This window comes from Herbaspirillum sp. RV1423 (genome assembly GCF_000577615.1).
Classification (GTDB): Bacteria; Pseudomonadota; Gammaproteobacteria; order Burkholderiales; family Burkholderiaceae_D; genus Herbaspirillum.
Map to the genome: position 1 here is coordinate 55,321 of NZ_CBXX010000017.1, position 57,671 is coordinate 112,991.

Consider the following 57,671-nt stretch of genomic DNA (forward strand, 5'->3'; position numbering starts at 1 on the left):
GCCTTGCAGATCGATGCCGGCGTTGTCGAGGGCAATCGTTTTGGCGCCGATGACGCCCGTCGCCGATTTTGTCTTGGGCGTCACTTTGAGATTGGCGATTTCCACACCCAGTTTGCCCAGTTTGACCTGGCCTGCGGCGATTTGTATGTCGGTCTGGCCGGAGATCTGGCCGCTGAACAATCCGTTAAGGGAGCGGTTGAGGTAGTTCTGGTATCCGCTTAGCTGGATGGATTTCAACGTCGCTTTTCCGCTGAGGTCGCCTTTGAGCGGGGTGAGTTCACCAGTGAAGCCGATATCTCCCTTGCCGTTTTCGGTGAGGGACAGGGCGACCTTGGCCGGCTTTGCGTCAGGAAGCGTCGAGAGGTCTTCGGCGTCGATAGTGATTTTGCCGAACTCGACGAGCTGGCGCGGCGAAGCGTTGGCGTCGTCCGTCCATTTCACGCTGCCGTCGCGCACGATTAGTTTGCGAACGGTGATGGTTGGCGCTGGACCGGAGGGGGCAGGCTGCGAATCGGCTTTCGCCTCGGGTTTGCCGGTTGCCGATGCTGGGGGCTTTTTAGCCGGTGAAGTGGATCTTGCGTCGGCGCTGTTTTTGCCGATGCGGGTCCAGTTGATTTCACCTTTCGCGTTCATATCGGCCCAGATCTGGGGCTTGTCGATAGCAAGCTGGTCGATGACGCCGCTGAATTTGAGGAGATCGAGTTTGCCGATCTTGGCCGAAATGGAGCCTGCCTTGAGCAACTGTGCCGCGTTCTTTTCCTGCACCGAAATATCGGCGAGTGTGAGATCGCCGTCCAGGCCAATTTGCGGCTTGTCTTTGTCACGGCTGAAGGTCAGGTCAAGTTGCGTCGATAACATGGCGCTTTCCAGCTTGACCGGCAGCGCTACGGGAGAGAAGGGGAGATAGCTGGCCACGTCCAGTTTATCGATGTCGATCGCCAGCGTGGTGTCGAGCGAACTGGCAAAGGGTTTGCTGCGGCCTTTGAGCGTAAACGGCGTGCCGTTGACGGTCATCGACAGCACCGGTTGTACGAAGGTATCGACGTTGCGCGGTAGGTTAGAGACGAAGGGGACGCCGATGTTCAGCGCACGGATGTCGATGGTCTTGCCTGTGACTTTGTCGTTGAACAGAATGGCGCCGTTTTGCAGTTGCAGGTTGGCCAGCGAGAAGAACGTTTCGCCTTCGCTCTTGGGCATGGCGAGAATGCGGTCAATGATGTCGGAGAAGTTGTAGCGGCCGATGCCTTCGTTGCTCAGGCGCACCACATGGACTTTGGGTTCGATCAGTTTGACTTCGTCGAGAATGGCGGCCAGACGCAGCAGCGAGGTGGACGAGGCGTTGACGACCAGTTCCTTGGCGCTGAAGGCGGCGGTTTGCTGGTCCGGCTCATACAGCGTGACGTCATGTACGCGCAGCGCAAGGATGAAAGGATTGAAACTGAGATCGCCGATGCTGAGCTTGCGGCCGATCCTTTCCTGGGTCTGGTCGACGGCTATTTTCTTGACTAGCGGAGGCAGCGCGAGCCAACTGATCAACGCAAGCAGGAGCAGGACGCCGATAGTGTATGCGGACCAGCGCAAGGTGCGTATTTGCCAGGCGGGACGGGGATGATTCGCCATGATCGTTTCCTCGTGAGGACGGTCGCTGATGCCGTTGGTGGGCAAGCGCCTTCGTTTAATTGTGTAATGCCGGTACCGGTTACGGATGCCGGCCGTGATGCAATGATGAACTGATCAGATCCAGAAGTTGCAACGGAGCGTGCAGCAAGGCATCGGCCTCCCAGGACGCCGGCTCCACATGCCCGCAGTAGCCCCAGGCGGCGGCGATGGTCGGCATGCCGGCGGCGCGCCCGGCCTGGATGTCGCGCAGATCGTCGCCGACGTACCAGCATTCGTCGGCCGCCAGTTGCAGCCGGCTCGCGGCTTCGAACAACGGCGCCGGATGCGGCTTGGTGTGCGCAGTGGTATCGCCGGAAATTACACATCCCGCATGGCCGAGGCCAATTTGCGGCACTAGCGGATCGGTGAAGCGGGATGCCTTGTTGGTCACGATGCCCCAGGCGAGGCCGCGCTCTTGAAGTCGCTTGAGCAAGTCGGGAATGCCGTCGAACAATCTGCTTTTGACAACCAGTCTGGATGCGTAATTGTTGAGAAAGCTGACCCGCAGCTCTTCATAGCCGGCGTCATCCGGCTTGACGCCGAAGGCGGCGCCGATCAGGCCGCGCGCGCCGGCGGAGGCCATCGGGCGCAATTGTTCATAGGCGGCCGGCTCCAAGCCGCGCTCAGTGCGCAACTGATTGACGGCTTCGGCGAGGTCCGGTGCGGTATCGGCAAGGGTGCCGTCGAGATCGAACAGGATGGCGCGCGGTGTTTTCAAAGACATTATCGGCACGGTGATGGCGGTTATTTCAGCAGTTATCTCAACAAGCGCAGCCGGCTGGCCCGCTTCGTCGTTCGGATTCACAGCGGCTTGCGACAAGCCACCATGTAATTGACGCTGGTGTCCTGGTTGATCGAATACAGTTTGGTCAGGGGATTGTAGGACAAGCCCTTGATGCCTTCGAGTTCAAGACCGGCTTCGCGAATGAAACGCGCCAGTTCTGCCGGCGTAATGAATTTGGCGTAATCGTGGGTGCCCTTGGGTAGCAAGCGCAGCAGGTATTCGGCGCCGATGATGGCGAACAGGTAGGCTTTGGGATTGCGGTTGAGCGTGGAAAAGAAGACATGACCGCCCGGTTTTGCCAACGTTGCGCAGGCGCGCACAATGGAGGCTGGGTCGGGAACGTGTTCCAGCATTTCCATGCAGGTCACGGTATCGAATTGCCCCGGTTCACGTACCGCCAGTTCTTCTGCGGCAATTTTTTCGTAACGGACCTGGACGCCGGACTCCATGCCGTGCAGGTCGGCGACCTTGAGCGCTTTTTCGGAGAGGTCGATGCCTGTCACCTTGGCGCCTTTGTGCGCCATCGATTCGGCGAGGATGCCGCCGCCGCAGCCGACGTCGACGACGTTCTTTCCAGGCAATGCGGCACGCGCATTGATCCACTCCAGGCGGAGCGGATTGATTTCGTGCAAGGGGCGAAATTCGGAAGTGGGATCCCACCAACGATGGGCGAGGTCGCTAAATTTTTGCAATTCTAGAGGATCGGCATTCATAGGGTGAATGATAGCCGAAGCTGCTCGATTGCTGTCCGGCGCAAACCAAATTTCCATAAAAAAACCCCGCCGGAGCGGGGTTTGATTCGATTGAAAATCGATTACTTGTTGCGAGTGCCAACAACTTCGATTTCAACGCGGCGGTTCTTGGCACGGCCGGCTGCAGTCTTGTTGTCTGCAACTGGTTGCGATTTGCCCTTGCCTTCAGTGTAGACGCGGTTGGCTTCGACACCCTTGGAAACCAAATATGCCTTGACCGATTCAGCGCGGCGGACGGACAGTTTTTGGTTGTAAGCAACCGAACCAACGGAGTCAGTGTGACCGACAGCGATGATGACTTCCAGGTTCAGGCCCTTCAGGTTAGCAACCAACTCGTCCAGTTTAGCCTTACCAGCAGGCTTCAGGACAGCCTTGTCGAAGTCGAAGAACGCGTCAGCAGCGTAGGTGACTTTTTCCGATGTCGGCGCTGCAGGAGCTACCGCTGCAGGAGCTGCAGGAGCTGCTGCGGCAGCGGCGACTGGGGCAGGAGCTTCTTCGCATGCGCCGTTAACGAACGCAGTTTGCCAGCACAGACCGAAGCCGCTGCGAGCGACTGTTTCGTTGCTGCTTTGCAGGTACAGGCTGTTGGGACGAACCTTAATGTCCTTGATTTCCTGTGCTGTCGCAGACAGAGCGATGGCTGCGGACGCAGCAGCGAAGACGAGTTTTGCTAATTTGTTCATGTTTCTCCTCTCGGGTGAGATATCCGCAGATAAACTGCGCTACAAAATTACGACATCAAAAAAACGAATAATATCATGTGTTCAGGTCGTCACATGCCCCTTTGCGGGGGACCATGCAAAGAACTTAGTCGCCATTCTGCCACAGGCTGGTGCAATCGGCGAACGTTGCCAAATAGTCCAATCAACGTTTTTGATACTCTGTTGTTTTTTGGTAACAAGCTGTTTAACTTTGCAAACCGGCGGCCAGACTTGCAGGGAAAACTGATTTTTTGCTAAAAAACCTTATTATTCATGCCCTTGCACTTGAATAACCACACGGCGATCAGGTGATAGACAGTTTATCAATTTCCTTGTGGGAAGAGCTTCCGGGCAGTTGGTGATCGGTTCGCTGCTGCCGGCGCCGATGGCCTGGATCGGTGCGGAGATGTTTTTGCTCCTTAGAAAGGAAAGGCGGCCACAGCTTCTGCCCGTCTGACCGAGAGATCCTGATTCTCTTTCTGGGAGCCAAGGCGATCGGTATGGCCGATGACAACTATATCGCCGATTTTCCCGCACGCAAGAATTTTGTCGATAACATTTTCGCTGATGGCTTGCCGCGCTGCCCGGCTGAGATCGTCCTTGCCAGGCCTGAAAGTCTGGCTGGCGCCAAGTGTGACGCTAAAGCTGCAGCCGGGATCGTTCGTTGGCGCCATCGCTGCATTCGTAGTCACGGTCGCCGGATTGCTTACCAGTGCCGGGGCTGTCGGATTGGCAATGGGGAGCGTCAGTTCGCCATCGCAGCCGCCGAGGGAGTCGCCCGGCGTCCAGTAACCGGTGCGCCAGCATAGGCCATATTGGCTGCGTGTCACCTTGCCTTGGCTGTCTTGCCCGTACGCTGAAGTCGAGGAGGCGGTGATGTCGATACTGCTTTGCGCATGGGCACCGCAGGCGGCGCTGCAAAAAAGGATGGTGAGAAATTGACGGTACATAATTTTGGTGAGTTGGGCTTCGGCGAAAAGCGGGCGCTGAGATACGGATTTCGCTTTGAAGAAGAATCTGTCCGGACTTCTCTTCTCGCTGCTTTTTATCAGAGGCTCGCATTTTAATCACATTATGGCTGTTGTCGGCGGTTGTTTGTGTTCGCCGCGACATATTGCCGCAGAGCTAAAAGCCGCGATACCAAGGGTTGGCGTGCTAGAATGATCGTTTGTAGTCGCTGCCCGCAACGAACAGGTTCCGGGCCTGATTTAACAACCAAAATCAATATCTCCCGACTTGCCAATGGATCAATTCGCCAAAGAAACCATCCCCATTTCCCTTGAAGAAGAGATGCGCAAGAGCTACCTCGATTACGCGATGAGCGTGATTGTCGGACGTGCTCTGCCGGACGTGCGTGACGGCCTCAAGCCGGTACATCGACGCGTGCTGTTTGCGATGCATGAGATGAACAACGTCTGGAACCGTCCGTTCGTGAAATGCGCGCGCGTGGTCGGTGAAGTCATGGGTAAATATCACCCGCACGGCGACGCATCGATTTACGACACGCTGGTGCGTATGGCGCAGGACTTTTCTCTGCGTTACATGCTGGTGGACGGGCAGGGCAATTTCGGCTCCATCGACGGCGACGGCGCTGCGGCGATGCGTTATACCGAGTGCCGCCTGGACAAGATCGCCAACGAGTTGCTGGCCGACATCGAGAAGGAAACCGTCGATTTCGACCCCAACTACGACGGCAAGGAAAAAGAACCGTCGGTGCTGCCGACTCGCATCCCGAACCTGCTGATCAATGGTTCGTCTGGTATCGCGGTAGGCATGGCGACCAACATTCCTCCGCACAACATCACCGAAGTCATCAACGGTGCGCTGCATGTGCTGGCTAATCCGGATTGTACGGTTGACGAGCTGATTGAACTGATCCCGGCGCCGGATTTCCCGACCGGCGGCATCATTTATGGCGTGTCCGGCGTGCGCGATGGTTACCGCACCGGCCGCGGGCGTGTGGTGATGCGCGCCAAGACGCATTTTGAAGAATTCGGCCGCGAAGGTCGCACCGCGATCATCGTCGATGAACTGCCTTACCAGGTCAACAAAAAAGCCTTGCTGGAACGCATCGCCGAACTGGTGCGCGACAAGAAGCTGGACGGCATTTCCGACCTGCGCGACGAGTCCGACAAGTCGGGCATGCGCGTGGTAATCGAGTTGAAGCGCGGAGAAGTGCCGGAAGTGGTGCTCAACAACCTGTACAAGCAAACGCAACTGCAAGACACCTTCGGCATGAACATGGTGGCGCTGGTCGACCGTCAGCCCAAACTGCTGAACCTCAAGCAGATGCTGGAATGCTTCCTGTCTCACCGCCGCGAAGTGGTCACGCGCCGCACGATTTTCGAATTGCGCAAGGCGCGCGAACGCGGCCACGTGCTGGAGGGCCTGGCGGTTGCGTTGGCCAATATCGACGATTTCATCGCCATCATCCGCGCGGCGCCGACGCCGCCGATCGCGAAGTCCGAACTGATGGCGCGCGCCTGGGACTCATCCATGGTGCGCGAAATGCTGGCGCGTACCGGTGCTGAAAACACTGGCGGCATCGAGGCTTTCCGTCCGGAAAACCTGCCGACGCATTACGGCATCCAGCCCGACGGCCTGTACAAGCTGTCCGACGACCAGGCGCAGGAAATCCTGCAAATGCGCCTGCAACGCCTGACCGGCCTGGAGCAGGACAAGATCGTCAACGAGTACAAGGAAGTGATGGAACAGATCGCCGATCTGCTGGACATCCTGTCCAAGCCGGCGCGCGTCACCGCCATCATCATCGACGAACTGACCGCTGCCAGGAACGACTTCGGCATCGGCGCCAAGGACGAGCGCCGCTCGACCATCGAGCTCAACGCCACCGATCTCGGCACCGAAGACCTGATTACGCCGCAAGATCTGGTCGTGACCCTGTCGCACACCGGCTACATGAAGTCGCAACCGGTATCCGAATACCGCGCGCAAAAACGCGGCGGCCGCGGCAAGCAGGCCATGGCGACCAAGGACGACGACTGGATCGATCAATTGTTCATCGCCAACACGCACGATTACATCCTGTGCTTCTCCAATCGCGGTCGCCTGTACTGGCTGAAGGTGTGGGAAGTGCCGCAAGGTTCGCGCAATTCGCGCGGCAAGCCTATCGTCAACATGTTCCCGCTGCAGGACGGCGAAAAGATCACCGTGGTCTTGCCGCTGTCGGGCGAGAACCGCACGTTCCCCGAAGACCGCTACGTCTTCATGTCGACCAGCCTCGGCACCGTCAAGAAGACGCCGCTGTCGGACTTCAGCAATCCGCGCAAGGCCGGCATCATCGCGGTGGACCTCGATGAAGGCGACTTCCTGATCGGCGCCGCGCTGACCGACGGCCAACACGACGTCATGTTGTTCTCGGACGCCGGCAAGGCAGTGCGTTTCGATGAAAACGACGTGCGTCCGATGGGCCGTACGGCGCGCGGCGTGCGCGGCATGAACCTGGAAGACGGCCAGCAAGTTATCGCGCTGCTGGTTGCCGAGAATGAGCAGCAATCGGTTCTGACCGCGACCGAGAACGGCTTCGGCAAACGTACGCCGATCACCGAATATACGCGCCACGGTCGCGGCACCAAGGGCATGATTGCCATCCAGACCAGCGAGCGCAACGGCAAGGTGGTTGCAGCCACGCTGGTGGAAACCAGCGATGAAATCATGCTGATCACCACCGGCGGCGTGCTGATTCGCACCCGCGTCGCGGAAATCCGCGAAATGGGCCGGGCAACGCAAGGTGTGACGCTGATTGCGGTGGAAGACGGCACCAAGCTGAGCGGTCTGCAGCGCGTGGTCGAATCCGATGCCGAGGAAGACAAGGCGGACGAGGGCGTCGATGATGCTGCTGCGGAATCGGGCGCAAATGATGCAGTTGCCGGCGAAGGCGACGCAACTGCGGAATAATATGAAGAGACCGGCCCCGGGGCTGGTCGCTTCCTTTGTCTCTTATTCAGATCATGATCTACAATTTTTCCGCTGGTCCGGCCGTATTGCCGAAAGAAGTGCTGCAGCAAGCTGCCGACGAAATGCTGGACTGGCACGGTAGCGGCATGTCCGTGATGGAAATGAGCCATCGCGGCAAGGAATACATGTCGATCATCGAAGCAGCCCTGCGCGACATGCGCGAGCTGTTTGCGGTCCCCTCCAATTACAAGATCCTGTTCTTGCAAGGCGGTGCGATCGCCGAGAACGCCATCATTCCGATGAACCTCGCCGGTCTGCGCGGCCATGGCGCGGGTGTGGCCGACTACGTCAATACCGGTTCCTGGTCGACCAAGTCGATCAAGGAGGCGCGGCGTTATTGCGAGGTCAATGTGGCGGCATCCTCCGAAGCGGAAAAATTCGCCCGCATCCCGCCGCGCGAAACCTGGAAGCTCTCCCGCAACGCTGCTTATGTCCATCTCTGCACCAACGAAACCATCGACGGCGTTGAGTACCACTTCACGCCCGATGTTGCTGCCGATACCGACAATGCACCGATCGTCGCGGACATGTCATCGCATATCCTCTCGCGTGTGGTCGACGTCTCAAAGTACGGCGTCATCTACGGCGGCGCGCAAAAAAATATCGGCCCGGCCGGCGTCACCATCGTTATCGTGCGTGAAGACCTGCTCGGCCACGCTTTGCCGATCTGTCCCTCAGCCTTCGACTGGAAGATCGTCGCCGACAACGACTCCATGTACAACACGCCGCCGACCTATGCGATCTACATCGCCGGCCTGGTGTTCCAGTGGCTCAAGCGCCAGGGCGGCGTGCCGGAAATGGAGCGCCGCAATATCGCCAAGGCCAATCTGCTGTATGGCTATCTGGACAGCACGGAGTTTTATACGACACGAATAGCCAAGGAATGCCGCTCGCGCATGAACGCGCCGTTTTTCCTGCATGACGAAACATTGAACGAGGCATTCCTGGTCGGCGCCAAAGAACGCGGTCTGCTGCAACTGAAGGGGCATAAGTCGGTCGGCGGCATGCGCGCATCGATCTACAACGCGATGCCGATAGAAGGTGTTCAGGCGTTGGTGGATTACCTCCGCGAGTTCGAGCGAACACACGGCTAAGGGGGCACGGCAAAGCAAATCCTGCGGGCGTACTGTCTGCGACGCTGTGCCCGGTCAGCTTTGCTTTGCACCAGCCTCTCGATGAGACGAATGCGTAATACGAAAGACCACTATGAGTGAAGACAAACTCTTGCCCTTGCGTCAGAAGATCGACGCCATCGATGCACAAATCCTCGATTTGCTGAACCAGCGTGCGCGGGTTGCGCAGGAAGTCGGTCACGTCAAGGCCGAGACCGATGCACCGGTGTTCCGTCCCGAACGCGAAGCGCAGGTGCTGCGCAAGGCTGCGGAACGCAATCCGGGTCCGCTGCTCGGCACCGATATCCAGACCATTTTCCGTGAAGTCATGTCGGCCTGCCGTGCGTTGGAAAAGCGTGTCGTGGTCGCCTATCTCGGCCCCGAAGGCACCTTCAGCGAACAGGCCGTGTACCAGCAATTCGGACATGCGGTGGAAGGTTTGCCGTGCGTTTCCATCGATGAAGTGTTTCGCGACGCCGAAGCCGGCACCGCCGATTTCGGTGTGGTGCCGATTGAGAATTCTTCCGAAGGCGTGATCAACCGCACGCTCGACCTGTTGCTGCAAACCACGTTGCGCATCAGCGGCGAGATTTCCATTCCGGTGCATCACAGCCTGATGACCAAAGTCGGCGGCATGCAAGGCGTGACGCGCATCTGCGCCCATTCGCAGGCGCTGGCGCAGTGCAACGCCTGGCTCAATCAGAATTATCCGGGCATCGAGCGCCAGGCCGTGGCGTCCAATGCCGAAGCGGCGCGCATGGCTGGCGAAGATATGACCGTTGCCGCCATCGCCGGCGAGATCGCCGGACAAAAGTACAACCTGCAAACCGTCAACGCCCACATCCAGGACGATCCGCACAACCGGACGCGCTTCGCCGTTATCGGCCGCCTGCAAACTGCACCGTCCGGCCGCGACCAGACTTCCATCGTGCTGTCGGTGCCGAACAAGGCCGGGGCGGTCTACAACTTGCTGGCGCCATTGGCCAGGCATGGCGTGTCGATGACGCGTTTCGAATCGCGTCCGGCGCGCATGGGCGCGTGGGAATACTATTTTTACGTCGACCTGGAAGGTCACGAGCAAGACGAGAAAGTCGCCAAGGCGCTGGCCGAGCTGAAAGACAATGCCGCGTTCTTCAAGCTGCTCGGTTCTTACCCCTTTACTGTATAAATCACTCGAAGGTTCATCATGTCCATACAATTTGGTCCGGAATATGTGCGCGCGCTCGCGCCGTACCAGGCAGGCAAGCCGATCGCCGAAGTCGCACGCGAATTCGGTCTCGAAGAAAGCAAGATCATCAAGCTGGCATCCAACGAAAATCCGATGGGCATGCCGGAGTCGGCCAGGCTGGCGATGCAGAAGGCGGTTGCCGACATCGGCCGTTACCCGGATGCCAACGGCTTCGACCTGAAGGCTGCGATCAGCGCCAAATACGGCGTGCCGCAAGACTGGATCACGCTGGGCAACGGCAGCAACGACATCCTGGAACTGGCGGCGCATGCTTTCGTGCAGCCGAATCAATCGGTGGTGTATGCGCAATACGGCTTCCTGGTGTATGCGCTTGCCACGCAAGCGGTCGGCGCACGCGCGATCGAAGTCAAGGCAAAAGACTTCGGTCATGACCTGCAGGCCATGGCGGCGGCAATCGCCGACGACACGCGCCTGATCTATATCGCCAATCCGAACAATCCGACCGGCACCTTCCTGCCGCCCGCGGAACTGGAAGCTTTCCTGAAGATCGTGCCGCAACATGTTGTCGTGGTCATCGACGAAGCCTACAACGAATACCTGTCGGCCGATTTGCAATACGAGTCGACCGAGTGGGTACGCACTTTCCCGAATCTGATCGTCTCGCGCACCATGTCCAAGGCCTACGGGCTGGCCGGCTTGCGCGTCGGTTTCGCAATTGCGCAACCGGGCGTGACCGATTTGCTCAACCGTATCCGCCAGCCGTTCAATGTCAATTCGCTGGCGCAGGCTGCCGCCGTCGCTGCGCTTACCGATAAGGATTTCCTGCAAAAAAGCGCCGAAATCAATGCACAGGGATACAAGCAATTGGTCAAGGCTTTTGACGAACTCGGTCTGAAGTACGTGCCGTCCTACGGCAACTTCGTGCTGGTCAAGGTCGGCGACGATGACGGTGCCGGCGCGCGCGTGAATCTGGCCTTGCTGAAAAAGGGCGTCATCGTGCGTCCGGTCGGCAATTACGGTCTGCCGCAATGGCTGCGAGTCACCATCGGCCTGCCGGAAGAAAATACCGCCTTCATCGCGGCACTGAAAACGGTATTGGGCTGAGGCTGAAACAGTGAAAAAAATCGTTGTCTTTGGTGTTGGCCTGATTGGCGGTTCATTTGCGCTGGCGCTGAAAAAAGCCGGTGTAGTTGAGCGCGTGGTCGGTGTCGGTCGCACTGAAACCTCGCTGCTGCGAGCGAAAGAGCTTGGCATCATCGATGAGGCCAGCACATCGGTAGCCGATGCGGTACGGGGCGCGGACCTGATCTTGCTGGCCGCGCCTGTCGCACAGACCGGCGCGATCCTGGCAAGCATCGCACCGCATTTGCAACCCGGGACGGTGGTGACGGATGCCGGCAGCACCAAAGCCGACGTGGTGGTGGCCGCGCGTGAGACCTTGGGCGACAAGATTGCGCAGTTCGTACCGGGACACCCGATCGCCGGACGCGAGCAGAATGGTCCGGGCGCGGCGGTGGCCGATTTGTATATCGGCAAGAAGGTTGTCATCACCGCCCTGGCGGAAAATACGGAATCGGACATCGAACGCGTGGCGCAAGCCTGGCAGGCCTGCGGCGCGCTCATCCATCGTCTCAGTCCGCAGGAGCATGACGCCGTGTTCGCTTCGGTCAGTCACTTGCCGCATTTGCTGGCCTATGCGCTGGTCGACGACATCGCGTCCAAGCCGCATGCGCCGGTCCTGTTTCAATATGCGGCCAGCGGGTTTCGCGATTTCACGCGCATTGCCGGCTCGTCGCCGGAAATGTGGCGCGATATTTCCATGGCCAATCGCGCAGCCTTGCTGCACGAGCTGGACGCCTATCTGGTGCAATTGATCCGCATGCGCAAGATGCTGGTCGAGCGCGACAGCGACGGCCTGGAAAAAATTTATGCCAATGCCCAGCAGGCGCGGCACAATTGGACTGTCGCAATCGAAACCGCCGAACGGCAGAGCAAAGAGGGCGGGGATTGAGCAGAAGATTGCAGGTCCGACGCACGCGCGCAGTTAACCCTTGGAACGATTATCCCCGATGAAGCAAGCTTCTTATCCCCGCTATATTGATCTGCATCCCGTTGCGCATGTGCAGGGTACGGTAAAACTGCCCGGTTCAAAGAGCATCTCCAACCGCATCCTGCTGTTGGCGGCGTTGTCGCGCGGCACTACCAAGATCATGGACCTGCTGGCCTCGGACGATACGCTGGTGATGCTGATGGCCTTGCAGCAGCTCGGCGTCAAATGGGAGCAGGTCGACGGCACCCAGGATTACGTCGTGCACGGCGTTGACGGCGTGCTCCCGGTGCACCAGGCCGACCTGTTCATGGGCAATGCGGGCACTGCGATCCGTCCGCTGACGGCGGCGCTGGCGGTGCTCGGCGGCGATTACACCCTGCACGGCGTGCCGCGCATGCATGAGCGGCCGATCGGCGATCTGGTCGATGCGCTCAACGATGTCGGCATGCGCATCGACTACACAGGCACCCCCGGTTATCCGCCGCTGCATATCCGGCGCGGCATGCTCAGCGCCCATCGCATGAAAGTGCGCGGCAATGTATCGAGCCAGTTCCTGACGGCCTTGCTGATGGCGGCGCCGTTGATGGCGAAGAATGAGCCGATGACGATCGAAGTGGTCGGGGAACTGATTTCCAAACCCTACATCGAAATCACGCTGAACCTGATGCGCCGCTTCGGCGTCGAGGTCCAGCGCGACGGCTGGCAATCCTTCACTCTGACGGCAGGCCAGCATTACCAGAGTCCGGGAGCGATCCACGTGGAAGGCGATGCGTCCTCGGCCTCGTATTTCCTGGCAGCCGGTGCCATCGCCGGCGGGCCGATCCGTGTCGAAGGCGTCGGCAAGGAGAGTATCCAAGGCGATGTGCGTTTCGTCGAGGCGCTGCGGCAGATGGGCGTCACGATCACCATGGGCGACAACTGGATAGAAGCATCGTCGAATGGCGTGCTGAAAGCGATCGATACCGATTTCAACCACATCCCGGATGCGGCCATGACGATCGCGGTTGCCGCCCTGTATGCCGATGGCACCAGCGTATTGCGCAATATCGCCAGTTGGCGCGTCAAGGAAACCGACCGCCTCGCCGCCATGGCGACCGAGTTGCGCAAGCTGGGGGCAACCGTCGAGGAAGGTGTGGATTATCTCAGCGTGACGCCGCCGCAACACCTGACGCCGGCCACGATCGACACCTACGACGACCATCGCATGGCGATGTGTTTCTCGCTGGCATCGCTGGACGGCGCCGCGCGGCAGGGTACGTGCGTACGCATCAACGATCCGAAATGCGTGGCCAAGACTTTTCCGGATTACTTCCGGGTGTTCCAGCATATTGCCGAACAGACACTGATTTGATTGATTAAAACGGGGATTCCAATGAACGCGGCGAATATTCCCGTCATTACCATCGACGGCCCGACTGCTTCGGGTAAGGGGACGGTGGCGCAAAAGGTGGCTCGGGAGCTGGGCTTCCATTATCTTGATTCGGGTGCCTTGTACCGCCTCACGGCGCTGTCGGCGATGCGCCGTGGCGTCGCCATGAATGACGAACACGGACTGGCCAAGAGCGCCGAACATTTGAATTGCCATTTCGACGGCGGCCACATCTATCTCGCCAACGAGGATGTGACTCAGTCCATTCGGGCTGAGGAAGTGGGCAACACCGCGTCGAAAATTGCTGTTTTGTCAACGGTGCGGCATGCCTTGTACGCCTTGCAATTAAGCTTTCGCAAGGCGCCGGGGCTGGTTGCGGACGGTCGCGACATGGGAACGGTGATCTTTCCGCATGCGTCCTTGAAGGTGTTTTTGACAGCAAGTGTGGAAGCCAGGGCGCAAAGACGCTATAAGCAATTGATTGACAAGGGTTTTTCTGCTAACATAGACGACCTTTCGAAGGATTTGCGGGAGCGTGATGCGCGAGACATGAACCGCGCATCGGCACCGCTGAAGCCGGCGGAAGGGGCATATCTACTGGATACTTCCGACATGACGGCCGAAGAGGCGGTGAAGCAGGTGCTCAGGTGGTACGCAGCCTTATAGGTGCATTTGCTTTTGTTTCACTGTTGTTTCTGTAGCGCCATTGGTGCTCGCCGGATGCAAAGTCTGGCGAGTGTTGATAAACCTAAACCCATTATTTATCGCCGTTTGCATTCATCGTCAGCCGTTTGATTCATGCGACCGCGACCGGATATTGGCCAACACCTTTCTTAATTCTATGTCTACCACTACTGTCCTGGCTCCTGGAGCCGCTGGCGCTGATGCATTTGCAGCGCTGTTTGAAGAATCGCTGTCCCGTCAAGACATGCGTTCTGGTGAAGTCATTTCGGCTGAAGTCGTCCGTCTCGACCATAACTTTGTTATCGTCAACGCCGGCCTGAAGTCCGAAGCCTTCATTCCTATCGAAGAATTCAAAAATGACAACGGCGAACTCGAAGTCAACGTCGGCGATTTCATCTCCGTCGCGATCGAATCGCTGGAAAACGGTTTCGGCGACACTATCCTGTCGCGCGACAAGGCCAAGCGTCTGGCATCGTGGCTCTCGCTCGAAAAAGCGATGGAGTCCGGCGAGATCGTCGTTGGTACTGTCAATGGCAAGGTCAAGGGCGGCCTGACCGTTTTGACCAACGGCATTCGCGCCTTCCTGCCGGGTTCGCTGGTGGATACGCGTCCGGTCAAGGATACAACGCCTTTCGAAGGCAAGACCCTGGAATTCAAGGTCATCAAGCTGGATCGCAAGCGCAACAACGTCGTGTTGTCGCGTCGCGCCGTCATCGAAGCATCGATGGGCGAAGAGCGTCAAAAGCTGATGGAAACCCTGAAAGAAGGCACCGTGGTTACCGGCGTCGTCAAGAACATCACCGACTACGGCGCATTCGTGGATCTGGGCGGCATTGACGGCCTGCTGCACATTACCGACCTGGCATGGCGTCGTGTGCGTCATCCATCGGAAGTGCTCACAGTCGGTCAGGAGATCACTGCCAAGGTCCTCAAGTACGATCAAGAGAAGAACCGTGTTTCGCTGGGCGTCAAGCAACTGGGCGACGATCCGTGGACAGGCCTGTCCCGTCGTTATCCGCAAGGCACACGCCTGTTCGGTAAAGTCACCAACCTCACCGACTACGGCGCGTTCGTCGAAGTCGAACAAGGTATCGAAGGTCTGGTGCACGTTTCCGAAATGGACTGGACCAACAAGAACGTCGCGCCTAACAAGGTTGTTCAACTGGGCGACGAAGTGGAAGTCATGGTCCTGGAAATCGATGAAGAGCGTCGCCGTATCAGCCTGGGCATGAAGCAATGCAAGCCGAACCCATGGGACGACTTCGCAATCAGCCACAAGAAGGGCGACAAGGTCAAGGGCGCCATCAAGTCGATCACTGACTTCGGTGTGTTTATCGGCCTGACCGGCAATATCGATGGTCTGGTTCACCTGTCCGACCTGTCCTGGACTGAAACCGGCGAAGAAGCTGTTCGCCGCTTCAAGAAGGGCGACGAGCTGGAGGCTGTTGTCCTGGCGATCGACGTCGAGCGTGAGCGCGTTTCCCTGGGCGTCAAGCAACTGGAAGGCGATCCGTTCAACAACTTTGCTGCAATGAACGACAAGGGCGCGCTGGTGACCGGCACCGTCAAGTCGGTCGAGCCTAAGGGCGCAGTGATCCAGTTGTCCGAAGAAGTCGAAGGCTACCTGCGTGCATCCGAAATCTCGCGCGATCGCGTTGAAGATGCCGGTACGCACCTGAAGGTCGGCGACAGCGTTGAAGCGCTGGTCATCAACATCGACCGCAAGGCACGCAGCATCCAATTGTCGATCAAGGCAAAGGACAACGCCGAGACTCAGGAAGCAATGCAAAAGATCTCTTCGGACTCCAATGCCGCTTCCGGTACCACCAGCTTGGGTGCATTGCTGAAGGCAAAGCTCGACAACAAGAACTGATTAGTCGAGCACAATGACCAAGTCTGAGCTGATCGCTCGCCTGGCTGAGCGTTATCCGCAACTTGTCGCCAAGGATGCGGATTACGCGGTCAAAACCATCCTTGATGCAATGGTCGACGCACTTGCGACCGGCCAGCGCATCGAGATTCGTGGTTTTGGCAGTTTTGCGTTAAATCGCAGGCCGCCTCGCATCGGTCGCAATCCCAAGTCGGGCGATAAAGTGATGGTGCCGGAAAAGCGCGTGCCCCACTTCAAGCCCGGCAAGGAATTGCGCGAGCGCGTTGACGCCATGGTGGGGCAACCCATCAAGGAAGACTAAGTCGACGCTTCTGCCGCTGAGCCGGCGAAGCAGTTGAGCGCGGGAAGTGTAAATAGCGCTTAACAAAATGAACGGCATCTTTGGATGCCGTTTTTTTTCACGTACAATTTCACATCTGCCGTACTTTCCGCGCGAGCAGAAGAGCCGTATCTTGTCGCCATGCCCGCAGGGCTGGCCAATACAACGAAAAGGATTAGCGCCATGAAGATAATTTCAAGATTGATAGCGGCCATCCTCTTTATTCTTTTCTTTTTCTTTGCGCTGAAAAACACGCAGGAAATCACGCTGCATTTCTTCCTCGGCTATGAACGCACCGACCCGCTGGTGCTGGTCTTGCTGGTGTGCTTTGTCGGCGGCGCCATTCTCGGCGTGCTGGCGATGACGCCGATCGTGTTCCGTCACCGCCGCGAAGTATCGAAACACAAGAAAGCCGTCACCGTACTGCAAAAAGAGCGCGAAGCCCAGCAATTGGCCCAGACCCAACCGCCGCAGCCGGATAGCGTCGTTCCCCCGCAGCATCTCATCTGAAACGGCTTTGTATGGAATTTGAATTCTGGTGGCTGTTGGGCATTCCGGTTTTTTTTGGCCTGGGATGGATTGCGGCGCGCGTCGACATCAATCAATTGTTGTCCGAATCGCGCACCTTGCCGCGCGGTTATTTCAAAGGCTTGAATTTCCTGCTGAACGAACAGCCGGACAAGGCGATCGATGCATTCATCGAAATCGTCAAGCTGGATCCGGAAACGGCCGACCTGCATTTCGCATTGGGCAATTTGTTCCGACGTCGCGGTGAAACCGAACGCGCCATCCGGGTTCACCAGAATTTGCTGGCGCGTCCCGATTTGCCGGCAGATCACAAGGCGCATGCGCAGTACGAGCTGGGGCAGGACTATCTCAAGGCGGGCTTGCTGGATCGTGCGGAAGAGACCTTCCATTTGCTCAACGATACCCAGTACGGCGCTCAGGCTGGCCGTGCCCTGCTCGAAATTTATCAGCGCGAGAAGGAATGGGTGCGCGCCATCAAGGCGGCGGAAACCCTGCAGGCATCTGGTGCTGGCGGACGGCAAAAGGAAATCGCCCAGTTCTATTGCGAGCTGGCCGAGGATGAACTCGTGCACACCAATCCCGACGCAGCCATGAGCATGCTGGAAAAAGCCCTGGCTGCCGATCGCAAAAGCGTGCGCGCCACCATGTTGCTGGGCGACGTGTGCCTGGCCAAGGGCGATGTCGAGGCAGCTTTGCTGGCCTGGCGCCGCGTCGAGCATCAGAGCGTCCCGCATGCGGCGCTGGTGGCGCAGCGCCTGCTCGACGGGTATCAGACCGTCGGCCGCATGAAGGAAGGGCTGAACCTGCTGCGTTCCTATCTGGCGGAAGCGCCATCGATCGATTTGCTGGAAGTAGTCTTCAAGGCGGTGCTGGAACTGGAAGGCGTCGAAGCCGCCAACCAGTTGGTCAGCGATGAGCTGCGCCGGACGCCGACCTTGCTGGGCCTGGACAAATTCCTGGAGGCGCGCATGCTCAACGCATCGCCGGAAATTCGTCCGGAATTATCGATAGTGAAGACTTTGGTGCATAGCTATACGCAAAAGCTGGCGAGATATCAATGTACGCATTGCGGATTCAAGGCGCGCCAGTTCTACTGGCATTGCCCCGGCTGCAATCATTGGGAAACCTATCCACCGCGACGCACTGAAGAGTTGAATGTAATGAACTAAAGTACGCATGCATTTTTTGTAGGGATTTTATGAAAATTACCATCATTGGCACCGGTTATGTCGGTCTCGTCACCGGCGCCTGTCTGGCAGAACTGGGTAACAACGTGTTCTGCCTCGACGTCGATCAGAACAAGGTCGATATCCTCAACAACGGCGGCGTTCCCATCCATGAACCGGGTCTGGAAGACGTGGTGGCGCGTAATCGCGCTGCCGGCCGCCTGACGTTTTCGACCGACGTTGCCGCCAGCGTGGCGCATGGCGACGTCCAGTTCATCGCCGTCGGCACGCCGCCCGACGAAGACGGCTCGGCCGACTTGCAATATGTATTGGCGGCAGCGCGCAACATCGGCAAGCACATGACCGGCTTCAAGGTGATCGTCGACAAGTCGACCGTCCCGGTCGGCACCGCCGGCAAAGTGCAGGCCGCGATTGCACAGGAGTTGCAGCTACGCGGCATCGCGGAAAAGGACGCTGCATTTTCGGTAGTGTCGAATCCCGAATTCCTCAAGGAAGGCGCTGCGGTGGAAGACTTCATGCGGCCCGACCGCATCGTCATCGGTCACGACAATACGCCGGAAGGTCTGAAGGCTTATGCGGCGATGAAGAAACTCTACGCGCCGTTCAACCGAAATCACGAACGCACTTATTGGATGGATGTGCGTTCCGCCGAATTCACCAAATACGCCGCCAACGCCATGCTGGCCACGCGTATTTCCTTCATGAACGAACTGGCCAACCTGGCCGATAAGGTTGGCGCCGATATCGAAGCCGTGCGTCACGGCATCGGTTCCGATCCGCGCATCGGCCACAGCTTCCTGTATGCCGGTTGCGGTTATGGCGGCTCCTGTTTTCCCAAGGACGTCCAGGCGCTGGAGCGCACGGCGCGCGATTACGGCCAGGAGCTGCATATCCTGCGCGCCGTCGAACAGGTCAACAACAATCAGAAGCATGTGCTTGGCAAGAAAGTTGTCGCCCGTTTCGGCGAGGATCTGCACGGCAAGCATTTTGCCATTTGGGGGTTGGCCTTCAAGCCCAATACCGACGACATGCGCGAAGCCTCGTCGCGCGTCTTGCTGAGCGAGCTGATCGAACGCGGCGCCACGGTGGCGGTGTACGATCCGGTCGCCATGAAAGAAGCCAGGCGCGTAGTGGCGCTGGATTTCAGCGGGCAGGACGAAGCGCTGGGCCGCATTCGCTTCAGCGAAAGTCCGATGGACGCCTTGCAAGGCGCCGATGCGCTGGCGATCGTCACCGAGTGGAAGGCTTTCCGCAGCCCCGATTTCGACCAGCTCAAAAGCAAGCTGAAAACGCCGGTCATTTTTGACGGACGCAACCTGTTCGAACCGCAAGTCATGGCGGATGCCGGTATCGAATACCACGGCATCGGCCGTTCCATCCTGACCAAAGGCTAAATCGATGTCGATCGCAAATTCTTCCGGCAATCCCCGTATCCTGATCGTCGGCGACGTCATGCTGGACCGTTACTGGTTCGGCGAAGTCAATCGTATTTCGCCGGAAGCACCGGTGCCCATCGTGCGCGTCGAGCGGCGCGAAGAGCGTCTGGGCGGCGCGGCCAACGTGGCGCGCAACGCCGCCACGCTCGGCGCGCAAACCGGCTTGCTGGGCGTGATAGGCCAGGACGAGGCCGGCACTGTGGTCGAGGAGTTGCTGACGGAACTCGGCATTGACAGCTACCTCAATCGCGACCAGGCCATTTCGACCATCATCAAGCTGCGCGTGATCGGCCGCCAGCAGCAACTGGTGCGTGTGGACTTCGAAGACGCGCCCACCGATACCGTCTTGCGCGACAAGCTGACGCAATTCAATGCCTTGGTCGGCAACTACGATGTGATCATCCTGTCCGATTACGCCAAGGGCAGCCTGGTCAATGTCGCTGACATGATCGGCGTTGCCAAAAAACTTGGCAAACGCATTCTGGTGGATCCCAAGGGCGACGATTTCTCGCGTTATAAAGGCGCTTCCATCCTGACGCCCAACCGCTCCGAACTGATACGCATCGTCGGCAACTGGAAGTCGGAAGAAGAACTCACCGCCAAAGCCCAGAACCTGCGTCAATCGCTCAATCTGGAGGCCTTGCTGCTGACGCGTTCGGAAGAGGGAATGACGTTGTACCTGGAGAACCAGGTCGTCAATTTCCCGGCCGTGGCGCGTGAAGTGTTCGATGTCTCCGGCGCCGGCGACACCGTGATCGCCACGCTCGCGGTCATGCTCGGCAATGGCATTGCACTGGCGGATGCAGTCCGCATTGCCAATCTGGCCGGCGGCATCGTGGTGGGCAAGCTGGGCACCGCAACGGTGACGCGCGAAGAGCTCGCTCTCTAATTAATTTGACTTTTAAATCATTTCTTTTCGTCAACTATTGTTCCTAGGCATCGTTAAATCCGTTAGCCCGCTGATGTTTGCCAGCAGAAATTGGATTTAACGATCATTTGATCATCTCTCGAAAGGAACAATCAATATGTTGAAGAAACTCATTGCCGCAGTTTTTGTATTCATCATCGGGACGGGTCTGGCGTTCGCCCAGGTTGACGTCAACAAGGCCGATCAGGCTGCGCTGGACGGCATCAAGGGCATCGGCCCGGCAATGTCCAAGCGTATCCTCGACGAACGCAAGAAAGGTGAATTCAAGGACTGGGCCGACTTCGAGTCGCGCGTCAAGGGCGTGGGCGAAAAGAGCGCGGTGAAGTTGTCGGATGGAGGCCTGACCGTGAACGGGCAGGCGCGCAGCAAATCCGCAACGTCGCCCAAGGAAGCGGTGAAGGGCTTTGGGAAAAAAGCCAAGGAACAGGATGCCCAGGACAAACCGTCCGGCGCCAAAGGCTGACGGAGCAGTGTTTCCGCAGCGTTGAACGAACCCCGCTTCATGCGGGGTTTTTCATTTGCACGGGCGGATTGTTTGCGCAACCCGGCTTGCGGAGAGGCATGATCGGCATTACAGTCACAAACAGATAACGATCAACAAAAAACCTTGACTGTCGTCCTGACGAAAGTCAGGACTCAGCGTCGCATCGGACGTTTCACGACACCGGGTCCTAACGTGCGCCAGGGACGACGGCTGGGTAAATAGGCTTCACTGAACGGCATTAGGGAAGGCGGAGGGAGCTTATTTCCCGGCAGGATGGGGCTTCAGGCTGCGAGACGAACCTGCGGATGGACGGAGTCAACCAACAACTGGGCGCAGAGACCTATGAAAATCGCGGATATTCCTGCTGACGAGCAGTTGCGCATCGGCGAGCTGCATGCGCTGCATATTCTGGACACGCTGCCGGAAGAGCGCTTCGACCGGCTGACAAGGCTGGCGCGTCGCCTGTTTTCGGTGCCGGTGGCAGTGGTCAGCCTGGTCGACAGCAAACGCCAGTGGTCCAAGGCGCATACCGGCATGGATACTTGCGAGATGGCGCGCGATATATCTTTTTGCGGGCATGCCATTTTGCGCGACGAAGTCATGGTCGTACCCGATGCGCTGGAGGATGTGCGCTTCAAGGACAATCCTCTGGTGCTGGGCGATCCCCATATCCGTTTTTATGCCGGTTGTCCCATCAGAGGCCCGCGTGGATACAAGCTCGGCACGCTTTGCCTGATCGACAGTGTTCCGCGCCGCTTCGATGCTGAAGACCGGGCATTGCTCAGCGACCTTGCGCGCATGGTCGAGCAGGAGATGGCGGCCGTACATCTGGCCACCATGGACGAACTCACCAAGTTGTCCAATCGCCGCGGTTTCGAGGCGTTGTCGCAGCACGCCATGACCATGTGCAAGCGTCTGGGCAAACCGGCTTCGCTGCTGTACTTCGACCTCGATCTGTTCAAGCAGATCAATGACCGTTTCGGACATGCGGAGGGCGACCGCGCGCTGGTCGGCTTCAGCAGCATCCTGGCGGCCAGTTTTCGCGAATCGGACGTGATCGGACGTCTTGGCGGCGACGAGTTTGGGGTCTTCCTGACCAACTCAGCCGCCTCGGAAACAGAAACGGTGTTGGCCCATCTCGAGCAGGCTGTGCGCGATTACAATCGAATCAATGAGCGCGGCTACGATGTGCTTTACAGCGTCGGCGCCATCGAATACGACCCCGCCGCACATGATACGATTGCGGATCTGATGAACAGCGCCGATGCGCTGATGTACCGGCAGAAGAAGCGTCGCCGCGAAGCGCCGTGATTCTTTTTTGCGTGAAACAAGGCCGGGCCGTGTCCCGGTTCCCGATAACAAAGTGATAGATTTGATGACCCATTTGCAGCCAGTAATTCTTTCGGGTGGCTCCGGCACACGTTTGTGGCCATTCTCCCGTGAACAGCATCCCAAGCAATTGCTTCCCCTGGTCGGCGTCGACACCATGCTGCAGGCCACGGCTCTGCGCGTGCAGGGCAGCCGCGACTACGCCCTGATCGAGGCGCCGATCGTCGTCTGTAATGAAGAGTACCGTTTCATCACCGCCGAACAATTGCGCGCAGTCGGCAAGGCCAGCAAGCACATCGTGCTTGAGCCGGTGGGTCGCAATACCGCTCCCGCGTTGACGCTTGCCGCCTTGCTGGCAGCACAGGACAACAATGATCCGGTACTGCTGGTCATGCCGGCCGATCATGTGATCCGCGATGTTGGCGCATTCCAGGAAGCGATCCGGAAGGCGGTACCGCATGCCGCTGCCGGCGCCATGGTGACTTTCGGCATCGTCGCCGATCGCCCCGAGACCGGCTATGGCTACATCCAGCGCGGCCAGGCAGTTGAAGATGCGCACGCGATTGCGCGCTTCGTCGAAAAGCCCGATGCCGCTACCGCCCAGCGTTATCTGGACTCCGGCGAGTACTTGTGGAACAGCGGCCTGTTTATGATGCGCGCCAGCGTCTGGCTGCGCGCGATCGATCATTTCCAGCCGGCGATGGCGCAGGCTTGCCGTGCAGCTTTCGAGGCATGTCCATCCGACTCCATCGACTATGCAGTCATGGAAAAACTGGCCGATGCGCCTGCCCTCGGCATCGAGGGCCGCATCATCCCCTTGGCCGCGGGCTGGTCCGACGTCGGCGCCTGGGACGCGTTGTGGCAGGTCTCCGAAAAAGACGGCGCCGGCAACGTCACTCGCGGCGACGTCATGCTGGAGCAGGCCTCGGACAACCTGGTGTTTGCTCAAGGACGCCTGGTCGCCTGCGTCGGCATCGACAATATGGTCATCGTCGAAACGCCGGATGCCGTCCTGGTCGCCGACAAGGACAAGATGCAGGACGTCAAGAACATCGTCTCCCGGCTCAAGGCGCAGCAGCGCTGCGAAGCGCTGACGCACCGCAAGATTCACCGCCCCTGGGGCTGGTACGATTCCATCGATGCCGGAGAACGTTTCCAGGTCAAGCGCATTGTCGTCAATCCCGGCGCGTCGCTGAGCCTGCAAATGCATCACCATCGCGCCGAGCACTGGATCATCGTCAAGGGCACGGCGCGCATCACGCGCGGCGAAGATGTGTTCCTGCTGTCGGAGAACCAGTCGACCTATATTCCATTGGGTGTGAAGCACCGGCTGGAAAACCCCGGCAAATTCCCGCTGGAAATGATAGAAGTGCAATCCGGCAGCTATCTCGGCGAAGACGACATCGTGCGTTTCGACGATACTTACGGCCGCAAATAAAACCGGCGTTATCCGACGGCGGGGAGGCCAATCCGGTCAAATCGCCGATAGTCGGTTAAGACGGCCGCGAAATAGAATAAAATGCCCGTCTGAACCAACGCCGGTACCTTAACGTTTATGTCCTACCAAGTCCTCGCCCGCAAATACCGCCCCCGCAGCTTCGATACGCTGGTCGGGCAGGAGCACGTCGTGCGGGCGCTGACGCATGCGCTGGAGCAGCAGAGGCTGCACCATGCCTACCTGTTCACCGGCACGCGCGGCGTCGGCAAGACCACGCTGTCACGTATCCTCGCCAAGTCGCTGAACTGCCAGGGCGCCGACGGCAACGGCGGCATCACCGCCCAGCCTTGCGGCGTGTGCGAAGCCTGCGTGGCCATCGATGCGGGCCGCTTTGTCGATTACATCGAAATGGACGCTGCTTCCAACCGCGGCGTCGATGAAATGGCGCAGTTGCTGGAGCAGGCGGTTTACGCGCCGTCCAATGCGCGTTTCAAGGTCTACATGATCGACGAAGTCCACATGCTGACCAACCACGCCTTCAACTCCATGCTGAAGACGCTGGAAGAACCGCCGGAACACGTCAAGTTCATTCTGGCGACCACCGATCCGCAAAAGATTCCCGTGACCGTGCTGTCGCGCTGCCTGCAGTTCAACCTCAAGCAGATGCCGCCGGGCCACATCATCAGCCACCTGGACAATATCCTCGGCCAGGAAAACATCGAATTCGAAGCGCCTGCGCTGCGTCTGCTGGCGCAAGGCGCGCACGGCTCAATGCGCGACGCGCTGTCGCTGACCGACCAGGCGATCGCCTATGCCGCCGGTAAGGTGACGCTGGAAGCGGTGCAGGGCATGCTCGGCGCGCTCGACCAGTCTTACCTGATCCGCGTACTGGACGCGCTGGCGGCGCAAGATGGCGCCGCCCTGCTGGCAGTCGCCGACGAAATGGCCACGCGCAGCCTGTCGTACAACGCCGCCTTGCAGGATCTGGCGACGCTGCTGCACCAGATTGCATTGGCGCAGACGGTGCCGGCCGCGCTGGCCGAAGACCTGCCGCAACGCGAAGACATCGTCCGGCTGGCGTCCCAGTTCAACGCGGAAGAAGCCCAACTGTTTTATCAGATCGCCGTGCATGGCCGCAACGAACTCGGCTTGGCGCCCGACGAATATGCCGGTTTCAGCATGACCTTGCTGCGCATGTTGGCGTTCCGTCCGGTGGCTGCCGGCGCCGCCAGTTCCGGTGCCGGCAGTGCTCCATCCGCGCCCGTGACGCGCCCGGTATCGGCTGCTGCCCGACCCAATCCGGCTGCAGCGCCCTTGAGCGCCGCGCCGCAAGTCGCCACCGCCAGCACGCCGGTTCCGCGTCCGGCGCCGCCGCCTTCGGCCGGGCCGGCCAATTCGGCCCGCGCCGCTGCGCTTGAGGCTGCTCGCGCTGCTTCGGGCAAGAGCGCGCCGCGACCGGCGGTTGCGCCTGCGCCGACACAGGTTCCGCCTGCCGCGGCTCAGATTCAGGCTGCCGCGCCGGCAGCGATGGCCGATGAAGCGCCGCCGCCTTGGGATGAAGAGCCGGCAAACGCCGCCGCTCAAAAAAAAACTGAACAGCAGCCGACCGGCGACGCCGTAAGCAATTCGGCAACTGCGCGAGACGATGCCATCGTCGTCGCCCCTGCGCCCGCCAGCGCTGTGACGCCCGCCATGGCGGCCCAGACCGCCCAGGTCATCGCCAGCCTCGGCTGGGACGGCAACTGGCCGCAGCTTGCCGCCGATCTGCCGTTGCGCGGCATGGTGCAGCAGATGGCGCAGCAGAGCGAACTGATTCGGTGCGAAAATAGCGGCAATACGGTGTGTTTCTATTTGCGTATCCCGGTTGAAACCTTGCGCGCCGCCGGCAACGTCGAGAAACTGACCGCCGTCCTGAGCGAACGTTTCAACAAAAGCATCCGGGTGGAAACCGAGATCGGCGCCGTCGCCCTTACCGCCAACGCCAAGGCCGAAGCGGACCGTGCCGAACGGCAGCGTGACGCCGAGCTGACGATGCGAAACGACCCTTTTGTGCAAGTCATGATGCGCGAATTCGGCGCTTCTATCGTGCCGGGCTCGATCCGGCCGTTGTGATGTGTCCGTCGGCATTCGCGGCAATGTGCCATTTCCGCCACGGCTGATGCAAGATAAATCAATTTAGTTATCAAGGAGTAGGACCATGATGAAAGGCCAACTGGCAGGCTTGATGAAGCAGGCTCAAGCGATGCAGGACAACATGAAGAAGATGCAGGAGCAGCTTGCATTGATTGAAGTCGAAGGACAGTCCGGTGCAGGACTGGTCAAAGTCGTGATGACCTGCAAGAATGACGTCAAGCGCGTCTCCATCGATCCGTCGCTGCTGGCGGACGACAAGGACATGCTGGAAGACCTCGTCGCTGCCGCCTTCAACGATGCAGTGCGCAAGGCCGAAGCGACGTCGCAAGAAAAAATGTCCGGCATGACCGCCGGCATGCCGCTGCCGCCAGGCTTCAAACTGCCGTTCTGAACGATGCCGGTCCGATGCACTGGACCAGTATTGCGATAATGTAGTGCTGCTTTCTGAAGGAGGCATCATGTTCGTCATCTCGATTACCTATACCAAGTCTGCGGGCGAAATCGACGCCTTGCTGACCGCGCATAAGCAATTCCTGAACGAACAATATGCCGAAGGCGTGTTCCTGATGTCGGGGCGCAAGGTGCCGCGCAGCGGCGGCATCATCATCGCCGATGCCGCCGATCGCGCCGAAGTCGAAGCGATCATCGAGACGGATCCCTTCTACATCGGCGGCGTCGCGGAGTATGAAATCACCGAGTTTGTTCCATCCATGACGGCCGAAGCGCTTTCCGTTTTCCGGCATACCTCAGACAGAAATTGAAAACCCCCTCCAGTCTTACCCTGCTCACGGAATCCCTGCGCACGCTTCCAGGCATCGGTCCCAAATCGGCGCAGCGCATGGCCTATCACCTGCTGCAGCACGACCGCGACGGCGCCTTGCAACTGAGCCGCGCATTGGCTCAGGCTGCCGAGACCATTCGCCATTGCGCGCTCTGCAATACATTCACGGAACAGGTCATTTGCGACACCTGCCAGGACGGCGAGCGCGACACGACGATTCTATGCGTGGTCGAGACGCCGAGCGATCAACTGATGATCGAGCAGACGCTGACGTTCAAGGGTTTGTACTTCGTACTGATGGGGCGCCTGTCGCCGCTGGACGGAATCGGCCCCAAAGACATCCATCTGGAAAAGCTGATCACGCGCGCCACCGACGGCGTTGTTGCCGAAGTGGTGCTCGCCACCAATTTCACCAATGAAGGCGAGGCCACCGCGCACTACATCAGCGAGACGCTCAAGGCCCGCGGCCTCAAGGTCAGCCGTCTGGCGCGCGGCGTGCCGGTCGGCGGCGAACTGGAATACGTGGATGCGGGAACGATCGCCCGTGCGATGCTGGACCGCAGGACAACTTGATTCAGGGAGGGATAACCTTGAAGTGAGTCATATCCATATGCAATCCAATGTTTATCCATTGTCTGCGCTAGCGTTATCCCTCGCCTTATCCATGCCGGCGCATGGCGCCGACCGGTTCATCCACTTCGGAGATGCGGCCGTCATCGAATCGGCGGCAAAATATGGCGGGTATCGCTACACCTTCGACTTTGTCGCGACGAAAGATAACTTATCCTGGTCGTCCGGCAAAAGCGTGAAGGCGAAGCTGAAATGTAGTGACGAAGGCGCACAATTTTATATTCCTCATCGCGCCTTGCCATTCATGAGGGCCGGTGGCGGCAGTTATTTCGTGGTGCGCGGTCCGTATGGGGTGGAAGGCGTGCGCAATGCAGATTTTTGCGCAACCCTGGCGGCAGTCAGACAAGGCGCACTCAAGCAGGCAACTTTACGGTTGCACACGCTTCCCGGGCACTGGCGCCTGAATGCCAAAAACCAACTGCTTGAGGCGCAAGGCGGCAGCAACAATCTATTTATGGACAAATACGAAGTGACGAAAACGAAGTAGGAAGACGTTCGCACTGCCCGCTTCGATATTCTTGCTATTCATCACCATGATAAAAAACGAAAATTCAGGCCCACTGGCCGGCATCAAGGTACTCGAGCTCGGCACATTGATCGCCGGCCCGTTTTGCTCGCGCATGCTGGCCGAGTTCGGCGCCGACGTCATCAAGGTCGAAGCGCCCGAAGCAGGCGATCCGCTGCGCCAGTGGCGCGTGCTCAAGGACGGCACTTCGCTGTGGTGGTCGGTGCAGGCGCGCAACAAGAAGAGCCTGACGCTGAACATGAAGGACCCGCGCGCCCAGGACATCGCGCGCCGGCTGGCGCTGGACGCCGACATCATCATCGAGAACTACCGTCCCGGCGTGCTGGAAAAGTGGAACCTTGGCTACGAAGACCTCAGACAACGTAATCCCGCCACCATCATGGTGCGTCTGTCCGGCTACGGCCAGACCGGTCCGCTCAGGGACTTGCCGGGGTTCGGCGCCATTGGCGAATCGATGGGCGGCATCCGCTACGTATCCGGCCATCCCGATCGGCCGCCGGTGCGTATCGGCATTTCCATCGGCGACTCGATCGCGGCCCTGCACGGCGTCATCGGCGCGATGATGGCGTTGCGCCATCGCGATGTCACCGGCGGCCGCTGGAACGGCAAGGACGGCGAATTGCGCGTGGCGGGGCAGGGCCAGATGGTCGACGTCGCCCTGTATGAATCCGTGTTCAACATGATGGAATCGCTGGTGCCGGAATACGACCACGCCGGCGTCGTGCGCGAACGCACCGGCGGCGCCTTGCCGGGCATCGTGCCTTCCAACACATACACCACCGGCGACGGCAAGAACATCGTCATCGCCGGCAACGGCGACGCCATTTTCAAACGCCTGATGATCGCCATCGGCCGCGACGACATGGCCAACGATCCGCAACTGGCGCGCAACGACGGCCGTGTGCCGCATACGGACACCATCGATCGCGCGATCCAGGCCTGGTGCGACACCAGGACGATCGACGAAGCGCTTGGCATCCTGCAAGCGGCCGACGTACCGGTCGGCAAAATCTACTCGGTGCGCGACATGATGACCGATCCGCAATTCCTCGCCCGCAACATGTTCGAGCAGCATGCTTTCGCCGACGGCACGCCGGTCAAATTGCCGGCCGTGACGCCGAAATTGTCGGAAACCCCGGGCGGCACCAAATGGCTCGGTCCCGAGCTCGGCCAGCATAACGCTGAAATCTTGCGTTCGCTGGGGTATGATGACGCACAAATTGCGCAGTTGCGGCAAGACAAGGTTATTTGAAGGCAGTGAAAAACTGCCGCTGATATTGATATAGCAAAAAATTCATTGGAGGAGACGACATGAAGTTCAACCTGAAGCAATTCGCCATCGCGCTGGCGCTGTTCCTCGCGGGCTACCTGACATTCAACAGCAACCTGTTCGCACAGGCGCTGGAAAAGCCGAAAGTCTCCATCGCCGTCGGCGGCAAGAACCTGTTTTATTACCTGCCATTGACGGTTGCCGAACAGCTCGGCTACTTCAAGGATGAAGGCCTGCAAGTCGAAATCTCCGACTTCGCCGGCGGCGCCAAGGCCTTGCAAGCATTAGTGGGCGGCAGTGCGGACGTGGTGTCCGGCGCCTACGAGCACACCATCAACATGCAGGCCAAGAACCAGCCTATCGTCGCCTTCGTGCTGCAAGGCCGTGCGCCGCAAATCGTGCTGGCCGCCAACAACAAGACCATGCCGAACTACAAAAGCATCGCCGACTTGAAGGGCAAGAAGATCGGCGTCACCGCTCCCGGCTCGTCCACCAGCATCATGGCCAGTTTCGTCCTGGCCAAGGCCGGCCTGAAGCCGACCGACGTTTCCTTCATCGGCGTCGGCGCGGCTGTAGGCGCGTTGTCGGCCATCCGTTCCGGCCAGATTGATGCGATCGCCAACCTCGATCCGGTCATTTCCATGCTGGAGCAGAAGAACGAGATCAAGATCATCGCCGATACCCGTACGCTGAAAGACACCAACGACGTCTTCGGCGGACCGATGCCGGCGGCGACCCTGTATGCGTCGGAAGCCTTCGTCAAGAAATATCCCAACACCACCCAGGCGCTGACCAACGCCATGGTGCGCGCACTGAAGTGGATCCAGAAGGCCGGTCCTTCCGACATCATCAAGGCCGTACCGGAAAGCTACCTGCTGGGCGACCGCGCGCTGTATATCGCCGCCTTCCTGAAAGTGCGCGAAGCGATTTCGCCGGACGGCCTGTTCCCGGCCAATGGTCCGGCCACCGCGCTGAAGACCTTGCAGGCCTTCGAGCCTGACCTGGCCAGCAAGAAGATCGATCTCGACAGAACCTATACCAACGAGTTCGCCAAAAAGGCCAACCTCAAGTACAAGTAAGCCCATGTCGGCCCGGGAATCGGTCCCGGCAGGCAGTTCGCGGGCGCCTTCGGGTGCCCGCCTGCAATTTAGCGGCACGGGATTTTTTGTTTCATCCGGACTTCACGATGCATTTCAACAACGCCAACGGACTTCGCTTTGCCGGAGCTCTATCGATATGACGCCAGCCCTTTTTCTCGACGACATTACCTGCACCTTTGTTTCCAAGGACGACCGCACCCAGCGTTACACCGCCGTCGCCAATACCACGCTGGCGATTGCGCCGGGGGAGTTCGTTTCCGTGGTCGGACCGACCGGCTGCGGCAAGTCGACCTTGCTCAACGTCGGCGCCGGTTTGCTGCAACCGTCTTCGGGCAGCATCAAGGTATTCGGCGAAGAGCTTGCCGGCATCAACAAGCGCGCCGGTTACATGTTCCAGGCCGAAGCGCTGATGCCGTGGCGCAGCGCGCTGGAAAACGTCGTCGCCGGACTGCAATACCGCGGCGTCGATGACCGCGAGGCGAAAGAACTCGGCGAGCAATGGCTGGCGCGCGTCGGCCTCAAAGGCTTCGGCGACCGCTATCCGCACCAGTTGTCCGGCGGCATGCGCAAGCGCGTCGCGCTGGCGCAGACGCTCATCATGGATCCGGACATCATCCTGATGGACGAACCGTTTTCGGCGCTCGATATCCAGACGCGCCAATTGATGGAAAACGAAGTGCTCGATCTGTGGAACGCCAAGAAAAAAGCCGTGCTCTTCATCACCCACGACCTCGACGAAGCCATCGCCATGTCGGACCGCGTGGTGGTGTTGTCGGCCGGTCCGGCCACGCATCCCATCGGCGAGTTCACGATCGACCTGCCGCGTCCGCGCGACGTCGCCGAAATTCGCACGCATCCCCGCTTCGTCGAGCTGCACCAGCAAATCTGGTCGGTCCTGCGCGACGAAGTGCTCAAGGGATATCAACAACAAAAGACGGCGGCTTAGGGCGCAAAAGGTACGAAAAAATCATGTGGAAACTCCTCAAACCAAGTCATAAAAATCTGCGCTTCTGGCAATTGCTGGTGCTGGTCGTCGTGCTGGCGGTCTGGCACATCGCCACGCGCAACGAGCAGACTGCCTTTTTCTTCGGCGAACCGCTCAAAGTCGCGGTGCGCATCTGGCAATGGTTCACCGTCGGCAGCGGCTCGCTGGAAGTAGGCTTCGGCGACACCACGTTCTTCACGCTGAACTTCCCGGCGGAAATCTATTCGCACTTGCTGATCACGCTGACCGAAACCGTGCTGGCATTCGGCATCGGCACCGTGCTGGGCCTGGGTATCGGTTTGTGGCTGGCGCTGTCGCCGGTGGCTTCGGCCATCCTCGATCCTTACGTCAAGGCCGCCAATTCGATGCCGCGTGTGATCCTGGCGCCGATCTTCGCCATGTGGTTCGGTCTGGGCATCTGGTCCAAGGTTGCGCTGGCGGTGACGCTGGTCTTCTTCATCGTGTTCTTCAACGTTTATCAGGGCGTCAAGGAAGTCAGCCCGGTGGTGCTGGCCAACGCGCGCATGCTCGGCGCCAACGCGCGCCAGTTGCTGCGCACGGTCTACCTGCCGTCGGCGACATCATGGGTGTTTTCCAGTCTGCATACCTCCATCGGCCTGGCCTTCGTCGGCGCCGTGGTCGGCGAATACCTGGGCTCGGCGCGCGGCGTCGGCTACCTGATCCTGCAGGCGGAGGGCAGCTTCGACATCAATACCGTGTTCGCCGGGATTGTGGTGCTGACGGCGTTTGCGCTGGTGCTGGATGTGGCGGTCGGCGTAATCGAAAAACGCCTCATGAAGTGGCAGCCGAAATCGGGCGAGACCGAGAAGCTGTAATCGCAGAGACGATTCCAATAAAAAAGAGGCGAATGATTTCGCCTCTTTTTTCATGCATAGCCTGTGATTTCACAGGTGGATAAAGCTCACCGCAGCGCGTCGACGATCTTTTCCAGCTTGACGGCATCGGCGCAGAACTGGCGGATGCCTTCGGACAGCTTTTCAGTCGCCATGGCGTCGTCGTTGAGCGACAGGCGGAAGGTCTTTTCGTCGAGCGTGATTTTCTTCAGGTCGGCCGATTGCGCGGCTTCCTTGCTCAGTTTGCGTTCCACCGGCATATCGCTTTCGGCCAGTTTTTGCAGCAGGTCGGGGCTGATGGTCAGCAGGTCGCAGCCGGCCAGCTCGACGATCTGCGAGGTATTGCGAAAGCTCGCGCCCATGACTTCGGTGGCGTAGCCGAACTTGCGATAGTAGGTGTAGATGCTGCGCACCGATTGCACGCCCGGATCGTCGGCGCCGGCGTATTCCTGTCCGGTCGATTTCTTGTACCAGTCGTAGATGCGGCCGACGAACGGCGAGATCAACTGTACTTTGGCTTCGGCGCAGGCAATTGCTTGCGGCAGCGAGAACAGCAATGTCAGGTTGCAATGGATGCCTTCCCTTTCCAGCACTTGCGCGGCGCGAATGCCTTCCCAGGTCGAGGCGATCTTGATCAGGATGCGCTCGCGCCCGATGCCGGCGTCTTCATACAGCTTGATCAGCGCACGGCCCTTGGCGATGGTGCCTTCGGTGTCGAAGGACAGGCGCGCATCGGTTTCGGTCGAGACGCGGCCGGGGATGAGCTTGAGGATTTCCAGGCCGAACGCCACCAGCACGCGGTCGATGATGCCGTCGGTGCTCAGCGCAGCGTGCTCGCGCACGATTTTTTCCAGCAGCGGCTTGTATTCATCCTTTTGCACCGCTTTCAGGATCAGCGACGGATTGGTGGTCGCATCTTGCGGTGCGAATGCCTTCATCGCCTGGAAGTCGCCGGTGTCGGCCACGATGGTGGTGTATTGCTTGAGTTGGTCTAGCTGTGTCATGGCAATCAATCTCGATGTAATGAACCAAACGACATTCTACGTAAGTTTTTTCGCACTACCGTTTTTTCGGCAGCGGCGCGCCGACGGCGTTCAAGGATTCCAGATACGCGCCGAGCGGATGGTAGAAGTCGGTTTTGCCATGCGGCGGTTTCTCGGGGCCGTAGCGCGTGTTGTCGCGTTGCAGGACGCGGTACCAGCCGCCGCGTTCCCGGTCGATCAGGTGCTGCATGCTGTATTGCCAGAGCTGGTCGTAGACTTCCCAGTACAAAGCTTCGCCGGTGCGTTGCGCCAGCAGGGCCGCGGTCGCCAGCGATTCGGCCTGCACCCAGAAATATTTGTCGCCGTCGCAGACGCTATGGTCGGGCGCGATGCCGTAGTAGAGGCCGCCGTGGTCGTCGTCCCATGCCACCGGAATCGTCGCGTCGAACAATGCGCGGGCGCGCGGCGCGAGCCAGCCGGCGTCGTCCTGCAGATGTTCCGCATGGCGCTCAAGGATCAGCAGCAATTTTGCCCATTCGGTCATGTGGCCCGGCTGGTAGCCCCAGGGCCGGAACATGTTGGTGTTGTCGTGGCGGTTGTATTCCCAGTCGATCTTCCAGTCGGCGCTGTAATGTTCCCAGATCCAGCCGTTGGCCAGCGCCGCCTGGCGTACCGTGATGTTGCGTGCGAGCTGTTCGGCGCGGTGCAGGTAGCGCGGCTCGCCGGTGGCCTCGAAGGCGGCCAGCAGGGCTTCGCAACTGTGCATGTTGGCGTTCTGGCCACGATAGGATGACACCACGCCTTCCGGCGTGGCCTCGTCGGCATAGAGGCCGTGCTGCTCGGACCAGAACAGTTTTTCCATATGGTTGAAGGTCGCATCGATGTGCGCACGCGCTTCATCGACGCCGATGCCGTAGGCGTGCGCATAGGCCAGCAACACAAAGGCCAGGCCGTAGCAATGCTGGGTGCGGTCGACCGGCACGCCGTTGTCGAGCACCCAGGCATAACCGCCGTAGCTCGGTTGCCAATGCTGCTCTTGCAGGAACTTCAGGCCGTGGCGCACGGCGTCGCGATGTTCTTCCTTGCCGTTGAAGCGATAGGCCAGCGCATGGCAAAACACCATGCGCGTGCTGTTGACCAGATGGCGGCTGTTGTCGTAGACGCTGCCGTCGTCGTTGAGGTAATGGAAAAAACCGCCGGCGGGATCGTAGGCATGTTGCGTGAAAAAGCCGATGTCGCGTTGCAGCCGTTCATGCAGGAAAGCCGGATCGCGGAAAGAGGTTGTTTGTCTCGTTGTCGAATTCATGGATAAAGCTCGGCGTTAAAAAATGATCAGCTTGAAACTCAGTTTAAAACTCAGCTTAACAATTAGCGGAAGAACGAATCGAACTGCATGTCGAATTTTTGCAGGGACTTCTGGGCGTTCTGCATCTTCTTGCGGAATTCCGGGCCGCGCCGCAACGCCAAGCCGACCGCGAGGATGTCGATCACCACCAGATGCGCCAGGCGCGCCGAGATCGGCGTGTAGGGATCGATGTTGAAGCTGAGGTCGATCGGCACCAGCACGGTCGCCAGCTCGGCCAGCGGCGTGCCGCTCGGTCCCAGTACGATGATGTCGGCGCCGCCCTTGCGCGCCAGTTGCACGCTGCGCAGCAACGCCGCATTGCCGCCGCGCTGCGAGATCGCCACCACGGCGTCGCCGGGCTGGAGCAGTGAAGCGGCAATGCTGTGGATATGCGGGTCGGAATAGGCCACGGTCGGCACGCCGGAGCGGAAGAACTTATGCTGGGCGTCGTTGGCGACGATGCCGGAAGTGCCTTGGCCGTAGAACTCGATCTTGCTGGCGCGCGCCAGCACGTCGAGCGCCAGTTGGATGGCGTCGGGGTTGAGATGGTTGCGCAGATCCAGCAACGTATTGATCGAGCGGCTGCAGATCTTGTTGACCAGATCGACCGCCAGATCGTCCTGCCCCAGCGATTCGTTCGCCCCCGGCAAGGCCAGCGCCAGGCTTTGCGCCAGCTTCAGCTTGAAATCGTGCCAGCCTTCGTAACCGATGGCGCGGCAAAAGCGGATCACGGTCGGCTCCGACACCTCGGCGTTCTTGGCCAGCGCGGTCAGGTTTTCCTGCAGCGCCAGTTGCGGATTGGCCAGGATCGCGGCCGCCACCTTCTTCTCCGACTTGGAGAGCGAGTTGATGTGCGTGCGGATGGAGTCGAGTAGCATGGACATGGACGTTTGTTCGGCCTCTCATGTGAATGCCGACGCTCAATAACCTCCAGCGGCGACAAGATATAAATTTAAACTTCCGGCAAGGCTTCTTCACGCCATTGCAAGCCGTCGCGGCCGATCAGCGCGCTTGCCGCCGCCGGTCCCCAGGTGCCTGCGCTGTAGGGGATAGGATCGCTTTCTTCCTGCTCCCAGTGGGTCAGGATCGGTTCCACCCATTCCCACGCCGCTTCCAGTTCGTCGCTGCGCATGAACAGCGTCAACTGGCCGCGCAGCACGTCGAGCAGCAGCCGTTCATAGGCTTCCATGCGCGGGGTTTTGAATTTTTCGCGGAAATCCAGTTCCAGTTCGACCGGCTTCAGGCGCATGCCGTCGCCTGGCGTCTTGGCCATCAGGTTCATGTGCAGGCCCTCGTCGGGTTGCAGGCGGATCACCAGGCAGTTCGGCGTGTTGCTGCTGTTCTGCGCGAAGATCGAATGCGGCACGCTCTTGAAGCGCACCACGATTTCCGCCAACTGGTCGGCCATGCGCTTGCCGGTGCGCAGGTAGAACGGCACGCCGGCCCAGCGCCAAGTGTCGATCTCGGCCTTGACCGCGACGAAGGTCTCGGTGCGCGAATCGGGATTGGCGTCTTCTTCCTTGCGGTAGCCCGGCACGGCGACGCCGTTGACGTGGCCGGCGCGGTACTGGCCGCGCACCACGTTCATCGCCAGCGTGCTCGGCGTGAAACGTTTGAGCGAACGCAGCACTTTCAGTTTTTCATCGCGCACGGAATCGGCCGAGTTCGATACCGGCGGTTCCATCGCGACGATGCACAGCAATTGCAGCAGGTGATTTTGCAGCATGTCGCGCAGCGCGCCGGAAGTGTCGTAGTAGTCGAAGCGGCCGCCGACGCCGAGTTCTTCGGCGATGGTGATCTGCACATCGGAAATCCATTCGCGGCGCCACAGCGGTTCGAACAGGACATTGCCGAAGCGCAGCGCCAGCAGGTTTTGCACCGCCTCTTTGCCGAGATAGTGGTCGATCCGGAAGATCTGCGATTCGCTGAAATAGCGCCCGACCTGGGCGTTGATGTCCTTGGCGCTTGCGAGGTCGTGGCCGAGCGGTTTTTCCAGCACCACGCGCGCATTCGGCGTGGCCAGGCCGGCTTGCGACAGGTTGTCGCAGATCATCGAGAACAGCGTCGGCGGCGTCGCCAGGTAAAACACGCGCGAGATCGCCGGATCGTCGCGCAGGGCCGCCACCAGGTTCTGGTAAGTCGCGGGCTCCTTGGCGTTTAGCGACACATACTGGATGCGACCGCAAAAGCGCTGCCAGACGCCGACATCCATGGTCGCGCTGCTGACGTGCGGCTTGGAATTCTGTTCGACGATCTGCAGGAAGTCTTCATTGCTCTTTTGATCGCGGCCGATGCAGATGATGCGCGCGGTCGGCAGCAGGTCGCGGGCGCGATCGCGGGCATACAGGGCCGGCAGCAGCTTGCGCATCGCCAGGTCGCCGGTGCCGCCGAATAAAACCAGGTCAAAATCGGAAATAGCCATAGCAGTCTTCTTGTCTCGGTCGATCGTTCAGGAGTGTCGGTCAGTTCTTGGTCTTGGACAGCGCTTGTTTCGCCAGCGCGATCAAGGCATTGGTCGAGCAGTCATGGCGCGCCGGCACCGCCTCGCCGGACAGCTCCGACTGGATGGTCTTGGCCAGCACCTTGCCCAGCTCCACGCCCCATTGGTCGAAGCTGTTGACGCCCCAGATCGTGCCTTGCACGAAGGTCTTGTGTTCATACAGCGCGATCAACGCGCCGAGCGTGGCGGGCGTCAGGGCATCGAGCAGCAGCGTGTTGCTCGGACGATTGCCGTTGAAGGTCTTGTGCGGCAGCAGGAAATCGATTTCGTCTTCGTCGACGCCTTGTTTCCTGAGGTCGTCGCGCACTTCCTCGGCCTGTTTGCCGCGCATGAAGGCTTCCGACTGCGCGAAGCAGTTCGCCAGCAACACGGCATGATGGCCGGGCAGATCGTGCGTCGGTTCGAGCACAGCGATGAAATCGATCGGCGTGATGTCGGTGCCCTGGTGCAGCAGTTGGAAGAACGCGTGCTGGCCGTTGGTGCCGACGTCGCCCCAGATGAACGGGCAGGTCGCCACGCCGACCTCGGTGCCGTCGCGCGTGATGCGTTTGCCGTTGCTTTCCATCTCGAGTTGTTGCAGGTAAGCCGGAAAGTGGCGCAGGTCATGATGGTAAGGCGCGATCGACAGCGATTCGCTGTTGAAACAGTTGCGGTTCCAGATGCCGATCAGCGCCTGGATCACCGGCATGTTCCGTTCCAGCGGCGCTTCGCAGAAATGCTTGTCCATCGCATGGGCGCCGGCCAGCAAGTCGCTGAAATGCCTGAAACCGATCGCCAGCGCAATCGACAGTCCGATCGACGACCACATCGAATAGCGGCCGCCGACCCAGTCCCAGAACGGGAACATGTTGTCGGTATCGATGCCGAAAGCGCGCACGGCTTCGGTGTTGGTCGACACCGCGACGAAATGTTTCGCCAAATCCTGTTCGCCGGCGCGCTGCAGGAACCAGTCGCGCGCAGACCTGGCGTTCATCATGGTTTCCTGCGTGGTGAAGGTCTTGGAGGCAACGATGAACAGTGTTGTCTCGGCATCAACTTGTTGCAGGACGTCATCCAGGTCGTGACCGTCGACATTGGAAACGAAGTGCATCTTCAGCCGCGGATGCGCATAGGTGCGCAATGCGGTACAGGCCATTTGCGGCCCCAGATGCGAGCCGCCGATGCCAATGTTGACGATGTCGGTGATCGGCCGGCCGCTACGTCCCAGCCAGCGGCCGTCGCGCACGCGTTCGACGAAGCCGTGGAGACGATCCAGAACGGCATGAACGTCCTCATTGATGTGCTGTCCATCAACTTGCAGGCTTTGGCCGCGCGGTGCGCGCAGGGCGGTATGCAGGACGGCGCGGTGTTCGGTGAAATTGATTTTCTCGCCGCTGAACATGGCGGTGCGCCGTGCTTCCACGTCGCGTTCGCGCGCCAGCTCGAACAGCAACTTGAGCGTAGTATTGTCGACACGGTTCTTGGAGTAATCGAACAGGATGCCGGCGGCTTTCACCGTCATGTGGTCGAAACGACTGGCGTCCGTGGCGAACAGGTCGCGCATGTGCCGGTCGCGGACATCGGCATGGTGAGACAAAAGTGCCTGGAAGGCTGTGGTCGCTGTGAGTGCTGTGTACGGCATGTTCTGCAATCTTGGCTGGTGGTGGCTGAGTCCGGAAGAATCTTGACTATACATGATTTGCTACTTTTATGGTAATTTCACTACAATATTAATCGTCGCTTCATGTCGGTAATTGCATTTGTAATAGTGCTGTCATAGACCGAGGGAGAAATAAAATTCGGTTTTTGCTTGACGGTCATGTAGATAAAACAAATCGGAAGAGGGAGTTTTATTTAATATTTTGTAGTAAAATTACATTCGTCAACGCTATCAGGAACCCAACATGTCTCTCAACGCTACCTTAGCCAGCGTCACGCGACGCATCGCCGAACGTAGTCGGCCTTACCGAACAGCTTACCTTACCCGCCTCGATGCCGCGCGTCACGAGGGAGTGCAGCGCGGCGCGCTGTCGTGTACCAACCTGGCGCATGGCTTTGCAGCCTTTCCCGCCAACGACAAGCTCAAACTGAAGCAGGACCGCGCATCTTCCGTCGCCATCGTCTCCTCCTACAATGATATGTTGTCGGCGCACCAACCTTTTGAACGCTTTCCGCAAATCATTCGCGAGGCCATCCGCGAAGACGGCGGCGTGGCGCAATTCGCCGGCGGCGTTCCCGCCATGTGCGACGGCATCACGCAAGGCCAGACCGGCATGGAACTGTCGCTGTTCTCACGCGACGCCATCGCCATGGGCACCGCGGTGGCGCTGTCGCACAACATGTTCGATGCGGCGCTGTACCTGGGCGTGTGCGACAAGATCGTGCCGGGCCTGTTGATCGGCGTTTTGCATTTCGGCCACATCCCGGGGGTGTTTGTTCCCGCCGGTCCGATGACCAGCGGCATGACCAATAGCGAAAAGGTCAAGATCCGCCAGCTTTACGCGGAAGGCAAGATCGGCCGCGCCGAACTGCTGGAGGCCGAGGCGAAGTCCTATCACGACGCCGGCACCTGCACCTTCTACGGCACCGCCAACAGCAACCAGATGCTGATGGAAGCCATGGGCCTGCACTTGCCGGGCGCCGCCTTCATCACGCCGAATACGCCGATGCGCGACGCGCTGACCGCCGCCGCCGCCAAACAGGCGCTGAAAATCACCGCGCAAGGCCCGCAATACACGCCGGTCGGCCGCCTGGTCGATGAAAAATCCATCGTCAACGCCATCGTCGCCCTGCTGGCGACCGGCGGCTCCACCAACCATACGCTGCACCTCGTCGCCATCGCCAAGGCGGCCGGCCTGGTGATCGACTGGGACGACTTCTCCAAGCTGTCATCCGTCGTGCCGCTAGTCACGCGCATCTATCCGAACGGCACCGCCGACGTCAATCACTTCCACGCCGCCGGCGGTACCGGGTTTGTACTGCGCGAGCTGCTCGACGCCGGGTTGATGCACGACGACGTCATGACCATTCTCGGTCAGGGTTTGCGTGCGCACTGCACCGAGCCGTTGCTGGAAGACGGCAAGGTCACCTGGAAAGCAACGCCGAAGGACAGCGGCGACGAGACCGTGCTGCGCCCCGCAACCAATCCATTCTCCGCCGACGGCGGCCTCAAGCTGCTGCAAGGCAACCTGGGCCGTTCGGTCATCAAGGTGTCGGCAGTCAAGCCGGAGCATCGCGCGGTACAGGCGCCGGCCATCGTATTCCATTCGCAGGCAGCCTTCATGAAAGCCTTCAAGGCAGGCGAACTCGACAAGGATTTCATCGCCGTGCTGACGTTCCAGGGACCGCGCGCCAACGGCATGCCGGAACTGCATGCGTTGACGCCGGCGCTGGGCATCCTGCAGGACAAGGGGCGCCATGTGGCACTGGTGACCGATGGCCGCATGTCGGGCGCATCGGGCAAGGTGCCGGCGGCGATCCACGTCACGCCGGAAGTGCTGGCAGGCGGTCCTTTGGGTTTTGTGCGCACAGGCGATATGATTCGTCTGGACGCCGAAGCCGGCATCCTGGAAGCCCTGGTACCAGCGTCCGAATGGGCCTCGCGCACTACGGAAACGGCAGACCTGTCGGGCAACCAGACCGGCATGGGCCGCGAATTGTTCAGCGTGTTCCGTGCGTCGGTCAGCGCGGCGGAAGAGGGCGGCACCAGTTTCGGGCTGCCACCAATCCTAGAAAATGAGAAAGCGACAGTATGAAAAGCATCCTGGAAATCATGCGTACTTCGGCGGTCATCCCCGTGATCGCCATCGACAAGCTGGAACACGCCGTGCCGCTGGCCAAGGCGCTGGTTGCCGGCGGCATCCGCGTGCTCGAAGTGACGTTGCGCACCGAGCATGGCCTGCCGGCGATCCGTGCGATTGCGGAGCAGGTGCCTGACGCCATCGTCGGCGTCGGCACGTTGACCAGTCCGGAAGAATTCGTCGCCTCGCGCGATGCAGGCGCCGTGTTCGGCGTGTCGCCGGGATTGACGTCGGCGCTGATCGCCGCCGCCAAATCCAGCGGCCTGCCTTTGCTGCCGGGCGTAATGACGCCGTCGGAAGTGATGGCGGCGCGCGAAGCCGGTTTCCGTCAGTTGAAGTTGTTCCCGGCAGTGCCGGCGGGCGGCGTCGGCATGTTGAACGCGATTGCCGGTCCGCTCGCCGATGTGACTTTCTGCCCGACCGGCGGCATCTCGCAAGAGACCGCCTCGCAATTCCTGGCATGCAAGAACGTTGCCTGCGTTGGCGGTTCGTGGCTCACGCCGAAGAACGCCATCGAGATCGGCGACTGGAACAAAATTACTGCATTGGCCAAGGCTGCCAGCGCCTTGCGTCCTTAGTCCTTTTCAGCGTGACCCGGGTGCCGCCGAGGCAGTACCTCTGAAAATGCACAATGCCCTTGCTAATTGCAGCAAGGGCATTGTCGTTTCCGCAGCAGGAATTTGCTTTCCTTCACGGCTGCATCTACAGCCAATTCGTCAGACCGGCGAAACGACTGCACTCTTCTTCCGGTAAGCCACGATCAGCAGCACGACGCCTAGCACAATCATCGGCACCGACAACATCTGTCCCGCCGAAATCGTTATCCCGCCGAATGTCACGTTGTAATCCGGCGTGCGGAAATACTCGGTAAAAAAGCGCGCGCAACCATACAGCAGCGAGAACAGGCCGGCCACCGCCATGCGTGGGCGGGGCTTGCGGGCGAAGAACCACAGAATGATGAACAGCAATATGCCATCAACCAGCATCTGGTAGATTGGCGACGGATGGCGCGGCAGGTTGTCGACATTGGGCCAGATCATCGCCCACGGCAGCGACGGATCGGCAAGCCGGCCCGGCAGTTCGGCATTGATGAAATTGCCGAGGCGGCCGGCGGCGTAACCGAGCGGCACCATCGGTGCGATGAAGTCCATGATGTCCATCAGATGGCGACCGCGCTTGCGGCCCCACAGGTACATCGCGATCAGCACGCCGAGGAAGCCGCCGTGGAAGGACATGCCGCCTTTCCACACCGCGATGATGTCGGCCGGATTGGCGAAGTAATAGCTCGGGTTGTAGAACAGCACTTCGCCGAGGCGCCCGCCGATCACCACGCCCAGCACGCCGTAGAACAGCATATCGTCGAGATCCTCCTTCTTCCAGCCGGCGGCGGCGATATGCGGCTGCCTGATACGCAGGCGGCCCAGTGCGATGAACTGCGCAAACGCCAGCAGATACATCAGGCCGTACCAGTGCACCTGCAGCGGGCCGATGGAAAAGGCGATCGGATTGGGCATCGGATGTATCAGCATGAATCAACTCTTTCAGAACGGATGTTGGTAATCGGGTGCAGCGCTGTGTCGGTTCACGCCGCCGGCGGCGCCGCCACCATGTCGAGAAACGCACGCAGCACCGGCGACGCGCTGTCGCGCCGCCATGCCAGTCCGGTTTCGATCAGCGGCACCTTGCCGGTCAGCGGACGGTAATCGACGCCGGGGCGCTGCAGATTAGACACGGATTGTGGCACAAGTGCCATACCCATGCCAGCCGACACCAGGCCGACGATGGTTTGCATCTGGATGGCTTCCTGACCAATGTGCGGCGTCACGCCGGCGTCGCGGAAGCAGCTCAGGATGGTGTCGTGGAAGGCCGGTGAAATGCGGCGCGGGAAAATGATCAGCGGCAGTTCGCGCACGGTCTTGAGTGCAATGGCGTTTTTACCGCGCACGATGCCGGCGGGGATCGCCGCCACCAGCGGTTCCGACAGCACCGGATGGTAGTCGAGCACCGCCAGGGATTTGTCGGGCAACGGCGGCAGCAGCAGGCCGGCGTCGATCTTGCCCTGCATCAGGTCTTCCAGTTGCACGTCGGTGGTGGCCTCGCGCAGGTCGATCCGCACTTGCGGATAGCGCGCCCGGAATTGTTGCAGCAGCGGCGGCAAAATACTGTAATCCGCGGTCGAAATGAACGATAGTGAAAGCAGGCCGGACGCGCCGGTGGCGGCACGCCGCGCCAGGTCGGGCAGGGCGCTCGCCTGCTGCAGGATGCGTTGCGCTTCCGGCAACAACGCCTGGCCCGCCGGCGTCAGCGCCACGCTGCGCTTGGTGCGCGCGAACAGCGGCGTGCCGAGCATTTCTTCCAGCGCCTGGATGGTTTGCGACAGCGGTGGCTGCGTCATGTGCAGCCGGACTGCGGCGCGGCCGAAATGTTTTTCTTCGGCAACAGCGACGAAATAGCGCAGTTGGCGCAACTCCAGGCGGGACTCTGTATTCATGAAGTCTGTAATATGCAATTCATATTAGTAGGTAGTGAATCATATATTTGACACAAGGCATCGCGCAAGGCAATCTAGCGCCCAGCCAGAACCCGTTCCCGCCTGTCCGGGCGGGTTCACGCCAGCGTCGCTCCTGGCCTGAACCAAGGGTTCCGATCTGATCAACCAGGAGACACGCATGTCATTCAACCGCCGCTCAAAAAACATTACGCAAGGTATTTCGCGTAGCCCGAACCGCTCGATGTATTACGCATTGGGTTACGAAAAGGAAGACTTCGACAAGCCGATGATCGGCATCGCCAACGGCCATTCCACCATCACTCCCTGTAACTCCGGCCTGCAGAAACTGGCCGATGTCGCCGTCGCCGCCATCAAGCAGGCCGGCGCCAATCCGCAAGTGTTCGGTACGCCGACCATTTCCGACGGCATGTCGATGGGTACCGAAGGCATGAAGTATTCGCTGATCTCGCGCGAAGTCATCGCCGATTGCATCGAGACCGCAGTCAACGGCCAATGGATGGATGGCGTGGTGGTGGTCGGCGGTTGCGACAAGAACATGCCGGGCGGCATGATCGCGCTGGCACGCACCAACGTGCCGGGCATCTACGTCTACGGCGGCACCATCAAGCCCGGCAACTGGAAAGGCAAGGACCTGACCATCGTGTCGGCATTCGAAGCCGTCGGCGAATTCTCCGCCGGCCGCATGTCGCAGGAAGATTTCGACGGCATCGAGCGCAATGCCTGTCCGTCGTCCGGTTCCTGCGGCGGCATGTACACTGCCAACACCATGTCCTCATCGTTCGAAGCGATGGGCATGGCATTGTTCTATTCCTCGACCATGGCCAACCCCGACGACGAAAAGACCGGCTCTGCAGCCGAGTCCGCCCGCGTGCTGGTCGAAGCCGTGAAGAAAGACCTCAAGCCGCGCGACATCATCAACCGCAAGTCGATCGAAAACGCCGTGAGCCTGATCATGGCCACCGGCGGCTCCACCAATGCCGTGCTGCACTACCTGGCGATTGCCCACGCCGCTGAAGTCGAATGGACCATCGACGACTTCGAGCGCGTGCGTCAGAAGGTGCCGGTCATCTGCGACCTGAAACCGTCCGGCAAATACGTCGCGACAGACCTGCACAAAGCCGGCGGCATCCCTGCCGTGCTCAAGGTATTGTTGAAGGCCGGCCTGCTGCATGGCGACTGCATCACCATCACCGGCCGCACCCTCGCCGAAGAGCTGGAAAACGTCCCCGACCTGCGCGCCGACCAGGACGTCATCCACAGCATCGACAAGGCCCTGTACAAACAAGGCCATCTGGCGATCCTGAAAGGCAACCTGGCGCCGGAAGGCTGCGTCGCCAAGATCACCGGCCTCAAGAATCCGGTCATCACCGGCCCGGCCCGCGTGTTCGACGACGAATACAGCGCCATGGACGCCATCCTGGCCGACAAGATCAAGCCGGGCGACGTCCTCGTAATGCGCTACCTGGGACCGAAGGGCGGCCCGGGCATGCCGGAAATGCTGGCGCCGACTTCCGCGCTGATCGGCAAGGGCCTGGGAGAATCGGTCGGCCTCATCACCGACGGCCGCTTCTCGGGCGGCACCTGGGGCATGGTGGTCGGCCATGTGGCGCCGGAGGCGTTTGTCGGCGGCACCATCGGTCTGGTCCATGAAGGCGATTCGGTCACCATCGACGCCCATCGGCAACTGATCCAGCTCAATGTGCCCGAGGACGAAATCGCTCGTCGCCGCGCCGAGTGGAAGCAGCCTGCGCCGCGCTACACCCGCGGCGTCCTGTCGAAATATGCAGCGCTCGCGTCGACGGCAAGCAAGGGCGCTGTGACCGGTTGATTGTCTGATCCGGAATCAGCGCAAAACAGTCGGGAAAGCCGGAGCGATCCGGCTTTTTTCATGGTCTTTCCATAGGGGAAATGCATCTCGTTTTTATCTGTGGCATGCAAGCCGAAAAACATGATGTTTATATGCGCTGGCGCATAGAGCGGATATTGCAAAGAGTTGTAGAATATGCGGAACTTCCTGGAGGGTAATAATGAAATCGTTTTTATTCATCGCATCAGTTGTACTGGCGTCAGGTATCTCCACTCAGGCGTTTGCCCAGGCGACGCCTGCGGATCTGGCCAAGGCCAAGAATTGCCTGGCCTGCCACTCGGTTCAGACCAAGATCGTCGGTCCTGCATACAAGGATGTGGCGGCGAAATACAAGGGGCAGAAAGACGCCGAAGACAAGCTGACCCAAAAAGTATTGAAGGGCGGTTCCGGCGTGTGGGGCGCCATTCCGATGCCGGCCAATCCGCAAGTAACGGAAGCCGAAGCGCGCACGCTGGTGAAGTGGGTGTTGAGCCAGAAGTGATGCGAATGCCGGTGCAGTTCAGGAAAGCGCTCTTCGGAGCGCTTTTTTATTGCCCGTCGCCGGCACCCGACGGCGCCGACGACAGGCAATAAAAAACGCGCCTGACTTGCATCAGGCGCGTTCTTCGGACTGCGTCAGGACAGCTTACTTGACCACGGCCAGCAGGGTGCGTTCACCCTTCTTGTAGGTGTACAGGGTCAGCGAACCGTTCTTGATGTCGCCCTTGGCGTCGAAAGCGATGGTGCCGGTCACGCCCTTGTGGCTGATCTTGGCCAGTTCAGGCAGATACTTGGCCGGATCGGCCGAGTTTGCCTTCTTCATCGCATCGGCGACAGTCATCGTTGCATCATAAGCGTAAGCAGCGTTGTAGACCACATCGATGCCGAACTTCTTCTTGTAGGCTGCGCGGAAGTCGTCCATGCCTTTCTTGCCGGACTCGTCCACACCGCCTGCTTCAGCACAGACCACCTGATCGTCGATCAGGCCGTCGCCGGCCAGACCCGGCAGGGAGCCGGTGCAGATGCCGTCGCCGCCCATGAACTTGGCATTGATGCCGAGCTGTTTCATCTGACGCAGCATCGGGCCGCCGACCGCGTCCATGCCGCCGAAGAACACGACTTCAGGATTCTTGGACTTGATCGATGTCAGGATGGCGTTGAAGTCGGTCGCCTTGTCGTTGGTGAATTGCTTGCCGACGATGGTGGCGCCTGCGCCTTGTGCGCCCTTGGCGAATTCTTCAGCAACGCCCTGGCCGTATGCGGTACGGTCGTCGATCACGGCGATGTTCTTGGTCTTCAGCGTCTTTACAGCGTATTTACCCAGCACAGCGCCCAATTGCGCATCGTTGGCGACCACGCGGAAGGCAGTCTTGAAGCCTTGTTGGGTATACTTCGGATTGGTGGCCGACGGCGACACTTGCGGAATGCCGGCGTCGTTATAGATCTTGGAAGCAGGGATCGTCGTGCCGGAATTCAGGTGGCCGATGACCGCAGCGACCTTCTGGTCGACCAGCTTGGTCGCAACGGCAGTTGCCTGTTTCGGATCGGAAGCATCGTCTTCACCGATCAGTTCGAATTTGACTTTCTTGCCGCCGATGGTGAAACCCTTGGCGTTCAATTCGTCGATCGCCATGCGGGCGCCGTTTTCATTGTCCTTGCCCATGTGAGCATTGGGGCCGGAGAGAGGGCCGACGTGAGCGATCTTGACGACTTCCTGCGAATAAGCTGCGCCGGCGAAAGCCAGTGCGATTGCGCCAGTTAATGGAATGATTGTGCTCTTGAGTTTCATAAATTCCCTCTGTAGATTGAAATAAACTACGCTTACCCGAACTAACACTCGACCGCTGAAAACCAAGTCGGCTCGCATCTTCCATGATGCTGTTTCGAAGCGGCCGGTTATCCCGATTTTGCAACAGTCTATTTTTTTGCTTATTCAGAGACGTTTCGCAGACATAAAACACACTGTACTATTCAACGTCGGGTTCCGAATAATGCAGACGGTACAACATAAGAAACAGCTTGCAAAGACTTTTTAACGGCTTGATCAAAAAAAATTGAACTTTCGTTTTTATGCCCAAATACCATACGCTTGACAAGGTTGATCGCAAGCTTCTGAACTTGCTCCAAAAGGACAATCAGATTCCGACTCGTATCCTGGCGGAGAAATTGCATATCTCGCAACCGACCTGCCTGCGCCGTATCCGTGAGCTGCGAGACGCCGGCATCATCAACGCCGAAGTGGCGATGGTCGACCCCTTTGCGCTGGGTTACGGCATGCTGGCTTTCCTTGAAATCTCGCTCAACAACCAGTCCGACGAGCACATGCAGGAGTTCGAACAACGCATGGCCAAGGAAGCCGAAGTGATGCAATGCTATTTCGTGTCGGGCGAATATGATTATTTTCTGGCCGTGCATGTGATCGATATGGATGCGTATTATCAATTCGTGCGCCGCGTCATTTCCGGCTCCGGCAATGTCCGCCACTTCCAGTCGCGTTTCCCGATGAAGCGCGCCAAGTTCGCCACACGGATCGCGTTTGACGAAAAGGCTGCCGAGGTGCAAGTGCGTGTGCCGGAGTAGGGCGCAGCAACGAGAAAGTCTATTAGCACTTTCTGTGCCTGCGCCGACATTTGCCTTCGTTCCGATTCTGCCGAGCATTCGCCGCCCGCGTCGGTATTGGCTATCCCCAAGATCATAAAATTTGCAGATGCCTTGCCGTCTGTGCTAACTTTGCGCCTGCCAGCGACGATACGGTGCAGCAACTTTAGTCCTTGCACCAAATCCAGTCGTCGCGTCCTTCCATTCTTCGTACCGGAGCATTGCCGCGCAGACGGCCGGCGCCGTGCGTCCAGCCAGGGCCGGCCCCGGGGCATTTGCCGCAGGCTTGCCAGTCATCGTCAACCGTGCCGCCCGTCGGCACGCCAGCCAAGGGGAATATAAGGCATGCATGCTGTTGAACTGTTTATCCAGGACCTTGCCGTCATCATGCTCATCGCCGGCGTCGTCACCGTCGTGTTCAACCGCTTCAAACAGCCGGTGGTGCTCGGCTACATCGTGGCCGGCGTCATCATCGGGCCGCATACGCCGCCGTTCAACCTGATTCAGGACGACAAGACCGTCCACATCCTGTCAGAGCTGGGCGTGATCTTCCTGCTGTTTTCGCTGGGGCTGGAATTCAGCCTCAAAAAGCTCGCCAAGGTCGGCGCCACCGCCGTGGTCGCCGCGGTCGCCGAAATCGTCCTGATGATCTGGATCGGCTACGAAATCGGCATCTATTTCGGCTGGAAGACCATGGACGCGGTATTCCTCGGCGCCATGCTGGCCGTCTCGTCCACCACCATCATCGTCAAGGCGCTCAACGAACTGGGCATGAAGCAGGAAAAGTTCGCCCAGATCATCTTCGGCATCCTGATCGTCGAGGACATCCTCGCCATTGGCATGATCGCCTTGCTGTCGGGCGTTGCCACCAGCGGTTCGGTCGATTCCGGCGAAGTACTCAACACCGTCGGCAAACTGCTGCTCTTCATGGTGGTCTCGCTGGTGGTCGGCATCCTGATCGTGCCGCGTCTGCTCAACTACGTGGCGCGCTTCAAGAGCAACGAGATGCTGCTGGTGACCGTGCTCGGCATCCTGTTCGGCTTCTGCCTGCTGGTCATGAAGCTTGAATACAGCGTCGCCCTCGGCGCCTTCCTGGTCGGCGCGGTGATGGCAGAGTCGCGCCAGATCCATCGCATCGAACGCCTGATCGAATCGATCCGGGACATGTTCAGCGCCATCTTCTTCGTCGCCATCGGCTTGCTGTTTGACCCCAACGTGCTCGCCAAATACTGGCTACCCATCATGGTGATCACGTTGGCGGTGGTGTTCGGCAAGTTGTTCAGTTGCGGCATCGGCACCTTCCTCGCCGGCCACGGCGGCCGCACACCGATGCGCGTGGGCATGGGGCTGGCGCAGATCGGCGAGTTCTCGTTCATCATCGCCGCGCTCGGCGTGAGCCTCAAGGTCACCAGCGACTTCCTGTATCCGATCGTGGTGGCGGTGTCGGCGGTGACCGCGCTGCTTACACCCTACCTGATCAAGGCGGCCGACCCCCTGTCGGCCAGGGCGGTGGACCTGGTGCCGAAGAGAATCTCCGACATCCTCGGCATGTACTCCAACTGGCTGGAAAGCCTGCAGCCGCAGGGCGAGAAGGCGGAAATCAGCAAGATCATCCGCCGCATCCTGTTCCAGGTGCTGGTCAACATCGCGCTGGTGGTGGCGATTTTCCTGTGCGGCGCATTCTTCGTCGACAGTCTCGGCGGCTGGCTATCCGCCTGGATCGACGACGAGCAGGTGCGCAAAGCCGTGATCTGGGGCTGCGCTCTGGTATTATCCCTGCCTTTCCTGATCGCGACCTACCGCAAGCTGCAGGCGCTGGCCATGCTGCTGGCCGAAGTCGGGGTCAGGCCGGAATTCGCCGGGGCGTACACATCGAGCGTGCGGCGCGTCATTTCCGAAGTCATTCCGGTGATGACGATTGTCGGTATCATGTTGCTGATCTTCGTGCTGAGCGCCAGCATCTTGCCGCCGCTCAACTTGCTGGCTGTGGTCCTGCTGGGCGCGGCCGGGCTGCTGTGGCTGTTGTGGAGCAGGCTGGTCAAGCTGCACTCCCGGCTGCAGATCGCCCTGTTCGAAACTCTCGACGAACCGCCGGAAGATTCGCATTAAATTCGCAGCGGATTCGCTGTAACCTTCTTTTCATCTGCCATGACTCAAGACGAACTTAAACAAGCAGTAGCGCGCGCCGCCATCGACTATGTGGTCGACGGCGAAATCATCGGCGTCGGCACCGGCTCAACCGCCAACTTCTTCATCGACGAACTGGCGAAGATCAAGGATCGCATCAAGGGCGCGGTCGCCTCGTCGGAAGCGACCGCCCAACGCCTGCGCGGGCACGGCATCAAGGTGTTCGACCTGAACGACGTGGAAACCATGCCTGTTTACATCGACGGCGCCGACGAGATCAACGCCAGGGGCGCCATGATCAAGGGCGGCGGCGCGGCGTTGACGCGCGAGAAGATCGTCGCCTCGGTCGCGCGGAAATTCGTCTGCATTGCCGACGGTTCCAAACTGGTCGACGTGCTGGGCAAGTTTCCGCTGCCGGTGGAAGTGATCCCGATGGCGGTCAGCGTCGTGGCGCGCAAACTGTCGGCGCTCGGCTGCGAAGCCAGGCTGCGCATGAAGGACGGCAAGCCGCTCGTGACCGACAACGGCTGCAACATCCTCGATGCGGTAGGCCTGAGCATCACGGAACCGGCCGAGACCGAAGCGACGATCAACAATATCGTCGGCGTGGTGACGGTGGGTTTGTTTGCCCGTCAGGGCGCAGATGTCTGCCTGCTGGGAACGCCTGACGGCGTGAAGAAGCTGGAGTTTTGATGACGTGGTCGCAGACTAGAAAAACGACCGTCATCGGGCAATGACGTTCAGTTGAGTTTAAAAAATTCCTTACCGCATAGTCAGCCCGTCACAACCGTCGTCCTGACGAAAGTCAGGAGCCAGTGTCGTTATCGGATGTCTTTACGACACTGGGTCTCGGCGTGCGCCGGGACGACGGCGGGGAAAAGGGGCTTCGCTGAACGGCATTGCCGCATCGTCAATCCACCGCAACCGTCGTCCTGACGAAAGTCAGGACCCAGTGTCGTACCGGACGTCGTCACGACACTGGCTCCCGGCGTGCGCCGGGACGACGGTAGGGAAAATACGCTTCATTGAACGGCATTTTCCTATCGTCGGCGGTTTTCATGCTTGTTTCCTATTGCGGTTTTGCCTTGCTTTCATCCCGTGCAATCACCACGCTCATCTTCTCCGGCACGATTCTCCTGCGCATCGCCTCGTTGACCTGATCCAGCGTCAGCACCGCAATGCGCCGGTCAAGCTGCGCCGCCCACGCATACGTGCGATCGAGATCGAGCAGGTCGACCCAGCCGTTGCTGACCGTATCGTCCTGCGCGCGCGCCTGCTCGCGTTGCTGGCGGATGCCGGATTTGGCGCGCTCAAGTTCTTCCTGCGTGAAGCCTTCCCTGACCAGACGTTGCAATTCTTCGCGGATCGCTGCGTCGACCTTGTCGAGGTTCTGCGGTGCGGCAATGGCGCCGATGCCGAACTGGGCGGCATTGCTGAGCGCGCTGACCGACAGCGACGAGCTGATGCCGTAGGACAATCCTTCGCGCTGGCGCACACGATCGGCCAGACGCGATTTCATGCTGGCGCCGCCGATCAGGTAGTTGGCTACGACCAACGCCGCATAGTCGGGATCTTCGTCGCGCATGTCCAGGCCGAGCCGGGCCAGGTAAGTGCCGTTTTCCTTGTCGGGCGTGTCGATCAACTCACGGGCCGGGGCAATCTCCGCATAGTCGCGCAGCACGCGCTGGTAGGGCGCGGCGCTGTTCCAGTTGCCGAGGGTCTGCTGGATGACGCGGGCGGCGCCATCGGCATCGAAATCGCCGACAATGGCGACTTCGCCCGACGACGCGCCATAGAAATCGCGATGGAATGCCTTGACGTCATCCAGAGACAAGGCCTGTACTTCCGCGATCCGCTGCTCCAGCGAGCGCGCGGCGCGCCAGTCGCCCGCGGGATAATGATCGAAGTGTCTGGCCAGCGCGTCTTGCGCGCGCGCAGTCGGATCGTTGCGCGACGACTCCAGGCCGACCAGCGTCTGCTTGCGCAATTGCTCGAATTCGGCGGCGTCGAAACGCGGATGCTGCAGGATATCGGCCATCAACCGCAAGGCCGCCTCCAGGTTATCGCGCGTGGTCTGGAAGCCGTACACGCTGCCGCTGATCTTGAGACGCGCAAACTCATCCGCCAACTGTTCGCGCGTCATCGACAGGCTGCCGCGGGTGAGCATCTGGCCGGTCATCGCCGACACCGTGTTCTTGCCGAACAGGCTTTGCGCATCGCCCCATTGCAACCTGATCCGGACCGACACCGTCTGGCCGCGCGTCTTCTTCGGCAGCAACGCCAGTTTCAGTCCACCCACGCGCAGGTGCGTGGTGCGCAGGTCGAGATTGTCGGGAGACGCGTCGAACGCCTCGCCGGTGGCGATGGCGGCGCGCGGCCGGTAGGACTGCAGCACGCTTTCCACCGTCGGCGCGGCGGGAATCTCGCTGCGCTGCGGTTGGTCTTCGGGAACGAACAGGCCGACCGTGCGGTTGTCGCGGCGGAAGTATTTCGCCGCCGCTGCCGCGACTTGCTGCGAAGTCATCCTGTCGATCTGATCGCGCCCGGCGAACAGCAGGCGCCAGTCGCCCAGCGCCAGCACGTTGGACAGCGCCAGCCCGATGCGCTGATGGTCGCTCAACAGCTTTTCGTAGGCATTGGCGTTGGCGACGCGCACGCGCGCCATTTCGGCCTCCGTCGGCGGCGTTGCGGAAAACGATTCGATGGCCTCGATCAACGCCTGCCGCACCGGCTCCAGCGGTTCGCCTTTCTTGACGACGGCGCCGATGATTTGCAGTCCCGGCGCATAGCCGCCGAGCTGGTACTGCATCACCGCGCTGGCCTTGCCGCTTTCCACCAGCAGTTTGTGCAGGCGGCCGTTGGGCGTATCCGCGAGGATATCGGCAGCCACGCCCACCGCATCGGAATCGTCATGCAGACCAGCCGGAATCTTGTAGCCGACGTACACCAGTTGCACGTCGCCGCTGCGGCGGATGGTGAACTGGCGTTCGCCGTCCTGGGTCGGCTCCACCGTCCAGAACGACGGCAGCGTGCGCGACGGCTTCGCCATCCTGCCGAAACTGCGGTCGACCCAGGCCAGCACCCTGGTCGGATCGAACTTGCCGGCCACCAACAGCACGGCGTTGTCGGGCTGGTAATAAGTACGATAGAACGCCTGCAGGTTCTCGATCCTGACGTGCTCGATGTCGCTGCGGTTGCCGATGGTCGCCTTGCCGTAGTTGTGCCAGTCGAAGGCCACGCTCTGCATACGCTTCATCATCACCGAAGCGGGCGAGTTTTCGCCGCTTTCAAATTCATTGCGCACCACCGTCATTTCACTGTCGAGGTCCTTCTGCGCGATGAAGGAATTGCGCATGCGATCGGCCTCCATCGAGATGGCCCATTGCAGGTTGTCGTCGCCGGCAGGGAAGAACTCGAAATAATTGGTGCGGTCCAGCGAAGTGGTGCCGTTGAAGCTCATGCCGCGCTTGCTGAACTCCTGCGGGATCGCGCCATGCTGCGGCGTGCCCTTGAACATCAGATGCTCAAGCAGATGCGCCATGCCGGTTTCGCCGTAGTTTTCCTGGCGCGAGCCGACCAGATAAGTCATGTTGACGGTCACGGTCGGCTTGCTGGCGTCGGGCATCAGTAGCAGCTTGAAACCGTTGTCGAAACGGTATTCCGTGATGCCTTCGGCGGACGGACCCTGGTTGACGCCGGCAGGCAGCATCGGCGGCGTATCCGCCAATGCTGCGCCGACGTGGACGGTCAGGATTAAGGAGAGGAGCAGGCGAGCAAAAGAGGCGGGGCGGACCAGGGGCATGTTTGTCTATGAGAGTGATCGGATCGGGGATGCAAATGCCGGAACAAGCGCAGAAAAATCTGCGCCGGCGTGGCGGGCGGCGCAATGGCTGAAGCGTATTCTACGGAATGTCGCTCCGGCCTGCCACGGTGAACGACAGGCAGGCAGCGGTGCGCGTCATGGCGGGTTCATCATCGCCGCGAGTCCGATGGCCTGCTCGGACCTGGCTGCGGTTCGGCCGGAGGGGCTTCAATGCTGCGAGGATTCGGGGGCGCTTCAATGCTGCGAGGATTCGGAGGTGCTTCAATACCAAGAGGATTGGATCGTGATTCGTTCGCATTCAATCGCAACTGTGCACCGCTACGCTGATCCGTGATCGTGATTTCTCCCCTGGCCCGTATATCGGCAGTCGCCCCATCCAGTCCCCTGAGTCGTACGTTCGCCAGGTTTTGGTGAGGATGCACAGACACACTATCGACCACAGGCAGATTGACAGATGGTCCTCCAATTGCCCGGTGATTGCTTCCAGAAGCACTGCGCAGCGCTTGCGAATCGGATCCGGATCCGGAAGGCGAACTGACCGGCATGCGCACTTGCACGGCCACACGGCCTGCGGCAGCAGGGCGCGCGACCGCGCTGCCCATATCGGCCGTGCCGCCCCCACCGACCATCCGGTCCGGGTTATCCGCGTAAGCAACGATAGTGACCGGTCCCGGAGCGGGCGCACCTGGTACGAGACCGAACGCATTAGCTGTAAAGCGGTCTGCACCTTGGGGGGAGTTCACGGTCGCGATCACCTCCCTTGACAGTTCGTCTGCGAACCGCAACGCTCTCTGGCTTCCTGTGACGGGTAATAATCCTAATGCGTCATTCAGCCGGGCAGTCGATGTGGCTCCGCCTGAAAGTGATAAGTTTGGCAATGCGTTGTCTGCAAATGAAGACACGGCAGCGGCGACAGACCGCGTAGGTCCAGGCGAGGGCGATGATTCAATTACCGTCATCGGCTGAGACGTCGATCCAGCGGCAGCGATTGTTGGCGTTGACGTCGATCCGGCGCTGGTGATTGCAGGCGTTGGCGTTGACTCGGCATCAGCGATTGCCGGTGCCGGCGGCTGGTTCTGGATTTGCCGGCGCGGCGGCGGCGCCATCAATTCGCGCAGGGACGCTTCTTGCTCCCGGCTCTCGATCTTCCGAACCTCGATATCATGGTGCGACCGTGTAGTGTAATCGGCCAGGTCTCGACGCGCCGTCTCGCGCGCCGCCGCGCGTTTTTCGGCATGCTGCTGGCGCGCCATGGCATTTTGCTTGCTATGCCGACTCTCCAAACGCGCTCTCGATTCCGCCTTCTTCTTCTCTTGAGCATGTTCTATCTGAGTCGCTATATTGCGCCACGCTTGCCGGGCTTCTTGCCGTCTGCGTTCCTGGTTCGCCTGTTCTTTTGCACGCTCTTCGGCGCGCGCACGGCTATATTCGTTGCCGTACTGTAGCGCGGTCGATAGCCGTGCCGGCATGGGTGGCGGCGGCTCACCCCGTTCTTTAGCTTGTCGCCACTGTTCATCGTATTGATGCTTGATGTCCATAAACTCATCTTCGCTTCGCCTTCTTCGTTCGTCGTCCCATGCTAACCGGCGCTTGCGATCTTCCTCTTCCTCAGGGAATTCATACAGGCCCGCTTGTCCCAATGTTTTTTTGACGGCACTTCCCACTCTCTTCATCCATTTTGGTACGCCCTTGCGTTTGTTATCCTGAGTGTCGGGGGCAGAGGATGCGTCCGATGATCTCCTTGATGGCGAAGACCCTGCCTGAGGTGTCGTCCCGCCCGGCCTTGGCGCATCCTCCGGGATATCGTCGAAACCGGGCATGCCGCCGACATCGGAACCATATGCGGAATCATTCCGGGAAGAACGCGTGCCGCCGGAACCGGAGCTGAATGCCGAATCATTTCTGGAGGTGCGGGCGGGGCCGGAAAAAGAGAGATTGCCCAGTTGATCAATCATTTCGTCAATGCCGGACTCGGCGTCATCCGAATCCGATTGCGCGGCTCTCGGCGCGGAGTCATCAGTTTGACCTGGGTTCTCGGTCTGCCCAGTCAATAGCGGCCGGTTGCTCCCCCAATTCTCTATCCCTCGCAGATTGCTCTTTGGGTCTCCCGATACCACGTACACATCCGGATCCAAAGGCCCGCGCGGCGGATTGTCCGCGTTTTCCTCATCGGGCTCATCGTCAAGCGCGGGCGGCGATGAATTGAGCAGGGACAAATCGAACGACGACATCCCTGGCGTTGGCGGAAGTACGGACGGCGGCGAACCAAACAAAGATTCATCAAACGACGATAGCCCCGGTGTCGGGGGCTGAGGGGGCGTCGATGGGTCCAATTGAGGCAAATTGGGCGGCGGAGCCGTCGACGTTGATGGGAGAGGGGGATTGGACCGACCTGAGGATATGTTTGGATGGAGGTTTCGCCTATGCTTGAGATAACTCTCTCGTCGTGTGTACCATATGCCGCAGTCTTCGCACGTATGGCGTTTTGCTTCGTCGTGACTCAGTTCATGGGCATTACGTGCCTCTCGATGCCCAAATGATTCATTGCAATATTGGCAGCCATAGGGTTTATCGCGCGCATGAATACGCTCATGCCGATTACGCGCAGACACGTCCCGAAACGAGTCGTCGCAGTGTTCGACTCGACACGCATAGGGCTTCGCGCCCGTGTGAGTGCGTTTGTGTACGGTCAGATTACCTGAATGGGGAAACGCTTTGCCACAGACGTCGCACTTATAGGGTTTTTCGCCTGTGTGTGCGCGCCCATGTATGGTCAACGTCTGTCTTGTCTTGAATACCTTATTGCAAATACTGCACATATGCGTTCCTGGCCGGAACAAATCATCGGACGCAATGGAATCCAAATCGTTGTCGCGTCTCGGCCCGGGTGACGGAGGTGCGAGAAACGGATCGAAGTCTGCGCCGCTCCGACTTCGTCTGGTCGAAGAGGCAGCGGCAGGTGGAGCGGGTGGAAAACGGAAGTCGCTTGCGCCAGGCCTTGAAGGCGGTTTTGGATCAGGCTGATCTGCGGATTTTTTTCGATGGGTGTTCTGCTGATGGCTGAGCATGCTAGCCTTTCGCGTAAACGATTTATCGCAGCCATCATGTCCGCAAAAAAAGAACTTGCCGCCCGTATGAGTACGCAAATGGTTATTCATGCTCCTCTTTGAGGTGAATATCTCACCGCACGCTCCGCATGCGAAAAACTTAGGCGGTTTGGGCTTAGGAAACTGTTCTCTAGCCGGAAACCCCGACCCGGTCGACGAGGGGACCGCCCCCGCCGAAGCGTGCGGAGTCCCGAAAGAACTTCTTGCTGGTCTCGACGGCAAGGTTGCCTGAGTTCTCGCTCTGGACTCACGATCCGCGCCAGTGGACATCGTTCCCCGGGAGCTTCCCGGTTGAGCGGACCAGAAACCCGGGCTGTCAAGAAATCGGTTAAATGCACCTGAAGCATTGCCAGAAGATCCTGCCGGGTGAGGCTGCTGTGACGCGGAAGGTCTGGGCGTCTCATCGAGAACGTTCATTGCCCGTCTGAGAGCAGCCCCCACGTCAGCCGTTCCTGAGGTAGCCGGTTCTCCCGTTACATCAGCGTCGGCATCCTCAGACTGGGGGGATTGGCGATTGTTCCGCTGATGTTGTTGTGGCGCCGAAGTCCGCTTCATCTCATATTCCAAAAGGTTGTTGTACAAAATCACGCTACATTCGATACGCGTGGCGCCGGTGGAGAGTCATCACCTCCGCGACCCTGACGGATTGTCCGGCCCCTGCTGCGGTCCAGCCGGCGGCGCGCCGAGTCCGGGTCGAGTCGGCGGCGCTACGAGGCGGGGGGGATTCGACGGGGCCCCCATTGGGATCACATGCACCTCCCTGCCGCTCACCTCGCCGCGTATCGTGACCTCGCGCCCCACCACTTCACCTCGCGAATTGCCCCCTCCCAGGAACTCCAGGCCCACTCCGCGCGGACTGGACAGCACCCGATTCAACACCGCCAGATCCCTGGACGGCGGCGCATCCGACGAGGCATGCGCGTCAGGAGCGATATACGACACCCCTGATCCTGA

At 59.8% G+C, this 57,671-nt stretch carries 48 protein-coding genes and 1 pseudogene (1 of these 49 running past the window's edge); 33 read left to right on the top strand and 16 right to left on the bottom strand.

The features are described from left to right. From RV1423_RS16405 to RV1423_RS16425, 5 genes are all read right to left on the bottom strand, one after another. Nucleotides 1-1,620, bottom strand: partial view of a DUF748 domain-containing protein gene (locus RV1423_RS16405; RefSeq protein WP_034298606.1) — the 5' portion only. Its footprint begins 2,109 nt before the window's first position; the window shows 1,620 of its 3,729 coding nt (coding positions 1-1,620); it begins with the start codon at nucleotides 1,618-1,620; its stop codon lies beyond the left edge, outside the window. A 79-nt stretch (nucleotides 1,621-1,699) separates the two neighbouring features. Further along, complete coding sequence (locus RV1423_RS16410; RefSeq protein WP_034298608.1) at nucleotides 1,700-2,383, bottom strand: HAD family hydrolase; 684 nt, start codon at nucleotides 2,381-2,383, stop codon at nucleotides 1,700-1,702. 77 nt (nucleotides 2,384-2,460) lie between these two features. Further along, entirely contained in the window at nucleotides 2,461-3,156 is a 696-nt protein-coding gene (gene ubiG / locus RV1423_RS16415; protein WP_034298609.1) for a bifunctional 2-polyprenyl-6-hydroxyphenol methylase/3-demethylubiquinol 3-O-methyltransferase UbiG, read from the bottom strand. A 101-nt stretch (nucleotides 3,157-3,257) separates the two neighbouring features. Further along, complete coding sequence (ompA, locus tag RV1423_RS16420) at nucleotides 3,258-3,878, bottom strand: outer membrane protein OmpA (protein WP_034298611.1); 621 nt, start codon at nucleotides 3,876-3,878, stop codon at nucleotides 3,258-3,260. A gap of 437 nt (nucleotides 3,879-4,315) precedes the next feature. Beyond that, entirely contained in the window at nucleotides 4,316-4,846 is a 531-nt protein-coding gene (locus tag RV1423_RS16425) for an OmpA family protein (protein WP_051516718.1), read from the bottom strand. A 292-nt stretch (nucleotides 4,847-5,138) separates the two neighbouring features. Here RV1423_RS16425 and gyrA point away from each other — a divergent pair, with 292 nt between their 5' ends. The 25 genes from gyrA (at nucleotide 5,139) to RV1423_RS16550 (ending at nucleotide 32,079) form a co-directional block, all read left to right on the top strand. Continuing rightward, nucleotides 5,139-7,814 (top strand): DNA gyrase subunit A, encoded by a 2,676-nt coding sequence (gene gyrA, locus RV1423_RS16430; protein WP_034298614.1) that lies wholly within the window; start codon nucleotides 5,139-5,141, stop codon nucleotides 7,812-7,814. A 53-nt stretch (nucleotides 7,815-7,867) separates the two neighbouring features. After that, nucleotides 7,868-8,968 (top strand): 3-phosphoserine/phosphohydroxythreonine transaminase, encoded by a 1,101-nt coding sequence (gene serC / locus RV1423_RS16435; RefSeq protein WP_034298616.1) that lies wholly within the window; start codon nucleotides 7,868-7,870, stop codon nucleotides 8,966-8,968. 112 nt (nucleotides 8,969-9,080) lie between these two features. Further along, nucleotides 9,081-10,154, top strand: coding sequence for a prephenate dehydratase (pheA, locus tag RV1423_RS16440; RefSeq protein WP_034298618.1), 1,074 nt, complete (start codon nucleotides 9,081-9,083; stop codon nucleotides 10,152-10,154). Between the two features lie 18 nt (nucleotides 10,155-10,172). Beyond that, a complete protein-coding gene (hisC, locus tag RV1423_RS16445; protein ID WP_034298620.1) occupies nucleotides 10,173-11,279 on the top strand; it encodes a histidinol-phosphate transaminase in 1,107 nt (368 codons plus the stop codon). 10 nt (nucleotides 11,280-11,289) lie between these two features. Continuing rightward, nucleotides 11,290-12,186 (top strand): prephenate dehydrogenase/arogenate dehydrogenase family protein, encoded by an 897-nt coding sequence (locus RV1423_RS16450; protein WP_034298622.1) that lies wholly within the window; start codon nucleotides 11,290-11,292, stop codon nucleotides 12,184-12,186. A gap of 58 nt (nucleotides 12,187-12,244) precedes the next feature. Then, a complete protein-coding gene (aroA, locus tag RV1423_RS16455; RefSeq protein ID WP_034298624.1) occupies nucleotides 12,245-13,576 on the top strand; it encodes a 3-phosphoshikimate 1-carboxyvinyltransferase in 1,332 nt (443 codons plus the stop codon). A 21-nt stretch (nucleotides 13,577-13,597) separates the two neighbouring features. After that, a complete protein-coding gene (gene cmk / locus RV1423_RS16460; protein WP_034298730.1) occupies nucleotides 13,598-14,260 on the top strand; it encodes a (d)CMP kinase in 663 nt (220 codons plus the stop codon). A 175-nt stretch (nucleotides 14,261-14,435) separates the two neighbouring features. Continuing rightward, entirely contained in the window at nucleotides 14,436-16,151 is a 1,716-nt protein-coding gene (gene rpsA, locus RV1423_RS16465) for a 30S ribosomal protein S1 (RefSeq protein ID WP_081768853.1), read from the top strand. Between the two features lie 13 nt (nucleotides 16,152-16,164). Further along, complete coding sequence (locus RV1423_RS16470; protein ID WP_007876341.1) at nucleotides 16,165-16,470, top strand: integration host factor subunit beta; 306 nt, start codon at nucleotides 16,165-16,167, stop codon at nucleotides 16,468-16,470. Between the two features lie 201 nt (nucleotides 16,471-16,671). Beyond that, on the top strand, nucleotides 16,672-16,998 hold the full coding sequence (locus RV1423_RS16475; RefSeq protein ID WP_034298630.1) for a lipopolysaccharide assembly LapA domain-containing protein: 327 nt from the start codon (nucleotides 16,672-16,674) through the stop codon (nucleotides 16,996-16,998). An 11-nt stretch (nucleotides 16,999-17,009) separates the two neighbouring features. After that, on the top strand, nucleotides 17,010-18,185 hold the full coding sequence (lapB, locus tag RV1423_RS16480; protein ID WP_034298632.1) for a lipopolysaccharide assembly protein LapB: 1,176 nt from the start codon (nucleotides 17,010-17,012) through the stop codon (nucleotides 18,183-18,185). Between the two features lie 29 nt (nucleotides 18,186-18,214). Beyond that, the gene (locus tag RV1423_RS16485; RefSeq protein ID WP_034298634.1) at nucleotides 18,215-19,597 is read left to right on the top strand and encodes a UDP-glucose/GDP-mannose dehydrogenase family protein; all 1,383 of its coding nucleotides are present in this window, start codon (nucleotides 18,215-18,217) and stop codon (nucleotides 19,595-19,597) included. 4 nt (nucleotides 19,598-19,601) lie between these two features. After that, on the top strand, nucleotides 19,602-20,528 hold the full coding sequence (gene rfaE1, locus RV1423_RS16490) for a D-glycero-beta-D-manno-heptose-7-phosphate kinase (RefSeq protein WP_034298741.1): 927 nt from the start codon (nucleotides 19,602-19,604) through the stop codon (nucleotides 20,526-20,528). 136 nt (nucleotides 20,529-20,664) lie between these two features. Further along, nucleotides 20,665-21,030 (top strand): DUF655 domain-containing protein, encoded by a 366-nt coding sequence (locus RV1423_RS16495; protein WP_034298637.1) that lies wholly within the window; start codon nucleotides 20,665-20,667, stop codon nucleotides 21,028-21,030. A 363-nt stretch (nucleotides 21,031-21,393) separates the two neighbouring features. Then, nucleotides 21,394-22,362: a diguanylate cyclase gene (locus tag RV1423_RS16500; RefSeq protein WP_034298640.1), complete on the top strand. Its 969-nt coding sequence runs from the start codon at nucleotides 21,394-21,396 to the stop codon at nucleotides 22,360-22,362. Between the two features lie 64 nt (nucleotides 22,363-22,426). Then, complete coding sequence (locus RV1423_RS16505) at nucleotides 22,427-23,818, top strand: mannose-1-phosphate guanylyltransferase/mannose-6-phosphate isomerase (RefSeq protein WP_034298642.1); 1,392 nt, start codon at nucleotides 22,427-22,429, stop codon at nucleotides 23,816-23,818. 117 nt (nucleotides 23,819-23,935) lie between these two features. Beyond that, nucleotides 23,936-25,930, top strand: a complete 1,995-nt coding sequence (locus RV1423_RS16510; protein WP_034298645.1) for a DNA polymerase III subunit gamma/tau — start codon at nucleotides 23,936-23,938, stop codon at nucleotides 25,928-25,930. Nucleotides 25,931-26,015: 85 nt separating this feature from the next. Beyond that, nucleotides 26,016-26,342: a YbaB/EbfC family nucleoid-associated protein gene (locus RV1423_RS16515; RefSeq protein WP_034298648.1), complete on the top strand. Its 327-nt coding sequence runs from the start codon at nucleotides 26,016-26,018 to the stop codon at nucleotides 26,340-26,342. Between the two features lie 67 nt (nucleotides 26,343-26,409). Further along, the gene (locus tag RV1423_RS16520; RefSeq protein ID WP_034298650.1) at nucleotides 26,410-26,712 is read left to right on the top strand and encodes a YciI family protein; all 303 of its coding nucleotides are present in this window, start codon (nucleotides 26,410-26,412) and stop codon (nucleotides 26,710-26,712) included. Next, nucleotides 26,709-27,305, top strand: a complete 597-nt coding sequence (gene recR, locus RV1423_RS16525; protein WP_034298652.1) for a recombination mediator RecR — start codon at nucleotides 26,709-26,711, stop codon at nucleotides 27,303-27,305. Before RV1423_RS16520 ends, recR begins: the two co-directional genes overlap by 4 nt. A 37-nt stretch (nucleotides 27,306-27,342) precedes the next feature. After that, entirely contained in the window at nucleotides 27,343-27,849 is a 507-nt protein-coding gene (locus RV1423_RS16530) for a hypothetical protein (RefSeq protein ID WP_155835133.1), read from the top strand. 46 nt (nucleotides 27,850-27,895) lie between these two features. Next, on the top strand, nucleotides 27,896-29,140 hold the full coding sequence (locus tag RV1423_RS16535; RefSeq protein ID WP_034298743.1) for a CaiB/BaiF CoA-transferase family protein: 1,245 nt from the start codon (nucleotides 27,896-27,898) through the stop codon (nucleotides 29,138-29,140). 59 nt (nucleotides 29,141-29,199) lie between these two features. Beyond that, nucleotides 29,200-30,237: an ABC transporter substrate-binding protein gene (locus RV1423_RS16540; RefSeq protein ID WP_034298655.1), complete on the top strand. Its 1,038-nt coding sequence runs from the start codon at nucleotides 29,200-29,202 to the stop codon at nucleotides 30,235-30,237. Between the two features lie 157 nt (nucleotides 30,238-30,394). Beyond that, nucleotides 30,395-31,204 (top strand): ABC transporter ATP-binding protein, encoded by an 810-nt coding sequence (locus tag RV1423_RS16545; protein ID WP_034298657.1) that lies wholly within the window; start codon nucleotides 30,395-30,397, stop codon nucleotides 31,202-31,204. 23 nt (nucleotides 31,205-31,227) lie between these two features. Beyond that, a complete protein-coding gene (locus RV1423_RS16550; protein ID WP_034298659.1) occupies nucleotides 31,228-32,079 on the top strand; it encodes an ABC transporter permease in 852 nt (283 codons plus the stop codon). 86 nt (nucleotides 32,080-32,165) lie between these two features. On the opposite strand, the gene tal is transcribed toward RV1423_RS16550, so the two are convergent. The 5 genes from tal to pgi form a co-directional block, all read right to left on the bottom strand. Continuing rightward, entirely contained in the window at nucleotides 32,166-33,101 is a 936-nt protein-coding gene (gene tal / locus RV1423_RS16555) for a transaldolase (protein WP_034298662.1), read from the bottom strand. A gap of 55 nt (nucleotides 33,102-33,156) precedes the next feature. Continuing rightward, entirely contained in the window at nucleotides 33,157-34,386 is a 1,230-nt protein-coding gene (locus RV1423_RS16560; protein WP_034298664.1) for an AGE family epimerase/isomerase, read from the bottom strand. A 62-nt stretch (nucleotides 34,387-34,448) separates the two neighbouring features. Then, on the bottom strand, nucleotides 34,449-35,303 hold the full coding sequence (locus RV1423_RS16565) for an SIS domain-containing protein (RefSeq protein WP_034298746.1): 855 nt from the start codon (nucleotides 35,301-35,303) through the stop codon (nucleotides 34,449-34,451). 74 nt (nucleotides 35,304-35,377) lie between these two features. Beyond that, complete coding sequence (gene zwf, locus RV1423_RS16570; RefSeq protein WP_034298666.1) at nucleotides 35,378-36,847, bottom strand: glucose-6-phosphate dehydrogenase; 1,470 nt, start codon at nucleotides 36,845-36,847, stop codon at nucleotides 35,378-35,380. A 40-nt stretch (nucleotides 36,848-36,887) separates the two neighbouring features. After that, on the bottom strand, nucleotides 36,888-38,546 hold the full coding sequence (pgi, locus tag RV1423_RS16575; RefSeq protein ID WP_034298670.1) for a glucose-6-phosphate isomerase: 1,659 nt from the start codon (nucleotides 38,544-38,546) through the stop codon (nucleotides 36,888-36,890). 262 nt (nucleotides 38,547-38,808) lie between these two features. Between pgi and edd the strand changes: the two genes are divergently transcribed. Then, a complete protein-coding gene (gene edd, locus RV1423_RS16580; RefSeq protein WP_034298673.1) occupies nucleotides 38,809-40,659 on the top strand; it encodes a phosphogluconate dehydratase in 1,851 nt (616 codons plus the stop codon). Further along, nucleotides 40,656-41,282 (top strand): bifunctional 4-hydroxy-2-oxoglutarate aldolase/2-dehydro-3-deoxy-phosphogluconate aldolase, encoded by a 627-nt coding sequence (locus tag RV1423_RS16585; protein ID WP_034298675.1) that lies wholly within the window; start codon nucleotides 40,656-40,658, stop codon nucleotides 41,280-41,282. Before edd ends, RV1423_RS16585 begins: the two co-directional genes overlap by 4 nt. A gap of 138 nt (nucleotides 41,283-41,420) precedes the next feature. On the opposite strand, the gene lgt is transcribed toward RV1423_RS16585, so the two are convergent. Continuing rightward, complete coding sequence (gene lgt, locus RV1423_RS16590) at nucleotides 41,421-42,233, bottom strand: prolipoprotein diacylglyceryl transferase (RefSeq protein ID WP_034298678.1); 813 nt, start codon at nucleotides 42,231-42,233, stop codon at nucleotides 41,421-41,423. Nucleotides 42,234-42,286: 53 nt separating this feature from the next. Then, entirely contained in the window at nucleotides 42,287-43,195 is a 909-nt protein-coding gene (locus RV1423_RS16595) for a LysR substrate-binding domain-containing protein (protein WP_034298680.1), read from the bottom strand. A gap of 178 nt (nucleotides 43,196-43,373) precedes the next feature. On the opposite strand from RV1423_RS16595, the gene ilvD reads away from it, so the two are divergent. Together ilvD and RV1423_RS16605 are read left to right on the top strand one after the other, a co-directional pair. Next, nucleotides 43,374-45,044, top strand: coding sequence for a dihydroxy-acid dehydratase (ilvD, locus tag RV1423_RS16600; RefSeq protein WP_034298682.1), 1,671 nt, complete (start codon nucleotides 43,374-43,376; stop codon nucleotides 45,042-45,044). A gap of 199 nt (nucleotides 45,045-45,243) precedes the next feature. Beyond that, the gene (locus RV1423_RS16605; protein ID WP_034298684.1) at nucleotides 45,244-45,564 is read left to right on the top strand and encodes a c-type cytochrome; all 321 of its coding nucleotides are present in this window, start codon (nucleotides 45,244-45,246) and stop codon (nucleotides 45,562-45,564) included. Between the two features lie 144 nt (nucleotides 45,565-45,708). On the opposite strand, the gene RV1423_RS16610 is transcribed toward RV1423_RS16605, so the two are convergent. Beyond that, on the bottom strand, nucleotides 45,709-46,851 hold the full coding sequence (locus RV1423_RS16610; protein WP_034298686.1) for a branched-chain amino acid ABC transporter substrate-binding protein: 1,143 nt from the start codon (nucleotides 46,849-46,851) through the stop codon (nucleotides 45,709-45,711). A gap of 281 nt (nucleotides 46,852-47,132) precedes the next feature. Here RV1423_RS16610 and RV1423_RS16615 point away from each other — a divergent pair, with 281 nt between their 5' ends. The 3 genes from RV1423_RS16615 (at nucleotide 47,133) to rpiA (ending at nucleotide 50,480) form a co-directional block, all read left to right on the top strand. Next, entirely contained in the window at nucleotides 47,133-47,642 is a 510-nt protein-coding gene (locus tag RV1423_RS16615; RefSeq protein WP_034298688.1) for an Lrp/AsnC family transcriptional regulator, read from the top strand. 363 nt (nucleotides 47,643-48,005) lie between these two features. Continuing rightward, nucleotides 48,006-49,769 carry a cation:proton antiporter gene (locus tag RV1423_RS16620; protein ID WP_034298689.1) on the top strand — a complete coding sequence of 588 codons (1,764 nt, stop codon included), beginning with the start codon at nucleotides 48,006-48,008 and terminating at the stop codon, nucleotides 49,767-49,769. Between the two features lie 39 nt (nucleotides 49,770-49,808). Further along, entirely contained in the window at nucleotides 49,809-50,480 is a 672-nt protein-coding gene (gene rpiA, locus RV1423_RS16625) for a ribose-5-phosphate isomerase RpiA (RefSeq protein ID WP_034298691.1), read from the top strand. A 376-nt stretch (nucleotides 50,481-50,856) separates the two neighbouring features. Here the strand turns inward: rpiA and RV1423_RS16630 are convergent, their stop codons facing one another. The 3 genes and pseudogenes from RV1423_RS16630 to RV1423_RS30940 form a co-directional block, all read right to left on the bottom strand. Continuing rightward, nucleotides 50,857-53,589 (bottom strand): pitrilysin family protein, encoded by a 2,733-nt coding sequence (locus RV1423_RS16630; RefSeq protein WP_034298695.1) that lies wholly within the window; start codon nucleotides 53,587-53,589, stop codon nucleotides 50,857-50,859. Between the two features lie 170 nt (nucleotides 53,590-53,759). Further along, complete coding sequence (locus RV1423_RS30655) at nucleotides 53,760-55,841, bottom strand: hypothetical protein (protein ID WP_231502330.1); 2,082 nt, start codon at nucleotides 55,839-55,841, stop codon at nucleotides 53,760-53,762. A 444-nt stretch (nucleotides 55,842-56,285) separates the two neighbouring features. Further along, nucleotides 56,286-56,678, bottom strand: a pseudogene (locus RV1423_RS30940) (C2H2-type zinc finger protein); the annotation flags it as partial. Here RV1423_RS30940 and RV1423_RS30835 point away from each other — a divergent pair. Further along, nucleotides 56,652-56,780, top strand: coding sequence for a hypothetical protein (locus RV1423_RS30835; protein ID WP_255344214.1), 129 nt, complete (start codon nucleotides 56,652-56,654; stop codon nucleotides 56,778-56,780). The pseudogene RV1423_RS30940 and the gene RV1423_RS30835 overlap by 27 nt on opposite strands. Nucleotides 56,781-57,671: the final 891 nt, after the last annotated feature.

What these genes read in the sequence shown, in the direction of transcription:
- RV1423_RS16470 (WP_007876341.1), top strand. Translation starts at nt 16,165, where the DNA reads ATGACCAAGTCTGAGCTGATCGCTCGCCTGGCTGAGCGTTATCCGCAA.
- aroA (WP_034298624.1), top strand. Translation starts at nt 12,245, where the DNA reads ATGAAGCAAGCTTCTTATCCCCGCTATATTGATCTGCATCCCGTTGCG.
- RV1423_RS16630 (WP_034298695.1), bottom strand. Translation starts at nt 53,589, where the DNA reads ATGCCCCTGGTCCGCCCCGCCTCTTTTGCTCGCCTGCTCCTCTCCTTA.
- ompA (WP_034298611.1), bottom strand. Translation starts at nt 3,878, where the DNA reads ATGAACAAATTAGCAAAACTCGTCTTCGCTGCTGCGTCCGCAGCCATC.
- RV1423_RS16500 (WP_034298640.1), top strand. Translation starts at nt 21,394, where the DNA reads ATGAAAATCGCGGATATTCCTGCTGACGAGCAGTTGCGCATCGGCGAG.
- serC (WP_034298616.1), top strand. Translation starts at nt 7,868, where the DNA reads ATGATCTACAATTTTTCCGCTGGTCCGGCCGTATTGCCGAAAGAAGTG.
- RV1423_RS16610 (WP_034298686.1), bottom strand. Translation starts at nt 46,851, where the DNA reads ATGAAACTCAAGAGCACAATCATTCCATTAACTGGCGCAATCGCACTG.
- RV1423_RS16410 (WP_034298608.1), bottom strand. Translation starts at nt 2,383, where the DNA reads ATGTCTTTGAAAACACCGCGCGCCATCCTGTTCGATCTCGACGGCACC.
- RV1423_RS16475 (WP_034298630.1), top strand. Translation starts at nt 16,672, where the DNA reads ATGAAGATAATTTCAAGATTGATAGCGGCCATCCTCTTTATTCTTTTC.
- ubiG (WP_034298609.1), bottom strand. Translation starts at nt 3,156, where the DNA reads ATGAATGCCGATCCTCTAGAATTGCAAAAATTTAGCGACCTCGCCCAT.
- rpiA (WP_034298691.1), top strand. Translation starts at nt 49,809, where the DNA reads ATGACTCAAGACGAACTTAAACAAGCAGTAGCGCGCGCCGCCATCGAC.
- ilvD (WP_034298682.1), top strand. Translation starts at nt 43,374, where the DNA reads ATGTCATTCAACCGCCGCTCAAAAAACATTACGCAAGGTATTTCGCGT.
- pgi (WP_034298670.1), bottom strand. Translation starts at nt 38,546, where the DNA reads ATGCCGTACACAGCACTCACAGCGACCACAGCCTTCCAGGCACTTTTG.
- rfaE1 (WP_034298741.1), top strand. Translation starts at nt 19,602, where the DNA reads ATGTCGATCGCAAATTCTTCCGGCAATCCCCGTATCCTGATCGTCGGC.
- RV1423_RS16565 (WP_034298746.1), bottom strand. Translation starts at nt 35,303, where the DNA reads ATGCTACTCGACTCCATCCGCACGCACATCAACTCGCTCTCCAAGTCG.
- edd (WP_034298673.1), top strand. Translation starts at nt 38,809, where the DNA reads ATGTCTCTCAACGCTACCTTAGCCAGCGTCACGCGACGCATCGCCGAA.
- pheA (WP_034298618.1), top strand. Translation starts at nt 9,081, where the DNA reads ATGAGTGAAGACAAACTCTTGCCCTTGCGTCAGAAGATCGACGCCATC.
- RV1423_RS16425 (WP_051516718.1), bottom strand. Translation starts at nt 4,846, where the DNA reads ATGTACCGTCAATTTCTCACCATCCTTTTTTGCAGCGCCGCCTGCGGT.
- RV1423_RS16510 (WP_034298645.1), top strand. Translation starts at nt 23,936, where the DNA reads ATGTCCTACCAAGTCCTCGCCCGCAAATACCGCCCCCGCAGCTTCGAT.
- RV1423_RS16620 (WP_034298689.1), top strand. Translation starts at nt 48,006, where the DNA reads ATGCATGCTGTTGAACTGTTTATCCAGGACCTTGCCGTCATCATGCTC.
- RV1423_RS16520 (WP_034298650.1), top strand. Translation starts at nt 26,410, where the DNA reads ATGTTCGTCATCTCGATTACCTATACCAAGTCTGCGGGCGAAATCGAC.
- RV1423_RS16530 (WP_155835133.1), top strand. Translation starts at nt 27,343, where the DNA reads ATGCAATCCAATGTTTATCCATTGTCTGCGCTAGCGTTATCCCTCGCC.
- RV1423_RS16545 (WP_034298657.1), top strand. Translation starts at nt 30,395, where the DNA reads ATGACGCCAGCCCTTTTTCTCGACGACATTACCTGCACCTTTGTTTCC.
- RV1423_RS16540 (WP_034298655.1), top strand. Translation starts at nt 29,200, where the DNA reads ATGAAGTTCAACCTGAAGCAATTCGCCATCGCGCTGGCGCTGTTCCTC.
- RV1423_RS16535 (WP_034298743.1), top strand. Translation starts at nt 27,896, where the DNA reads ATGATAAAAAACGAAAATTCAGGCCCACTGGCCGGCATCAAGGTACTC.
- zwf (WP_034298666.1), bottom strand. Translation starts at nt 36,847, where the DNA reads ATGGCTATTTCCGATTTTGACCTGGTTTTATTCGGCGGCACCGGCGAC.
- RV1423_RS16615 (WP_034298688.1), top strand. Translation starts at nt 47,133, where the DNA reads ATGCCCAAATACCATACGCTTGACAAGGTTGATCGCAAGCTTCTGAAC.
- RV1423_RS16560 (WP_034298664.1), bottom strand. Translation starts at nt 34,386, where the DNA reads ATGAATTCGACAACGAGACAAACAACCTCTTTCCGCGATCCGGCTTTC.
- RV1423_RS16550 (WP_034298659.1), top strand. Translation starts at nt 31,228, where the DNA reads ATGTGGAAACTCCTCAAACCAAGTCATAAAAATCTGCGCTTCTGGCAA.
- RV1423_RS16505 (WP_034298642.1), top strand. Translation starts at nt 22,427, where the DNA reads ATGACCCATTTGCAGCCAGTAATTCTTTCGGGTGGCTCCGGCACACGT.
- RV1423_RS16515 (WP_034298648.1), top strand. Translation starts at nt 26,016, where the DNA reads ATGATGAAAGGCCAACTGGCAGGCTTGATGAAGCAGGCTCAAGCGATG.
- gyrA (WP_034298614.1), top strand. Translation starts at nt 5,139, where the DNA reads ATGGATCAATTCGCCAAAGAAACCATCCCCATTTCCCTTGAAGAAGAG.
- RV1423_RS30655 (WP_231502330.1), bottom strand. Translation starts at nt 55,841, where the DNA reads ATGTCGTCGTTCGATTTGTCCCTGCTCAATTCATCGCCGCCCGCGCTT.
- RV1423_RS16605 (WP_034298684.1), top strand. Translation starts at nt 45,244, where the DNA reads ATGAAATCGTTTTTATTCATCGCATCAGTTGTACTGGCGTCAGGTATC.
- lgt (WP_034298678.1), bottom strand. Translation starts at nt 42,233, where the DNA reads ATGCTGATACATCCGATGCCCAATCCGATCGCCTTTTCCATCGGCCCG.
- hisC (WP_034298620.1), top strand. Translation starts at nt 10,173, where the DNA reads ATGTCCATACAATTTGGTCCGGAATATGTGCGCGCGCTCGCGCCGTAC.
- RV1423_RS16595 (WP_034298680.1), bottom strand. Translation starts at nt 43,195, where the DNA reads ATGAATACAGAGTCCCGCCTGGAGTTGCGCCAACTGCGCTATTTCGTC.
- RV1423_RS16485 (WP_034298634.1), top strand. Translation starts at nt 18,215, where the DNA reads ATGAAAATTACCATCATTGGCACCGGTTATGTCGGTCTCGTCACCGGC.
- tal (WP_034298662.1), bottom strand. Translation starts at nt 33,101, where the DNA reads ATGACACAGCTAGACCAACTCAAGCAATACACCACCATCGTGGCCGAC.
- cmk (WP_034298730.1), top strand. Translation starts at nt 13,598, where the DNA reads ATGAACGCGGCGAATATTCCCGTCATTACCATCGACGGCCCGACTGCT.
- RV1423_RS30835 (WP_255344214.1), top strand. Translation starts at nt 56,652, where the DNA reads ATGGGTGTTCTGCTGATGGCTGAGCATGCTAGCCTTTCGCGTAAACGA.
- rpsA (WP_081768853.1), top strand. Translation starts at nt 14,436, where the DNA reads ATGTCTACCACTACTGTCCTGGCTCCTGGAGCCGCTGGCGCTGATGCA.
- RV1423_RS16495 (WP_034298637.1), top strand. Translation starts at nt 20,665, where the DNA reads ATGTTGAAGAAACTCATTGCCGCAGTTTTTGTATTCATCATCGGGACG.
- lapB (WP_034298632.1), top strand. Translation starts at nt 17,010, where the DNA reads ATGGAATTTGAATTCTGGTGGCTGTTGGGCATTCCGGTTTTTTTTGGC.
- RV1423_RS16585 (WP_034298675.1), top strand. Translation starts at nt 40,656, where the DNA reads ATGAAAAGCATCCTGGAAATCATGCGTACTTCGGCGGTCATCCCCGTG.